This window comes from Oleidesulfovibrio sp. (assembly GCF_047973035.1).
Lineage (GTDB): Bacteria > Desulfobacterota > Desulfovibrionia > Desulfovibrionales > Desulfovibrionaceae > Oleidesulfovibrio.
The window spans coordinates 115,344-172,785 of the sequence record NZ_JBKEBF010000021.1 but is presented as its reverse complement, the minus strand read 5'-3'; the positions used below and the strand labels follow the sequence as shown (position 1 = coordinate 172,785).

The following is a 57,442-nucleotide window of genomic DNA, read 5'->3' as shown; positions in this document are numbered from 1 at the left end:
CCTTGCAGAATCTGCGCGAAGACTAGCTTCATCATAAATAATAAAAAAAGCCCCCGCCTGCTGTTGCTATCGGCATGCGGGGCTTCTTTAGTTACGTAGTATCGTTAGCTGCGCAGCTCTTTAGTGTTTTGACAGCAGTGCAGTGGCTCAGGTCAACCGCCTCAGGCAAGCCGCAAACAGCCATTTTTTATGAGGATGTTACCATAAATGGGTCATGGTCCAATCGTTGTCTTTCATGGATTTATGGCATCCTACACAGCCCTTGGGTTGTCCTTCCGCCTGAACTTCACCTTCCGGAGAATACTTTGCCCAGAACCAGTCACCGGTGTCCTGACCATAGCCTTTTGATTTGTACATCACGGTAAACGCTTTCAGCAGATTGTCTGCCCCGTAATTCGCTTTCACCATAATTGTGCCGTATTGCGCCTGTCCTTTTGAAGCAAGGCCGATATTATTAACGAACAGAGCATGCATTGTGCCGTGCGGGGCATTGCCGGGTTGCATGCCGTTGTGCTCGTCAAACTGGCCCCATTGCGTGTAGGGCGACGTTTCGCTGATATAGGTCCACAGTGCTTTGCCTTCAGGCTCCGGTAACGAGTCCGCTACGCTGCTGACTACGCTGATGGTCATAATACAGATCAGGGCCGCCAGCGTCACGCTTATACAAAAACGGGGTGAGAGAATGGTCATGGCAATCCTCCGGTTAAATTTGGTCCAGAGTATACCGTGCAGCAAAACAGGATGAATTATATTTGAAAGAATGCCGATGTCACTTGCGTGGGGACGCTGCCGGAAGTCCGGAACAGAGTACGGGCTGGATTGGATGGTATCACGCCTGCTGTTTTTGAGTAAAGCTGAATAGAGTAAGATGCGGAATAGCAGCGTACTGAACGAAATTGTTCCCGCCACAGAGTGATCCACAGGGCAAAAGATTGCACTCCGACCAGAACAGGAACGGGCGCGGAAGTAACCGGCAATGCATCACTGCCTGCTGTAACTAAAGCTCAATGCCCAGATGTTTCATTTTCAACCACAGACGTTTTCTGGTTATTCCCAGAAGTTCCGCAGCTTGAATTTTTTTACCGCCTGTCAGTTCCAGCGCATGCAGGATACAACTGCGCTCATGTTCGGCAATGCTGTCCTCAAAGCCTGAACGTTCCAGCATGGGGCTGCGACGCGGAAGGAGCGGAGTGCTTTTTGGTGTCGGCGTATGCCTGCATTCTTTCAGGCAGCTCCGCTACATGAATAGTTTCGCCGGAGGCAAGCAGCACCGCGCGTTCAACGGTATTGCGCAGCTCGCGTACGTTGCCGGGGTACGGGTAGGAATAAAAGGCCGTGCGTGCTTCGTCGGAAAGATGCAGGTTGCGACCATGTTCGGCGCCGATTTTTTGCAGAAAGTGCGCGACCAGCAGTTCGATGTCATCGCCGCGTTCATTCAGCGGGGGTAGGGTGACGGGAACTATGTTGATGCGGTAATACAGGTCTTCGCGAAATTCGCCTTTTTCGATGGCTTCATGCAGATTCTTCGCAGTGGCAAAGACCATACGCACCTACACCTTGTGCGGGGTATTGCCGCCTATCGGAAGGTAAGCGGGAGGGGCGGTTCAGGGTATCACACTGGCTTTGCCCGAAGTCTCAGCCGCTGCGTAAAAAATGTTCAGCGGCGCTTCTTTTTACTGCTTCTGGTGTAGCCTTTGATCAGTAAAATGGAAGCATAATATGACACGCCGAAGACAACCAGCATCAGTACAACCTGCAGCAGAAAGTGTTCTTTGACTACCGGATGCCCTGACACCAGCATGTTGCCCATAAATACCAGTGCCGCCCATACGATAAGTTGCAGCAGGTGGTTGGTGTCGCGGATGACTTTGCGGCGGCTGCTCAGAAAAAAGCTGAGCAGCCAGACCACAACAAAAAGTATGACCAGAAGTTTGAACATGGTTATCCGGTAGTTCTTTCCGCGGCTGTTTCTGCGTTTACGTTGTCCTGGTTGTGGACAACCGCCAGCAGCCTGTCCAGCGCCTGCATGGGGCTGCTGTGCTGGAAAATATTACGCCCGATGCTGACGCCTGCTGCGCCGGCTTCCAGAGCGTTTTCCATGTGCTTTAAGAACTTGTCAAAGTCATGCATGGCCGGACCTCCGCCAACCAGAACAGGCACGGGGCAGGAGTCTACCGCACGGCCAAAGCTGTCCATATGGCCGGAGTACGGCACGCAGACCATGTCGGGGCCAAGCTCGCCCCCCAGACGCACGCAGTGCGCGATGAGCGACGGGTCAAGCTCCTGCACAATGTTGCCGCCGCGTGCCACAATTACCGCCATGACAGGCAGGCCGTGCTGATGGGCTTCTTCCGTGGCAATGCCGAGGTCTGTCAGCATGCGGTCTTCCAGCTCGTTGCCGATATTCACCTGTACTGCCACAGCGTCCGCACCGAGGCGCAATGCCTCGGGGATGGAACATACCAGCGATTTGTTCCATGCAGGCTGACCGTGGCGGGTACCGGCGGAAAGCTGCACCACAAGCTGTGTGGCGGTGGGGATTTCGTTAGCGTAAGCGCGTGCGGTGCCCTTGTTCAGCACCACGCCCTGTACCGGACGGTCGCCGATATCCGCCAGCAGGCCGGGGATGTTGTCCAGCCCGTGGATCATGCCTTCACCGGCACCGTGGTCTAACGGCAGCACAACTGCCCTGCCGCTGGGTGTCATGAAAAAGCGTTCAAGTTTGCGGATGGCTCCGATCATGAAATCTCCTGTATAGTCTTGTTAGGTTCCGCGTGCATTGCAAGCCAGAAACGAACAGAAATCAAGTGCTTGTTTTGTATGGCGCGTTTCGTTGCCGCTCCCTTCGTATAAGATAAGCGGCGGTTGTATAGTCATGGCGGGATTAGCGTTTTTTCTGGCTTCCAGCAAGGCAAGCTTGGCCGGCTGGTTGATGCGGGAGTGAACAGGCAGCAGGGTTTTAGGCTCCAGACTTGCTTCCCGCAGCGTGCAGATAAGATCCGGTAGACGTTCAGCAGGATACACACAGAAAAAACGTCCCTTGTTGCGCAGGGCAAAAGCTGATGCCGTAATAAAAACGTCCAGTGCGCCTTCTGTTTCAAATAAAGCTCTTGTGCGGGCTTCAGTTGCAGAGTGGCGCCCCTGATGCGGGCGGCGGTATGGCGGATTGGTGACCACAACATGGCATGACTCGGGCTGTACCGCCTGCGTCATGCGCAGGGTGGAAGCATCTGCGTGCACTCCGGTAAAGCGGGTTTCCAGCCCCAGAAGACATGCGTTCTGCCATGCTGCTTCAACCAGTTGCGGGTTTATGTCTATGCCGGTGCCTTTTGCGGCGGGGTTCAGCAGGCATAGCGCCAGCCCCACAACCCCGCAGCCTGTTCCGGTGTCCATAAACGTGAAAGACTTTGCCCGCGCAGGCGCTGCATCTTCCGGTTGGGCGGCCGCTGATGGACCTGCTGCCGTAAGGCTGGAAGCAGCAAAGCAGGCAAGCAGCAGAGCATCCGCAGAAAAGCGGAACGTCCCTGGCGGTTGGTACAGGCCGCGCGGAAAGTATTCTCGCGCTTCCTGTCCGGGTGAACCCTGTTGCGCTTCTGTCTGGTTTGTCATGCAGGTGGCCTTGTTCGCCTCTGGTTGTTCTGTGGTCAGAATAAAACTCTCCGGTGATGTATTCATACTGTAACGCAACAAAACTATAACACAGGTAAAACGTCGGGTTGTATTGCCGTGCGGGCATCATAAAAGCCTACCTTGCCCTACTCCATCAGACAAGAGGATACGTTGCGGCTATGTCGTCAAACGCTTTCTGGCGGTAGCGTATGACGGGACAGAAAGATTTGGCTATGAAACTGTTTTTTGCTAGCATCGCCAAACAACCGACACACGCTCTGACCGTACTTCGCGAGGAGCTTTGCTTTTTCACATGCTGCAAGGACAGGCTATTCATGAAGCAGTTTAGGGCCGACCTGCATATACATTCCCGTTTTTCCCGCGCAACCAGTAAAAAACTGAATGCCAGACACCTTGCGGCATGGGCAGCCGTAAAGGGGCTGGACGTGCTGGGCACAGGTGATTTTACCCATCCCGAATGGCGCGCCGAACTGGCCGAGCAGCTGGTGCCGGATGAAAAATCGGGCCTTTTGCGGCTGCGCGATACCGGCAATCTGGATGCGGAAATTCCAGTTTTTGCGGGTAAACCGCTTTCTTCGCGGGTGCAGTTTATGCTGCAGGCGGAAATAAGCTCTATTTACAAGCGTGGCGGCAAGGTGCGCAAAGTGCACAACCTTGTGTATATGCCCACCATGGAAGCCGCAGAGGCTCTTTCGCGCAAGCTGGAAGAGGTGGGCAACCTTGCCTCAGACGGTCGTCCCATTCTGGGGCTTGATTCGCGTGACCTGCTTGAAATGGTGCTGGAAACGCACCCCAAAGCCTTTCTGGTTCCCGCGCATATCTGGACGCCATGGTTCTCTCTTTTCGGCTCCAAGTCCGGTTTTGATTCCATCGAAGAATGCTACGGCGACCTTTCTTCCGAAATTTTTGCACTGGAAACGGGCCTGAGCTCTGACCCTGATATGAACTGGATGTGGAGCGCGCTCGACAGGTTCCGGTTTATTTCCAACTCAGACGCTCATTCCGGCGACAAGCTGGGACGCGAGGCTAACCTGTTCAGCGGCGAAGTATCTTACGATGGCATTTACCGTGCACTACGCGGCGAAGGGCTGGGCCACAGATTTATGGGGACTGTGGAATTTTTTCCCGAAGAGGGCAAATACCACATGGACGGCCACCGCAAGTGCGGTGTCATCATGGACCCGCGCGAAACAGCGGCCCGTGACGGCATCTGCCCTGTATGCGGCAAACCGCTTACTGTCGGGGTGCTGAGCCGCGTGATGGAGCTGGCGGACAGAGATGCACCGGAACGGCCTGTGGGCCAACCCGGTTTTGTGTCGCTGGTGCCGCTTGCCGAGATAGTTTCTGAAATAGTGGGTACAAAGCCCGGCACGCGTAAGGTACTGGAATTTTATGCCCGCGCCGTGGGCCGCTTTGGCTCTGAGCTTGGCATTTTGCAGGATGTGCCGGAAGAAGACCTGCGCACATTTTCTTCGCAACTGGCCGAAGGCATCGGCCGGATGCGACGCGGCGAGGTGGCCAGACAGCCGGGGTGCGATGGCGAATACGGCGTCATCCGCGTGTTTACCCAGCGCGAGCGTAACGAATTTCAGAAGGGCAAGATGCTGATGGATCTGCCCATGCCTTCTGCAGGCGCAGCTAAACCGTCCGGAAAGGACGAAGCTGAGGCTCAGCCATGGGCGCAGAGGGCAGAGAGGACCGGAAAATCCGAAGCAGGTGCTGAAAAGCAAACCTTACCTGCAGAAGAGCGGCAGGTTCCCGGTGCGGAAAATGTAGCCAGAAAAATTCTGGAAGCAAGCAAAGCCGCCGTGGAAGAGTCCGCTGATGATTTTATTTTTGAAGATGACGACTCTGCCCCGCAGAATTCCGCCAATGAGGCGCAGCAAAAAGCCATAGCCGCAGGCCCTGCGCCGGTTCTTGTATTGGCAGGTCCGGGCACGGGCAAAACCCGTACGCTTATCGGGCGAATCCGCAGGCTGATTGATGAGGGCGTGCCCCCACGTCATATTCTTGCTGTGACTTTTACCCGCCGCGCCGCCACTGAAATGGACGGGCGTCTGCTGTCAGAGCTGGGCGAAAATACGGCGTTGCCGCGCACGGACACCTTGCATGCGCTGGCCTTTGAATACTGGCACAAAGCGTATGATGACGCGCCGGTGTTGTTGTCGGAAGAAGGCGCAAGGCGCGTTTTTGCCGAGGCAAACCCGTCGAAGCCTGCTCAGCGCATCCGCGAAGCATGGGAGCGCATAGCCATCTGCCGCGAACGTATGTCCGTGTGTCATACGGAAGATGCGGAAATGCTGCACCGCTACGTAAAGCTTAAAGAATCATGGAATCTGGCAGACTACACGGATCTGCTGGAATTCTGGCTGGAACAGGTGAATAACGGCATCTATGCAAGTCCGTATGTACATGTGCTGGTAGATGAGATTCAGGATCTTTCACCGTTGCAGCTTACGCTGGTCCGAGCGCTTATGCCCGCTACGGGTGAGGGCTTTTTCGGCATCGGCGACCCTAACCAGTCTATTTACGGCTTTCGCGGTGCGCACGGGCAGGTGCAGGAGTTCTTCGGCGAGGCATGGCCTTCGTTGCAGGAAATCAGCCTGACGGAAAACTATCGTTCTTCACAGGCTATTCTTGATTTTGCCGGCGCCGTGCTGCCGGATGAAAAACCGCTGCATGCCGCACGTGAGCTGAAAGGGGACATCCGCCTGTTTGAAGCACCCACGGCAGAAGGAGAAGCCTCGTGGATAGCGGGGCAAATACGTGCACTTATCGGCGCAACCAGCCATTCTCTGGCTGACAGCGGCGCCGCACGCGCCAAGGGTGCCGTAAACGCAGAGGATCTTACAGGGTTGGAAGGGGAACTTGCTCCCGGTGATATTGCTGTGCTGGTACGCTTTAAGGCTGTAATCCCCGTCATCCAGCGTACTCTGGTGCGATTGGGCATTCCGTGCTCCGTGCCGGAAGCAGAAGCGTTCTGGGTGGAGCCTCGTGTGCAGAAGATTCTTTCCGCCGCGGGCCGCTTTCTGGGTATCGCCTACAGATCTGAGGAAGATGCCATTTCATGCCCTGACAAGGTTCTGGCTAAAGGGCCGCTGGGCGTTTCCGCCTATCTGCAGGACCTGCCGCCTTTTGATAACCTGTTCTGGCAGTCTTCAGAATTCAAACGGCTGGTGAAAGCCTATGATGAATATGGCGGCTGGGCGGGTTTGCTTAACTGGGTTCACCTGCAGACAGAGCTTGAACTGGTGCGCAGCCGTAGCGAAAAAGTACAGATTATGTCGCTTCATGCTTCAAAAGGGCTGGAGTTCAAAGCTGTGTTTCTGCCTGCGCTGGAAGACGGCATTCTGCCGTTTGCCGGTGCGGGTGTGCTGATGGGCAGCGTGGATAAAGATCGTATGAAAGCCGATGAGGCTGAAGAGCGCAGGCTGTTTTACGTGGGTATGACCCGCGCGGAGCAGGCATTGTTCCTGAGCCGCGCCGCACGCAGAGTGCTGTATGGTAAAGAGCTTCGTCTTAAGGAATCACGCTTTTTCAAAGGACTGCCTTTGAATGATTTGCGGCGCTCTACGCTGGTTGCACACCAGAAGCGTAAGGAAAAACAGCTCACTTTGATGTAGATGATTACGAAGAGCGTTGAAGAAACGGAATACGGACAGGCGTCTGGCTGATAAGCTCGGCGCCTGTTTTTTATGTTCAGGCTGCGACAGGTGACGTGTTGGCATGAGGCAGGCAGCAGGGAGAGTCTGGCCTGTGAGCCTGACCGGCACATTCTGTCTGGAGATTGGGCCAGAAGATTGACCGGATGATTGGACCAAAAAAATAGACTGGAAGATGAGGCCAGAGGGTGGACCGGAAGATTTTGCTGAAAGGATAGCCGGAGGGCTTGGCTGGCAGGTCTCGTTTAGCAGAAGTGTGTTGCGTTTCAGAACAGCGAATTTGAAATCTGCGGACGGCAGTTCAGGGTGCTGTTACACTGAAGGTGAAGCGCGGGCCATGCAGGCGAAAGGCCGCGTACTATCTGATTTGCCAGAGCATACTCAGGGGCAAGGCAGATGAAATAAAGCGGAGAGCTGGGGATAGCCTTGCCGCATATGGTGTTACAGTCTGTACAGGTAGCGTTCGTAAAATGATGATACCCGAGCTGCTGCACCGGCACTGATGCCGCAGTCTCGCAGCCTACAGTAAATGTGCAGAGGGTTAAGCCTGTGTTGTAGGAAAGTTTTGATATACCGCATGGTTTTATCCGTCCGTTACCGGGTGTCTCAAAGGCTGCTGAAATACTTTTCCGGTAGCCGCCGATGCAGAAATATGTGCAAGTGGTGTGCCTTGCACAGCTTTATGCAAAAGTGCGGACAGTTGGGACACCGCATTGTCCCACTGCGTGACTACTGTCGGAAAAACAGCGCCAGTCCTCAGGGTGCCTCCGCCTCCTTAGTAAGCTTATCGGCTGAAATCAAGTATGCCTCTAGATGAAGCCGACTTCGTCTATTGTAGTAACTAACTTATTAATGTTGATTCCTTATATGCTATGCAGGTTGTTTTGCGTATTTTGATGACTGTTTTTTCTTACTGATATGATTGCATAAAGTTTATTTTATCCAAAATTGCAGAAAGTATGCAGCCCAAAGCCTTTTTTGAACATGTGCAACATAACCTGCAAGCTGGTTTTATGTGTTCTTTCTATTTATGTTCAATCATTCTAGCTAGATGATGTTTTTTCCCAATGGCTGTTTGTGCTGATGGGCGCAGTGCAGTATACTCCTCTGTCCAAGGGCGTCAGTATGGCGCTTTACTAAAAGGGAAGTACGCTGATGGATTATTTTGCAGGCAGGCTTGGCGAGGGGCGCATACTTGCTGCACCTTCATGGGTGATACCGGCCGGAGTGGCGGAAAATTGTCGCTATCTTGCGGGGCGCGTGGATGAAGTAGGCCTGCTGTTTTTCGAGTCTGAAGCCTGTCTTGCCTACACGCATCAGGATCTGCCGCATGATCTTGCAGAGCTGCCGCTTCGCTGGCATGTGCATTTGCCTGTCGATCTGCCTTGGGGCGGACAAGGGGCAGATATTTGTTCTGCCGCGGATGATGGTGCCGCTGCGGCCCGCATTTGCACCATGCTGATGGATAAGGTGACTTTTCTGGGCGCGGGTCAGAATGCCGTTATGGGCGTTGTTCACCCTCCGGCGTTCTGCAGCGGCGAATATGCCGCAATTGCCCTGCAGGCTTTTGCAAAGGTATGGACGCAAAGCGGCAGAAATACGCGCGACATCCTGCTGGAGAATATCAAAGGGCAGTCTTTGCTGGACCTGAAGGATGTTGTACTAGGTTACGATATGTCGGTTTGTCTGGACACGGGGCATCTGCTGGCCTACTGTCAGCATGGGCTTTTGGGTGAACCGCATCTTATGCAACGAATACGCATGCTGCATCTGAATGCAGAAGTTGACGGTGGCAAACATGCACCTTTGACCGTCATGAATGATGAAGAACAGCAGCTGTGTAGAAAAGTACTTGCACTGGCTCCCCGTGACTGTATTGTGATGATGGAATTGTTCAAATGGCATGAAATAGAGGCGTCTCTGCCGCTGGTAGAGACGTGGCTGCAGGAGTCCGAAGGATGATACGCCTTGTTCTGGGCGGTGATAAGTCCGGTAAATCGGCCTTTGCACTGACGCAGCTGGAAGCCGACTGTGGCCCCCGCATACTGCTGGCTACAGGACAGGCTGCGGATTTTTCATTTCGGCAACAGATATTGGACCACAGAACGGCACGTGATCCGCACATCCCTGTAAGGGAAACAGGAGCAGACCTTGTGGCTGCCCTGCGGCAATCCGTAACGGAATACAAAGCCGTTCTTATAGATAGTCTTGATTTCTGGCTTTTTGCCTGTCGTGAGGCTGGCAGAATGCAGTATCAGGAAGAACTGGCAGAGTGTCTGAAGCAGATTACACGTGATGCACCTGATGCGATAATCACGTTTGTTTCCTGCGAGGCTGGTCTGGGGGCTATCCCCGCAAGCAGCGCAACACGCCTGTTTATCAGAGAACTGGGAAGCATCAACCAGATGGTGGCGGCCTGTGCCGACGAAGTATGCCTGATGGTTGCCGGACTTCCCGTGTATCTTAAGAGGCACTAGATGTCCTATTTCAGAAAGCTGGAGCCCGGCCTTTCAAGGCTGCTTGAACTATTTTCGCGCGATGAACGGTGGCTGATTGTCATTAACGCCGACCCTGATGCTATGGCTTCTGCCATGGCGTTGCGGCGCATCATGATCCACCGCGTGGCGGACGTGGGTATAGCCCATGTTAATACCATTTCGCGCCCCGACAATCTGGCCATGGTCCACTACCTGCATATTCCCATGGTCAAGTTCACCCCTATGGTGGCGGCGCAGTATGACCGTTTTGCCATGGTGGATTCGCAGCCGCACCATCACCCGGGATTTTCCGGCGTGCACTATTCGGTGGTGTTCGACCATCATCCGTTGAGTGAAGAAGACCCCGTTATTGCCGACTTTAAAGACTTGAAGCCGGAGTACGGCACTTGTTCGACCCTGATGACGGAATACTTGTACAACCTGAAAATCCGTCCCGGAAAACTGCTGGCAACTGCGCTGCTGTTCGGCATTAAAACCGATACCAACAGCTTTGAGCGCGAATCCTGCGATATTGATATCCGTGCGTTCAGGTATCTTTCAAAATTTGCCAACCACCAGCTTTTGTCTCGCATTGCGCGCAGTGAATTCCGTCTTGAATGGCTGGACTATTTTTCACGTGCATTTACCAGCCCGCATAAAGTGCGTTCGGGCCGTTACGTGTATGTGGGAGAAGTCGATAACCCCGATGTTCTGGTGGTTATTGCCGACTTTTTCACCCGTGTGCATGAAATACGCTGGGCGGTTGTGGCAGGTGTGTACAAAGACACCCTTGTCGTTATTTTCCGTGGTGACGGCATAGTGCGTAACCTCGGTGATGTGGCCAAATATCAGTTCGGGGACATCGGCTCTGCCGGTGGACACAGGACTATGGCCCGTGCCGAGATTCCGCTTTCTAAACTGGAAGGTAAAGACGCCGAGATGTTTGTCTTTAAGCGTCTGGTAAGCCCCAGAAAGCGTCCTAAAGTAAAAGAAGAAAAACCGGTAGAAGCTGCTGTGCCGAAACCGGATGCTCCGAAACCTGAAGCCCCGAAGCCGGAAGGTTTGGAGCCGAAAACGAAAGCGGAAGAGCCTCGGAAATAGCCATGTGCACGACCCTGACAGGGGTGCGGCAGGTTTATATTGTTTCGGAATTTTGTTCTGCTTCAATGAGGCGTTTGTCAGATATTTATGAGAAAAGGCAGTCCTTTGGGACTGCCTTTTCTGTTATGGGATTGCAAAGGGGCATGAAGGGTATATTCAGATTCAGACTGCGGCTTCTCCCGTACGTACCCGTACAGCCTTGGAAACATCCTGCACAAAGATTATCCCGTCGCCTTCGCGTCCTGTGTAGGCACCGGTTTGCAGAGCAGCCAGAGCCTCTTCTGTCTTATCCGCCGGTACTCCCACTTCAACGCGTATCTTTTTCAGTAAGTTCACCTCTGTCACTACGCCTCGGTATGTCTCGGTAAAACCCTTCTGCTGTCCGCTGCCAAGGGCATTGGTTACGGACATTGCATAGATGCCCTTGGCGTATAGCGCCTTTTTTACCGTAGAGAGCATTTCGGGACGAATATAAGCGATAAGCAGTTTCATAGTATGATTCCTCCTGTGTTCCGCTATTCCACGGTAAAGATCTGGAATCCGTTGTAGGATTCAGCGCCGTGTTCCGTAATGTCCAGACCTTTCAGTTCTTCTTCTGCGGTTACACGCACACCGAAGAATACTGCTACCAGCTTAAAGACGATAAGCCCCATGCCGAATGCCCACAGGAACACGGCGCCAACGCCTATGGCCTGCGTCATCAGCTGCGAAGTTCCGCCACCATAAACAAGCCCTGTGATGCTGCCGTATGAAGGATGAGCCAATACACCTACCAGCAAAGTGCCTAGTGCGCCGCATACGCCGTGCACGGATACTGCGCCGACAGGGTCGTCCACCTTCAGCACCTTGTCCAGAATCTCGATGGACAGCACCACTACGAATCCGCAAATAAGGCCGACCATGATGGAACCAGCAGGGGACAGTTCGTAACAACCTGCCGTGATGCCGACCAGACCTGCCAGTGCACCGTTCATGGTGATGGATGCATCAGGTTTTCCAAAGCGCATCCAGGCAGTAAGCATGGCGGCAACGGTTCCGGCACAGGCGGCAAGGCTGGTGTTTACGGCAATGTAGCCTATGGTTCCGTCCGCAGTGGTGGTGGAGCCGGGGTTGAACCCGAACCAGCCGAACCACAGGATGAATACACCAAGCGCGGCCAGCGGAATGTTGTGGCCGGGGATGGCCCGTGCGGTGCCGTCCGGGCCGTATTTGCCGGCACGTGGGCCGATGATGATTGCTCCCGCAAGGGCTACCCAGCCGCCTACCGAGTGCACAACTGTAGATCCTGCAAAATCTGCAAATCCCAGTCCTTCAAGCCATCCGGCGTTACCGGCAAGGCCGCCCCATGCCCAGTGGCCGGATATGGGGTAGATGAGGCCGGTGACCACAATGGAGATGATGATGTAGCTTTTGAATTTTGCCCGCTCGGCTATGCCGCCGGATACAATAGTGGCTGCCGTTGCCGCGAAGACAGACTGGAAGAACCAGAATGTCAGTGTCCATAACCCCTCTTCTGTGGTTGCATCTGCATTGCCAAGGGCGAAATCGGAGGTTCCTAAAAGCCCACCTGCATCTGCGCCGAACATCAGCGCATAGCCCACCAGAAAAAACACCAGCGACCCTGCGGCAAAGTCCACAAAGTTTTTCATCAGGATGTTTCCGGCATTTTTGGCGCGGGTGAAACCGCATTCGACCATGGCGAAACCGGCCTGCATGAACATGACCAGAATTGCCGCAACCAGTGTCCAGAGGATGTTGCCATGCTGCTGGCTGAGCATTGCCGGGGCTTCATCCGCCATGGCGGGAGAAGCGGTAAACATAATGGCAAGCGCTAGCCATAGTGCCGGAACGTGCGGCACGCGTACCGTCGGGTGACGGAGATTGAGAAACGGTACAAACATGGAAATCCTCCTTTTGGGCATTGCCCGTTGATGTGGCGATGCCTGTTTAAGAGCAAAAGAAGGGCCAACTTGTGTAACACAACGTATATTTTGAAGAAAGTTTATTTTTCCGCTTTCATGTGTGTTTTTGTTTTGGTGCTAAATTTACAAATATGCATAAAAAGTAATTTCGTATATAACAAAAATGTAAATTAAATAAAATTTGACACTGTAAAAAAGATGAAAAAAATACAAAAAAGTGGATTGACAATTGCGACTACACCTGAGTAGGTAAACGCATGCATCGGAATTCCGGTTGCTGAATACAAAGTTGAGGACGTAGCAAACGCAATGAAGACCCAGACTCCCGCCATATCTTTTGTGTACTTTTGGTACTACTTTTTTGGCTATGGAAGCGTCCGTGGTCTCTTTGGTGCTGCGTAGCAGCCGGAATACCAGAAAGGTAGACTGAACAAGGGCCGCGGGCGAAAAGCCGGCGGCCCTTTTGTTTTGGTCGCAGGTACCGCGGCTGAAACATCGAGCAGGAGGACAGCTATGTTGCTTGGAAAAAGTGTGCGCCTTGAACGCATAGTGAATCGAAACACAGGAAGGGCCATTATCGTGCCCATGGATCACGGTGTAAGTGTAGGCCCCATCTACGGTCTGGTTGATCTGCCCGGAACGGTCAACAAAGTTGCAGAAGGCGGCGCGGATGCGGTTTTGATGCATAAGGGGCTACCCCGTTGCACGCATCGCGGGTATGGTAAGGACGTCGGACTTATTGTGCACCTTTCGGCCAGTACTTCCGTTGCTACTTTGCCCAATGCCAAATCGCTGGTTGCCACGGTGGAAGATGCTCTGCGTCTTGGCGCGGACGGTGTGTCGGTTCATGTAAATCTGGGTGACGAAACCGAGCGGCATATGCTGGAAGATCTGGGACGTGTTACCTCGCGCGCCATGGAGTGGGGCATGCCTGTCATCGCCATGATGTACGCCCGCGGTCCCAAGGTGGAAAACGAGTACGATGCAAAAGTTGTCGCGCACTGCGCCCGCGTTGGCATGGAACTGGGTGCTGATCTTGTCAAAGTTAACTATACCGGAGACATGGACTCGTTTGCAGATGTATGCGAAGCCTGCTGCGTTCCTGTTTTGATTGCCGGTGGCCCCAAGATGGACTCCACCCGTGATCTTGTACAGGTAGTGCACGATTCTGTCCGTGCAGGCGGCGCAGGTTTGTCCATGGGGCGCAATGTGTTCCAGCATGCCCGTCCTGATATGCTGATGAAGGCGCTGCACGGCGTTGTGCATGCAGACTGGGATGTAGAGCAGGCCATGGAAGTGCTGGAAGGCACAGAGTAGTAGTTTTTTTCGCAGGAGAGGAAGCGAAATGCATATCGGCAAGAGTATTCGGATGGAGCGGATTTTTAACAGAACAACAAACCGCACCATTGTTGTCCCGCTGGATCACGGCGTGAGTGTAGGCCCTATCGACGGTCTGGTTGATATGCGGCACACGGTTAATCAGGTAGCCGAAGGCGGCGCGGATGCCGTACTTATGCACAAAGGCCTTGTGCGATGCGGCCACCGTGAAGGCGGTCGGGATGTAGGACTTATCGTACATCTTTCCGGTTCTACGGGAATCTCTCCTATTCCCAACTCCAAGACTCTGTGTGCCTCTGTGGAGGACGCCATCAAGCACGGCGCAGACGGGATTTCTGTGCATGTGAATCTGGGCGATATGAACGAGCGTGAAATGCTGGGTGATCTTGGCCGAGTTTCCGCCATTGCGGCAGAATGGGGTATGCCCCTGCTGGCCATGATGTACGCCCGCGGGCCGGAAGTGAAAGACCCGTACGATGGCAAAGTGGTGGCCCATTGCGCCCGTGTTGCGGTGGAACTGGGCGCAGACGTGGTCAAGGTGCCCTACACCGGCGACATGGATTCGTTTGCACATGTGGTTGAGGCCTGCTGCGTGCCTGTGGTAATCGCCGGCGGTCCCAAACTGGACTCCACCCGCTCGCTGCTTCAGATTGTGCATGATTCCATACGTGCAGGCGGCGCCGGTCTTTCCATCGGCCGTAATATCTTCCAGCACGAACGCCCGCGCGAACTGGTCAAGGCGTTGCGCGGTCTTGTGCATGAAGACTGGGATGTTGAGCAGGCACTTGAAACCGTGGGCGAAGCGTAATCCGTCCGGAGACTTAGAAAAATGAAAAATGTACTTTTCCGCTGTGTGCCCTACGACAAGGGGGCGGTGACTCTGGCGCTGGAATCCGGCGTGGACGGTCTTGTCGTTCCCGCAGAGTATGTGGATTCCGTGGCTTCGCTGGCTCGCTGCTCCGTTGTGGCAGACGAAGAAATGCCCTGCATCCTGCTGAAGGCAAAGTCCGACGAAGAGCAGGTGGCAGCAATGCTGAAGCAGGGCAAGAATGTGATTCTGGCACGCGGCTGGGAAATCATCCCTGTAGAAAACCTGCTTGCAGAATCTGATAACGTGGCCGCAGAGGTTGCATCACTGGAAGAAGCGCGCCTTGCCGCAGGCATTCTTGAGCGCGGCGTGACCACTGTGGTGGTTAATGCTGACGGCGTGGCTGACCTGAAGGAAATCGTGAAAGAGCTTAAATTGTCTCAGGGGCGGATTGACCTGATGCCTGCCACGGTAACACAGGTGCAGAGCGCAGGTCTTGGCCACCGCGTATGCGTGGATACGATGTCGCTTATGCGTACAGGGCAGGGCATGCTGGTAGGTAACTCCAGCGCTTTTACTTTTCTGATCAACGCGGAAACAGAACATAACGAGTATGTTGCCGCCCGTCCGTTCCGCGTTAACGCAGGTGCTGTACATGCCTATGCAGTGATGCCGGGTGACAGGACCACCTACCTTGAAGAACTGGGTGCAGGAACTGAGGTTCTGGTTGTGGATCATACCGGAGAAACAGGCATTGCCACTGTTGGCAGGGTAAAAGTGGAAGTGCGCCCCATGCTTCTGGTTCGTGCCCGCGTTCAGGGGCCGGACGGCAACTGCGCAGAAGGCGCCGTATTCCTGCAGAATGCCGAAACTATCAGGCTGGTACGGCCCGACGGCAGTGCTGTGAGCGTGGTTTCATTGAAAGAAGGCGATGAAATCATGGTGCGCACAGATGTGGCGGGCAGACATTTCGGCATGCGTATTACCGAAGATATAAGGGAAGACTAGCCATGGGCCTTTCAGACCGGACACAACAGCGTATGCAGGGTGTGCGTGAAGAGATTGACGCACTGGACAGCGATCTGCTGGAACTGCTTAACCGCCGTGCTGAGCTTAGTCTTGAAGTGGGGCGCATCAAGCGCGATGACCCCGGCGTAATATTCAAGCCCTTCCGCGAGCGTGACGTGCTGGAAAAGCTGCGCACCAACAGTCGCGGTCCCTTACCGGAAGAGCATCTGCGCTCCATCTACCGTGAAATTTTTTCATCTTCCCGCAGCCTGCAACGACCCCAGCGGGTTGCCTACCTCGGGCCTGAAGGGACGTTCTCCTATTTTGCCGGTATCCAATTTCTGGGGCATTCAGTAGAATATCTGCCGCAAAAAGACCTGCACGGAGTCATCCGCTCTGTACACGCCCGCGAATGCGAACTTGGCGTGATTCCGCTGGAGAATTCGTTGCACGGTACGGTAGGGCAGAGCCTCGACCTGTTTTTGCGGTATGAGGTGTTCATCAATGCGGAACTTTTCTGCCGTATCAGCCATTCCCTGCTGACCGGAGAAAAGCGTCTTGCAGATATCACCACTGTATATTCGCATCCCCAGCCTCTTGCCCAGTGCGGCGAGTGGTTGCGGCTGAATTTGCCAAATGCGCGCATCATTCCCACGGAGTCGACGGCTGCCGCCGCGCGCCGTGTATGTGATGAAAAAGGCGCTGCCGCTATCGGTCACGGTAATCTGGCCGAACGGCTGGGGCTTACCGTGCTTGCTTCCGCCATTGAAGACCAGCCGGACAATTGGACGCGGTTTGTGGTTGTCGGCCCTGTGCCTGCTGATCAGGAAGGCCGCGACAAAACATCCATGCTGTTTACGCTGCCGGATAAATCAGGTTCGCTGGCGCAGGTGCTGAACATCCTTGCGCGCGAAGGCATCAACATGAAAAAGCTGGAATCGCGCCCTCTGCGCGGTGAAAAGTGGCAGTATGTCTTTTTTGTGGATGTGGAATGCGACCTCGGGCACGAAGATTATCAGCAACTGGTAGACGAACTGAAGCATGCCTGCCACAGCCTGCGCATTCTGGGCAGCTATCCGGCCGGACAATATTTCGACGTGGCCCGCACGGCAGATGCTTCGGACACGATAACGGCAGAATAATTCCAAGTACTGTCAGGCGAATTTTTCACAGCATATCGGGCACGCTGCTAGTTCGGATTAATCTGGTTTTTTTCCGGCCGGGCAGCCAGGTACAACCCGCATCCGTACACACCGGTAAACTCATCGGACGACGTAACCCACGGCGCACACGCCCTTTGCACGGGGCACGCAGCATACATGTAGGACACAAGATTATGAGCAGCAAAACAGTGACGGCTCCGGCTTCCAAATCAGTATCGCATCGAATGGTCATAGGCGCGGCTCTTGCCGCCGGAACATCCACTTTGACCAACGTGCTGGAAAGTGACGACCTGAACAGAACCATGGACATCATGCGCACCTGCGGCGCGGATATTGTGCGGCAGGCTGAAGGTGTCTATACGGTGCGCGGTGTGGCAGGCACTCCGCGCGGCGGTTCCAGTGAACCTGCGTCCTGCTATGTGCATGAATCCGGCACTACCTGCCGCCTGATTACGGCTGTTGTTGCGGCGGGACTGGGTGCGTTTCGCATTCACGGTGCACCGCGTATGCATGAGCGGCCCATCGGAGAACTGGTAAATGCGTTGCGCATGGCGGGCGTGGAAGTACGGTATGAGCAGCAGGATGGTTACCCCCCGTTGGTTATAGATACGCTCGGGCTTTCCGGCGGCAGCGTGACCATCGGGCTGGACGAGTCCAGCCAGTATCTTTCCGGCCTGTTGCTGGCAGCGCCGCAGGCACGCAGCATGACCGTTAACGTAGGCGGTTCAAAGGTTGTCTCGTGGCCCTATGTGGGACTGACCCTGCAGGCTATGGAAGATTTCGGTGTGGCTTTTACTGTTGAGGTTAAAGGTGATGATGACCGCTGGGCCAAGGCTGACTGGCGTACGATCACCGATATTCTGCCCGGTAAAGTTCGTTTTGTTGTGCCGCCCGGTATGTATCGCGCGGGAGAATATACGGTGGAAGGCGACTGGTCCAATGCCTCGTACTTTCTTGCCGCCGGTGCCGTGGGCGATTGTCCGGTGACGGTACGCGGTCTGCGCCGCGATTCTATTCAGGGCGACAGAGCCATGCTGGATATTCTGCAACGTATGGGCGCAAAAATTTCATGGGACGGCGATGCTGTGACCGTATCACCTGCGCCGCTTACGGGTATTGAAGTCGATATGGGCCATTGTCCGGATCTTGTGCCTACCGTGGCCGTGGTGGCTGCTTTTGCCAACGGGCCGACCACAATTGCCAATGTGGCGCATCTGCGTATCAAGGAATGCGACCGGCTTGCTTCCCCTGCCAATGAACTGGCCCGTGCGGGCATCAAGGCGGCGGTATTCGACGACGGCATCATGGTGCATGGCGTGGGCAAAGAGCATATTGCCATTGCCCACGAAACGGTATTTCAGGCGTACGGCGACCATCGCATGGCCATGAGCGCGGCGATATTTGAAATGACGGGTGTGCCTGTTGCCGTGGATGACCCTGAGTGCGTGGGCAAGTCGTTTCCTGCCTTCTGGAAGCAGTGGAAAAAGGTTTCGCCATGCGCATAAAAAAGGCTGCGATTGTAGGAGCCGGTGGACGAATGGGGCAACTTTTTTGCGCCCGTGCCCGTGCCGCAGGCGTTCAGATTGTCGAGCTTGATCAGCCTCTTACGCATGGTATGCTGGAGCAGGGCATAGCCGGTGCTGATATGGTGCTGCTATGTATTCCTGCTGCGGCGCTTGACAAAGTAGTGGAAGGCATGTCAGGTATTCTTTCAGGTAATCAGATATTGGCAGATATAACTTCAGTAAAGGTTCTTCCCATGCAGCAGATGCGAAAGCATTACAGCGGGCCCGTAGTGGGCACACATCCTTTGTTCGGGCCGTCGCCCGCACAGGGTGATTCGCGTGTTGCTGTGGTGCCAGCCGGTGGTGACCATGCAGATATGGAAGCCTGCGCTGCTGTGGAAGAGTTTTTTATCCGTATGGGCTTTGACCCGTTCCGCACAACGGCGGACGAGCATGACAGTGCGGCCGCACGCATCCAGAATCTTAACTTCATCACCTCTGTGGCCTACTTTGCCACTCTGGCGCATGATGAGGCCATTACCCCGTTTCTTACCCCTTCTTTTCGCCGCAGGCTGGATGCCGCCCGTAAAATGCTGACCGAAGACGCAGAGCTTTTCGAAGGTCTGTTTGAGGCCAATCCCTATAGTCAGGACGCTGTTCGTGCGTTCCGTGCCATTTTGAACCATGCCGCTGCCGGTGATGTTGACCTGCTCGTTGATCGCGCCGGTTGGTGGTGGCGTACCTCAGACCATAGGGGAGGTGCGCCCTCGTAGCGCATGGCAGCACTGTAAGTGCACTATACTGGTTTCTACCAAGGCCGCATCCTCCCCGGGGATGCGGCCTTTTGTTTTTACGTTGTGATTCACTGCAAAGGAGCGACTTGAAATGAACATACCTCTTAAACAGACAGCTCGCTGGATAGCAGCGGACGTGCAGACACCCATCAGTCTGTTTCTCGGGCTGGTGGGCAACGGGCAGGGCATTTTGCTGGAAAGTGCCGAGGTTGACGGTCGCTGGGGCCGTTACAGCGTAATCGGTTTCAACTTTCTGCTGCGGCTGGGCTGCAAGGACGGCAAGCTGGCCGTTGCTTCGCGCGATGCGCGGCTTGACTGCCTGAAGGAATACGAAGGGATGGACTTTATGGACGGGGTGCGCGCCGTACAGAAGGCCATCGATATTACCCCCGCGGAAGGTTTTGAAGATCTGCCATCCATTACCCGCGGACTGTATGGCTACTTCGGTTACGGCGTGGCGGGGATGTTCGAGCCCAAGCTGCAATCCGTGCTGCCGCCGGAAAGTGCGGAAGCCTGCCTTGCGCTGCCCGGTACCGTGGTGCTTGTTGATCATCTGTATAACAGGCTGTGCCTGCTGAATCTGGCAGAAGGCTTTGTTATCCGCATGGACAGGGACGCTGTGGACAGAAAGCCGGAGAACCCTGACGTGGGGCCGGTTGTCAGTGTGCCGGACAAAGCATCGTTTATCCGCAACGTTGAAAGGGTGAAGGAGCTTATCCGTCAGGGCGAAGCTATTCAGGTTGTCATTTCCACACGGTTTCAGGCGTCGTTCAAGGGCGATCCATTTGTGCTGTATCGTCGCCTGCGTCAGATCAATCCTTCACCGTACATGTTTTTTATGCGCCTGCCCGGAGTGAGCGTGCTTGGCTCGTCACCGGAAGTGCTGGTGCGTTGCCGCGGCGGAGAAGTGCAGGTGTGTCCCATTGCGGGAACCCGCCCCAGAGGCGTGGACGAAACAGAAGATATGCGCCTTGCGGAAGAATTGCAGAACGATCCCAAGGAGCAGGCCGAGCATGTGATGCTGGTGGACCTCGGGCGTAACGACCTTGGCCGTATCGCGCAGGGCGGCACTGTTTCTGTGGAAAAATACATGCAGGTCGAGCGGTTTTCGCATGTCATGCACCTGACCTCGTACGTCAAAGCGAAACTTGCAGAAGGCAAGGATGCGCTGGATGTATTGGGAGCCACCTTCCCCGCAGGCACGGTAAGCGGCGCACCGAAAGTCCGTGCCATGGAAATCATCTCCGATATGGAGGGCCTTGCACGGGGGCCTTACGCAGGGGCCATCGGCTGGATAGGCCTTGATAAGGACAGCGTGGACATGGACACGGGGATTCTCATCCGTTCCATGTGGGTGCGCGACGGCATGGTCAGCTGGCAGGCAGGTGCGGGCATTGTTTACGACTCTGTTCCGGAAAAGGAATGGGAAGAATGTCAGAACAAGGCAAAGGTAGTACGGGCGGCCATTACCGGCGCACACGGACTGGGCGAGACAGGAGACTGCGATGTTTTTGCTTATCGATAACTACGATTCCTTCACCTTTAATCTGGTGCAGGCGTTCTACAAAGCGGGGCTGAATCCCGAAGTGCGCAAGAACGACGATTTTGAGTTGCTTTCGCTGGCAACGGATGATCGTCTTTCTATGGTGTGCATTTCTCCCGGCCCCAGTCATCCGGTTAATGCCGGACAGTGTCTGCAGTTTCTGGATTTACTGCCAAAACATATTCCTGTGCTGGGTGTGTGTCTGGGGCATCAGGTGCTGGGCGCATATGCCGGTGCCACCGTGGAAGTGGGCCCCCGCATTATGCACGGCAAGTCGTCGCTGGTTATGCATGACGGTTCGGAACTGTTTGCGGGTCTGCCTGCCCCCATGACGGTAGGGCGCTATCACTCGCTGACGGTACGGGCGGAAGAAAAGCCGGATTTGCTGGAGATTACCGCCACATCTGATCCGCTGACAGATGACGGAACCGTGATGGCTATGCGTTACCGCGACAGGCCGTGGATGGGCGTCCAGTTTCATCCGGAGTCTGTGCTGACGCCGGAAGGCGAAACGCTGCTTGCGAACTTCTGCCGCATGGCAACGGCTCAGGCGGGGCTTCAGAGCGCGTAGTCCCGTTATGCGGTGCGTCAGGCGCAGATTTGCCCCTCTGCGAGTTTTGTACGCGGGGTTGGAAAATACAAGCCTTTGTCGGTGCATCCGGCGGAAGCACAACAGCTAGCCCGCTCCGAACGCAAAACGACATAACGATAGAAAACCGACACATTATATATGGAGAACACCATGCAGACTGCAGAAATACTGGAAACCTTGGCCGGAGGAGGCGCGTTGCCGCCTGCTGCGGCACAGGCAGCTTTCGACAGGCTGATGTCAGGTGAAATGTCTGCGGCACAGGCGGGCAGCTTTCTGATGGGCCTGCGCAGCCACGGCGAAACGCCGGAACTGGTTGCAAGCGCCGTTCGGGCGGCGTTGTCCCATGCCCGCCTTGTGGAAGGGCTGGACTTTGACCGTATCGACATTGTCGGCACTGGCGGAGACGGAAAAAACAGCTTCAATTGTTCAACGGCAACGGCTCTGACTCTGGCCGGAATGGGCTACAAAGTCATTAAACATGGCAACCGCGCCGTATCGTCCACCAGCGGCAGCGCGGATGTTGTCGAAGGGCTGGGGCTGCCTCTTGAAACCGCACCCGAAGATGTGCCCGCCATGCTGGCTGCCCGTAATTTCGTCTTCCTGTTTGCGCCGTTTTACCATCCTGCTTTCAAGCATGTGATGCCTGTGCGGCGTGAGCTTGGCATCCGTACTCTGTTTAACGTGCTGGGACCGCTGCTGAACCCCGCACGCCCCACACGCATGCTGCTGGGTGTTGCCAGACCGGAATTGCTGCGCACCATGGCCGGTGCACTGCAACTGACTGGCGTTGCCCGCGCGGCAGTGGTGCACGGGGCAGGCGGTTATGACGAACTGACCACCATGGGTCCTGCCGGCGTGGTGCTGCTGGAAAACGGTAAACTGCGTGAAACATCCATTGACCCCGCAGAGTTCGGTTTTGCCACGTGTGCACCGCAGCAGCTGGAAGTGCACGATAAAAGCGAAGCACTTACCATTATGCGCCAATTGCTGAACGGGCAGGGGCCTGCCCCCATGCTTGATATGATTGCCTTTAATACGGGACTGGCTGTGTACCTGATGGAAAATGCCATGCCGCTGGCAGATGCCATGGAAAAAGCCAGAGCCGCGGTGGAAGCCGGAACGGGCGGGAAGGTGCTGAATGCTTAGCCGTTTTGCCAAAGCAAAAGAGGCGGAAATTGCCGCACTGAAGGAACTGGAGCGCACCGGCAGATTGCCTGCTCCGTATTCCGGTGACCGCCCTGTGTTTTCGCAGGCGCTGAAAAAAAAAGGCATTGTCGCGATTACCGAATACAAGCGTGCCTCACCTTCAAAGGGAGACATAGAACTTGGGCTGGAGCCGGAAGATGTGGCCCGCGCCTATGCACAGGCAGGCGCGGGAGCTCTTTCGGTGCTGACCGAGGAAACATACTTCAAAGGACATATGAACTACCTTGACCGGATGGCCTTTGCGGGACTGCCTATGTTGCGCAAGGATTTTATCCTGCATCCTCTGCAGATTGTACAGACTGCGGCTTCGCCCGCATCTGCCCTGCTGCTGGTGGTGCGTATGCTGAGCGGAGCAGAAGAGCTGCGGATGCTGCTTGATATCACTCACAAAAATAATATGGAGGCTGTTGTAGAAGTTTTTGACGAGCAAGATCTTGAAATAGCACGTGAAGCTGGATCAAGGATCATACAGGTGAATAATCGGGATTTGTCTACGCTGCAGACTGACCTTGCCATTTCCAGCAGGTTAGTTAAGGAACGGGATGCGGCTGAATGTTGGATTTCGGCCAGCGGCATCACCGAACCCGAACACAGAAAGTATGTCGAGACGTTGGGATTTGACGCAATGCTTGTGGGCACAGCCCTGATGGCAGGCGGCGATCCTCAAGGTAGCCTTGCCAGACTTCTGCAGTAAGACAGGAGGCTTGAACGGCCATGTTTGAAGAAAAAGACGCCCTCATAAAAGTATGCGGTATTACACGCCAGCAGGACGCTGACCTGTGTGTGGAACTGGACGTAGATCTTATAGGGTTTGTCTTTCACCCCGAAAGCCCGCGCTGTATGTCCATAGAGGCTGTAGCAGCTATTGAAACACCGGGCCTGATGCGCGTCGGCGTATTTGTTGACCATACTGCGGACGAAGTGCGCAGAACCATGCAGTTTGCCAAGCTTGATGTGGCACAGCTGCACGGCGGGCAGGATGAGGAATTCTGCCGTAGGGTCGGTAAAAAGCGCGTGATCAAGGTGTTCTGGCCTGAACAGTACGAAACTAAAGCCGGACTGGAAGCCGATATGGAACGCTTTGCCCATTGTTCGCGCTTTATGTTGTTTGATGCGGGTAAATCCGGCGGCGGTTCCGGCGCAACGTTGGACTGGAGCTGGCTTGCAGGTATCCGCGGGGTAAAAACATGGTTCGTGGCAGGCGGTCTGGGGCCGGATAACCTCGGACAGGCTATTCGCAGTTGCAACCCGTGCGGGGTTGATCTGAACTCCGGTGTGGAGTCTGCCCCCGGCATTAAAGATGAAGAGCGCCTTCGGGCCTGCGTCCGCATTTTAGGTGGTGACCACAGGCCGATGTAGCGGCCTGCCCGTCACACGCTTTGCGGCGGCAGGTGTCCGGTGCGCAGGACGCGCTGTTCCGTTTTGGTAGGAACAGCACGGATATAAAAGGACTGGACATGAGAAAAGGGTATTTCGGTGATTTTGGTGGGCAGTTTGTTCCTGAACTGCTTATGCCGCCGCTGCTCGAGCTGGAAAAAGCTCTGGAAACTGTAGTGCCTTCCGAGGCATTTCAGAAAGAATTTCACTCTCTGTTGCGTGAATACGTGGGCCGCGAAACGCCGCTTACACGTTGCAACAGGCTTTCGGAAGAACTTGGCTTCAACCTGTGGCTGAAGCGCGAAGACCTGGCCCACAGCGGATCACATAAGATCAATAACACGCTGGGACAGGCTCTGCTGACCAAACACATGGGGAAACCCGCTCTGCTGGCGGAAACCGGTGCAGGGCAACATGGCGTGGCTACCGCGACGGCTGCGGCTGCGCTGGGCCTTGATTGTGTGGTTTTTATGGGTGCTGTTGACGTGGAACGCCAGTCGCTGAACGTCAAACGCATGAAGCTGCTGGGGGCAGAGGTTGTGGCTGTTCAGGGCGGCACCCGCACCCTGAAAGACGCCATCAACGATGCACTCCGTTTCTGGATTGCGAATCAGAGTACCCACCATTACTGCTTTGGTACCGCGGCAGGGCCGCATCCGTTCCCTACACTGGTGCGTGACCTTCAGGCCATCATAGGCCGCGAAGCCCGCAAGCAGATTCTGGAAAAAACAGGCGAGCTTCCCCATATGGTGGTGGCATGCGTGGGCGGCGGCTCCAATGCCATCGGAGCCTTTCATGCTTTTGTGCCCGATGCAGACGTAAAACTGGTGGGTGTTGAGGCGGCAGGCTCCGGCGAGGCAGGGTGCTTTAATTCCGCCCCCATCAATCTGGGAACCCCCGGCGTGCTGCATGGCAACCGCACGATGCTTCTGCAGACTGAGGATGGTCAGATCATGCCTTCGCACTCCATTGCGGCGGGGCTGGACTACCCCGGTGTCGGGCCGGAACATGCCGCGCTTGGCTCCTGCGGGCGCGCCACCTACGGCATGGTTAATGACGCACAGGCACTTAATGCCTTTAAGGTGCTCTCACGTATGGAAGGGATTATTCCTGCACTGGAAAGTTCACACGCTGTGGCGTGGGTGCTGGAAAACCGTAACTCCATTCCGCGTGGCGCAAACGTCATTGTTAACCTGTCCGGCCGTGGCGACAAAGACATGGGCATCATCGAAAGCCTGCTGTAGGGGAAATCATGCACACAGATACACAAAATATACCGACTGACATCCGTCTTGGCAGGCTGACCAGCCGCATCCGCACCGCTAACGAGACCGGCCGCAAGGCGCTTATACCTTTTTTGCCCGCGGGCTTTCCCTCACTGGAAGGATTCTGGCAGCAGCTGGATGAGCTGGATGCAGGCGGAGCCGATATCATAGAGGTGGGCATTCCCTTTTCCGATCCCTGCGCCGACGGACCCGTGGTGGAAAAGGCATCGTTGGAAAGCCTTGAACGCGGCATCACGTTGCGCCGTGTTATGGAAGGACTGATCGAGCGTAAGGGGCGTTACAGCGCGGGCATCGTTCTTATGGGGTACTTGAATCCATTTTTGCAGTACGGTTTTGAGAATCTGGCACGCGATGCTGCCGAGGCCGGAGTGGAAGGGTTTATCATTCCTGATCTGCCGCTGGAAGAAGACGCGGAATACCGCGGCGCACTGGAAGCGCAGGGAATAGCTCTGGTTGCGCTGGTGGGTCTGAATACCGGTGAAGAACGTATGCGGGCTTATGCCAGAGTTGCCAGAGGGTACGTTTACGTGGTGTCCGTAATGGGCACAACCGGTGCGCGTACATCGCTGCCGCTGGAAGTTACCGATACGCTGGACCGGGCGCGCCGCTGCTTTGATCTGCCGTTGGCATTGGGCTTCGGTATCCGCGAGCCGAAGCAGCTGGAGCTGTATGGCGACCGGCTTGATGCGGTCATCTTTGGCAGCGCGCTTATTACGCACATCCGCGAAGAAGGAAGTGCGGCCAGTTTTATGTCGCGCTGGTGCTGACGGCTGTGCTGGCTTTGCGCTTGCAAGTGAATGCGCTTATTGAAAGGTGCGGTGCTCTGTTTCTGGTTTGCTGCATGTGATGATTTACAAAAAGAATAGCCCTTTTTTTGACAAAAAAAGTAAAAAGCAGTAAACGCGAGTTGTCAGTTGTCTATTTTTGCCGCATGGTAGGGGCAACAGATAGCCCTGCTGAATTGCGGCTGCTGCCAACGGGATATCCGGTGCGCTACCAGCACCACTTGGATAGATTGGTCACTCCATCAATACGTGATTTTGGACAGGTCGTGACCTACTTACCGCCGCTCTTCTCGTGCAGAAGGGCGGCGGAAATTTTACGGGAGGAACGCTCATCATGCGCAAGACTGTGTACTTCATTGAAGGTGACGGCATCGGACCTGAAGTCTGGAAGGCCGCACAACCTGTTATCGACAAAGCCGTAGAGCTTACATACGGCTCCGAGCGTTCTCTGGAGTGGAAGGAACTGCTCGCCGGTGAAAAGGCTTATGCCCGGACCGGAACCTATCTGCCGCAGGAAACTCTGGATACCCTTGCCTCTGCCGAGCTGGCCATCAAAGGGCCGCTGGGAACCCCCGTGGGCAAAGGCTTCCGCAGTCTGAACGTTACCATGCGTCAGACGCTGGATTTGTATGCCTGCATCCGCCCCATCAAGTATTTCGAAGGCATCGAGTCGCCGGTGAAGCACCCTGAGCGGGTGAACATGGTCGTCTTCCGCGAAAACACCGAAGATGTATACGCGGGTATTGAATACAAGGCCGGAACCGAAGAAGCCAAACGCCTGATCGCCTTTTTGCGTGACGAGCTGGGCGCAAACGTGGACGAAGCCAGCTCTGTAGGCATCAAGCCCATGAGCGAAAAAGGCTCGAAGCGCCTTGTGCGCCGTTCCATGGATTTTGCGTTGGCACAGGGTTGCCCCAGTGTGACCTTGGTACACAAGGGTAACATCATGAAGTTTACCGAAGGTGGCTTTCGTGAATGGGGTTACGAGCTGGCCCGCGACGAGTACGCAGGCCGCGCAGTAACCGAAGCTGACGCAGCAGCAGGCGAAAAGCGCCTGATAGTGAAAGACCGCATTGCGGATGCCATGTTTCAGGAAGTGCTTATCCGTCCTGAACAGTACAGTGTTATCGCCACCAGCAACCTGAACGGCGACTACATTTCTGACGCACTTGCTGCGCAGGTGGGCGGTCTGGGGCTTGCCCCCGGTGTGAACATGTCTGATTCACTGGCATTCTTTGAAGCCACCCACGGCACTGCTCCCACCATTGCAGGTAAAGACATGGCCAACCCCGGCAGCCTGACTCTGTGCGGTGCCATGCTGCTGGAGCACATAGGTTGGAACGAGGCCGGTAAGCGTATCCATGACGCCATGAACAGCGTTATCGGCAAGCGTACCGTGACTGTTGACCTTGCCAACCAGATGCAGAATGCTACCACCGTTGGCTGCACAGAATTCGGTGATTTGCTGGGTAACTCTCTGTAGTTTTTTCAGACGACTGACTGACAAAAATAAGGACCGTCTTTTTAGGGACGGTCCTTTTTTTGTGTAATCTGTCGGGAACTAACTTTTCAGTTTCATGCTTCCCATCTGCATGGCGTTGTTTTCATACAGGTCCAGCACCTGTTCGTCGGTAAAAGAGTTACGCTCTGCACATTCCGACTGGCGCCACCATGTTGAATTCAGCATATTTTCACGGGCAGACAGGTGAAACTGAGTGGGCATGGGCACCCGCTGCGTCTGCCAGCTTATGCCGTCTTTGTTGATATCATAAATGGTAAACCGCATGGGATGGCTGTTTACAGAGGGAGAAGTGAAATAGTTAACGCCGTTGATCTGCCGTAAATTCAAGCCGATATGTCTGTGGCCGGATATGACTACGGGAACGGCTGCGGCGTATTTGCTCAGCAATGCCCTTACTTGTGGGGCATTATCAATGGTAAACCATTGCTTGGGCCCGCCCTCCAGTTCATCCGCACTCCAGCGCACCAGATTGTGATGGATAAAAACAACATGCATTGCATCAGTGTGCGACGACAACTGGTGCTCAAGCCATTGCAACTGTTCATCCGGAAGGACTCCGCCCCACTTTGTGTCACCGGGGAGGTTGGCATCAAGGCCGATAACGCGCAAGCCGGGCACAATCTGCTGTGCGTAGAATCGCTTGCCCGACTTGTCGTAGCCGTGCCCGCGGAAAAAGCGGACGAAATCATCTATCGACATGTAATTGAAACCAGACCGCAAGGCGGTTTCTTTTGCCGGTTTAAAGTCATGGTTGCCCGCAACAACAAAGTACGGGGCCTTCAGTTTGTCCAGTTCAGCCTTGATGGCTATGGCGTTTTCTTTTTCTCCATCAAGCAGCAGGTCGCCGCATACCATGACAAACTTCAGTTCATTGTGCTGGTTAAGCGCCGCAACGGATGCCGCAACACAGTCAACGCTTCCGGCACTCATCTTAAATTCATTTACCCCTTTGATATCAACATGGGGGTCTGAAATAACGCCGAAGCTGACAGTGCCGAAGTCCATGGCAGCAGGCGCGGCAAAGGCAAGGCTGCCGCAAAGTTGCTGAGTCAGTCCGAAGCTTGTGAAAATTGTTCCTGCTTTTAAAAAAGCACGACGTGAGTAGTGGCTGGTCATCTTTATCTCCTTCTTATGCTTTGTAGGTGCCCTGATAATGAGTCTGTCTTGTCTTCTATATAAACATAGGCGGGGTGCATATTCCTAGAGCTACGTGTCCATGGGGTGTCAGAACTGTTCTTTTTGAGTGTCTTTGAATTCTGATACGTTGTATTTGTCTGGGCCTGCCGGATGTTGTGGTGGCGACTGCAGGTGTTCCTGATTATGTGCTGACCGTGTTGTGATTGATCCCAGAGAAAAGCGTTTGTACAAAATTTACGTCAGGCTTTTTGTCGCTGCGGAAACTGGCGGACAATAGAGGTGTCTGATCTGTAAATATGCTCGCACCGGAATCCCAACATGGCTGGGTTCATGCTGCATGTTGCTTGACAGATAGTCTGGAAAGCACGCACTGCCCCAGTACCTGACCGCTTTGCCACATTAAAAAGTTGGCCTGTTACATTCCAACTTTTGTAATATGATAACTGAACCGCCTGTCTGGAATCAGCGTATATGCTGAACAACGAGCAATGCAGCCACATGGATGGTTGAGAGTTTTTTTGTTTTTATTACAGGGTGTTAAAATGTTAGTGTAAATGGGGTGAAAATTCAGAAGCATACTAAGTATTGTGCTCGGGATTCTTGGCGGGGCATCCACAGGAAGTCACTCACTTGGCATGTATTCTTGCATTATTCACTTCTATGCGTGATCTTTTTTGTCGGCTCAGTCTGATCTTATTGCGTAATTTTTTAATCATGCAGGGTTTGTAGCCGGCTGGAGGTAAATCTCCGGTTGATTACGAGTTCGTTTTTTGCCTTTTGTGGGCAGAACGTCACCGGAGAGAGATGCTGCGACAGACGCTTTGGATAAAAAAGGGTAGCCCCGCATCACCAGTGCAGAGTAACCATGTGGTGACCGCACAGCGGTGCACTGTGCAATGCTGCATGAGGCTATGCCGGTACAAGCATCTGCTGATGTACAGGGAATGAATACGGATGAAAAAGATGAACCAGCAACAGACAATAATGCTGATTGAAGATGAAGATGCCATCGCTGATGCTGTCTTATTTACGCTTCAACACGAGGGCTTCCGTGTACGCCGTCATTCTTTGGGGAAAGAAGGCCTTGCTGACTTCCGCAATAATGGAGCTGAGTTGATCATTCTTGACGTAGGGCTGCCTGATATAAGTGGTCTTGCCGTTTGCCGCGAGATTCGCACCGCTTCAGAAGTTCCCATACTTTTTTTAACAGCCCGTAATGACGAGATTGACAGAATCATGGGGCTGGAACTGGGCGGGGACGATTATGTTGCCAAACCCTTCAGCCTGAGGGAGCTTGTGGCCCGCGTTCATGCAATTTTACGACGGACGCATCGTGCTAACGCGCAGACCCTACAAGCCAAAAGTGAACCACAAGGCCTTTTTGCAGTAGATGATGCAAGGGGCATCATTACGTATTCAGGAACGGAATTATCATTAACCCGCTACGAGTACCTTGTTCTTAAGGCTCTGCTTTCACAACCAGAAAGGGTTTTCAGCCGCTCCCAGCTTATGGAATGGGTCTGGGAGTCGCCGGAAAACAGCCTTGAGAGATCCGTCGACACTCACATCAAGACGTTGCGTGCCAAATTGCGCGAAGTACGACCCGAATTTGACCCCATCGTGACAAAACGCGGGTTCGGCTACACCATCCGGATAATACCTTCATGAGCTTACGTTTACGGCTTTTTATTGCTTTTTGCAGCATGGCTGGTCTGTGCCTGCTGGTTATGTTCGACATTGTGACGGATGAGATAAAGCCGGCTATGAGGCAGGCTATGGAGGAAACACTTATTGATACCTCCATAATGCTTGCAGAGGTCGCTGCGCCAGATATGCAACATGGGACAATTGCCGACGGGCAGCTGCTTCAGGCTCTTGGACGATATACCGAAATCCGGCCGAACGCATTGGTATGGGGAATACGTAAACAGCGAACTGACCATCACATATATATTACGGATGCACAGGGCATAGTTATCTACGACTCAGCTAAAGGCCGCGATGTAGGAAAGGACTATTCCCAATGGAATGATGTTTACCTTACGCTTCGGGGGCAATACGGTGCGCGCAGTACTCCCTCAGGCAAAGGCGGTGCATCTGTCATGTACGTGGCGGCTCCTGTTCTTAATGATGCAGGGGAATTGCTGGGGGTTCTTTCTGTGGGGAAGCCTACGGCAAGCATAGAGCCGTATTTTATAAAAGCCCGTAAAGAAATTGTCCAAGCAAGCGCATTATTGTTTCTTTTTGCCGTGGCGATCGCGTTTTTTCTGGCATGGAGGCACGGACAAGATGTCATCAGTCTGGCAACCTATGCGGATAAGCGCGCAGGCGGACAGCAGGTACGCAGGCCTCGGCTCGGCGCTCCTGAAATGCAGCGTCTTGCCGCGGCTGTTGAACAAATGGGGCAGGAACTTGAAGGTAAGGCCTACGTTGAGCAATACGTTGATTCTTTGACTCATGAATTGAAGTCGCCGCTTTCAGCGATTTCCGGAGCCGTGGAAATTCTGGAATCTCCACATCTTGACGACACAATCCGGCAGCAATTTCTTGGCCATATTAAAAAGGAGAATGTGAGAATGCAGCAGATAGTAGAGCATCTGCTGCGGCTGGCAACTCTTGAAAATCAGGGAACGCTCAGCAATCCGGCCCCAATCGATGTCAGAACCGTATTAACTGATCTTGTCGCAAGCATGGAAACACGGAGCGTCGCATCGGGTGTCTGCATGACATGCTTATTTACTGATGCGCTCATTGTACATGGTGAGGAATTTCTTATCCGGCAGGCTCTTGAAAATCTGTTGGTGAATGCATTGGATTTTACTCCCCGCGGTGGCGTAATCAATATCTGCGGCGCATATAAAAATGGGGCAGTGGTCGTTGAGATAACCAACACGGGCTCCACAGTGCCTCACTATGCGCTTGAGAAAGTCTTTGATCGGTTTTACTCCCTTCCCAGACCGGATGGCCCCAAAAGCACAGGGCTGGGGTTGCCCTTCGCCCGCGCCATAGCAATCTTGCACGGTGGCAGTGTTTCGCTTGAAAATTGTTCAGAAGGAGTCCGTGCGACCTTCAATTTCTCCAGCCTGGATAGCTAATACACATCTAAAACACACATCCGCCCCACAGATCACTCACAAAGCAGGTGTATCTTCCCTTTTATACAAAAAGCGCACTGGCGCAGTATAAAAGTATGGAGGAGTTAAGATGAAAGGGTATTGGCGAAAAATTCTGATCATAACAGCTTTGTCGTTGGGGAGTATTATTCCCCTTGGTCTGGTGGATGGTGTCATAACCGAGCGTGAATATCTTCAGCAAGATGTGGCGGCGCAAATAGCCCGTCAACATGGTGGAAACCAGAGCCTTACATCACCGTTGATTGTTGTTGAATACGTAGTGGAAGAAGTTGTTGTTACAAAAGAGTATGATGAGAAAAGATTTTTATGGACAGAACGAAGGGAAGACAAAAGGACAAACGGCGTGTTTTCCTTTGCTCCCCGCAGCACAAAAGTTGAGGGGACATTAGACCCGAAGCTTCTGCACCGCGGAACGTTCTCTGTTCCTGTTTATAGCTCGACATTACATTTTTCCGGTACATTTTCAGGCATTACGCTTCCTGAAATCGGTCAGAAAATTCGCAATGGCCGGATAGTCGAGGTCGCCACACCGATGTTGATAGTGCCCATGGCCAGACCCGGGGGCATCACACAACGACCCACCTTGAAAATTAACAATATCGGGAAGAGTGTTCAGCCCTTGCGGGGGAAATTTTCAACGCTCCCCCCAGGCTTTGCAAGCAACCTGTCCCCTGAAGAACTTGAAGACGGTTCCATCGCCTTTTCTGTCGAACTTCCTGTACAGGGCTCTGAAATGTTGAGCTTTGTTCCACAGGGTAGTGAATTTACCGTCTTTTTGCAGTCCTCGTGGCCGCATCCCACATTTAATGGCAGTTTTCTGCCTGTAGACCGTGAAGTTACAGATGAAGGCTTTAAGGCGCACTGGTTTGTTACAGATCTGGCAGGGAACACCGTAGTCAAGTTGTCTGATCTTTTTCGCCACAATTATACGAATTTCAGCGTAGGGCTTATTGAACCTGTGGATGTATACAGACAAGCAGAACGTGCTGTTAAGTATGGATTTTTATTTACGCTGCTTACGCTGGAGTTCTTTTTGCTCTTCGATTTGCTCAAGGGGCTTAAAATTCATGTTGCGCAATACTCTCTGGTAGCAGGCGCTCTGATCATCTTTTATCTGCTTCTTGTTTCTCTTGCAGAGCATATAGGTTTTTCTCTGGCATACCTTGCCGCGAGTGGGTCATGCATTGCTATATTAGTATGTTACTTGCGGACAGTTGTTAAAAACGGACGCCTCGTAACCATCTTCGGCTTCGCAATTGCCGTGCTGTATGGGGTGCTTTATTGCATTTTGTTGTCTGAACAGTATGCTTTGCTTATGGGGTCGGGGCTTTTATTTGCCGTACTCGCAGGAACGATGCTTTTGACCAGAAATGTGGACTGGTATGCGCTGGAGGCCAAAGTAGCTATTCCGGCACTTCGGGATAAACAGAAAAAGCCCGATAAACAGAGAAAGCTTAGTGACCAGAAAAAGTCCGAAGAACTGCAAAAATAACAACAGAAAAGCAGGATGCTCCCTGTGTGATAGGAATGCCCCATCAGGCGGACATGGTGCTAATGCCCCTTAGGCTGAACCCATGTACCTGATGGGGCATGACTAATGTAGTAGTTGCCATCCTGATGGCGACTATGCCGCAAAGCTGCATCTGCTATGCACACTCAGGAAATGAAGCAATTGTGCAAGGGGTTGCTCCGCCAGATGTGTGGCGGTGGAAAGATGTAGAAATAGCGCGGAAGGTGGAGTGGCGGGGCAAAGCTAGCAGACTCAGGTTGCCGCACTTCGCGAATGGAGCTCTTTGTTGGTGTGGGCGATGCTCCCCGCGCCTGAATGAAACCGCCCCTCAAGGGGCGGTTTTTGCTTGTTGGCAGCTAAATCAATCTGTCGAAGATCAGCGTATAGGTCGCGCGAATCAGCAGCGCCAGCTTGTGTTTTGTTTTCAGCTGCTCTGCAGGGTCCGTTTCCAGTTGCTGCGTGATGAATACAGCGACTTCAGAAAAGTCGGCATCACGTTTTTCGTCCAGAAGAGTCTGGTACACTTCGATCTGCTGAAGCAAGAGTTTGGTATTTTTGCTCGACTGATTGAGGTGGTTTGAAAGTCTGCTTACAAATTCTTCAAAGATAAGCTCTGCATCTTCAGGGAAAGATTTATCCAGAGCAATTCGCCAGAGGGCGATAAATAATGCTGTAAATTCTCTTAATACCTTTTTCTTTTTGCGGAACTGCAGTCTGCCTACGCGCAGGGTCTGCATTTCCTGTACAAAAGTATAAGAGCCGAGCACAGCGGTAAAATTGCGGATAACCTCATCACTGGAATAGTGAAGAGGCTCCGCCATAAGGTTTTCTTGCGTCATCTGTGTACTGCTGCGTTATTCTGATTGAGTCGGTTTTTTACGCCTTCTGCGGCTGTTGCGGGACGCGGCTGACCGTTCCTGTGAGGCAGGTTCGGCAGAGGCGGGTTTGCCGGATGTCTGCTGGGGGCGCGGACGTCGCGAAAGGGGCGCCGTCTGTCTTTGTTCCGCAACAGGAGCCGGTGGCGCAGCATGAAGCGACTCCTGATACAGGTCGTCGATGAGCATAGCCACAACATTCATCTGGTCTTCGTCTTCGGCAAGCTGACTCAGCATGGGAATAAAGCGCTTCATCCGCTCTTTCTGGAGTATGGAACGGGAACGGAGTTTTGCTTCCAGCATGGCTGTCATGCGTTCTGTAGCCACTTTTGCCACATCTTCATCTGTGGGAGTGGGGCGGTGCTGCATTTCGATTTTGTAATGGCGTGCAATGCGCTCCAGCTCCAGCTTCTGCATGATGTCCACCAGCGAGATGACTTCGCCGCTGGCCCCTGCACGGCCGGTACGGCCCGCGCGGTGGATGTAGGATTCATGGTCTTCAGGCGGCTCGTACAGGAATACATGCGAAAGTTCGGGAATATCAATCCCGCGTGCCGCTACATCGGTTGCCACAAGAAAGCGTACCTGCCCGTTGCGCAGTTTTTTGAGAACCTGTTCGCGTTTGGATTGTGAAAGGTCGGCGGAAAGTTCGTCTGCATTGTAGCCGAAACCCTGCAGGACCGCTGTGACAAAGTGCACATTGGACTTGGTGTTACAGAAAATGATTGCCGATGCAGGGTTTTCCGTTTCGATAATCCGCATGAGTACGCGGTCTTTTTCCATGGGCTTGCATTCATAATACACATGCGGCGTTTGGCTGATGTGTACCTGCGCATGACTGAGGCTGAGCATTTGCGGGTCGTGCAGAAATTCACCTGAAAGACGTACAACATGAGGCGGATATGTAGCAGAAAAAAGGTATGTGCTTACGCGGCGGCGAGGCAGGTACCGCTGCACTTCTTTCATGTCGGGATAGAATCCGATGGAAAGCATACGGTCCGCTTCATCAAAAATAAGTACGCGTAATCCGTCCAGCGTAAGTGTGCGGCGCAGCAGGTGGTCGAGCACACGGCCGGGGGTGCCGACAACAAGCTGCGCACCGGCTTTTAATGCATCAGTCTGTTTGCCGTAGCCCACGCCGCCGTATACTGCGGCAGTCTTTATACCGCTGTCGCCGTAAAGGGCTTCTGCTTCGTGCACTACCTGAAGGGCAAGTTCGCGGGTAGGAACAAGTACAAGTGCCTGACACTGGTCGCGCTGCGGATCGATGCGGTCAATCAGTGGCAGCAGATAAGCACCTGTTTTGCCGCTGCCTGTGCGGGATTGAACCATCAGATCGCGGTGCTGTAAAAAATAAGGCATGGTATGCTGCTGCACTGGCATCAGGCTTTTCCATCCGGCACGGGCGGCAGCCTGTTGAACGGAATCCGGAGCATCGGCAAAGGCGATCGGCGGCAAAGCGTCCTGAGGTTGGTCTACTCCTGTCAGTTCGCCGGCCATGCGGGCCGCGGGATCGTCCTTAATAGTGTTGCCGGATGCGGAATCGCGGCTAGTGTCGTCCGTCATGTAATATCCTTGGTATAACGCCGCCTGTACGGTTGACCCTACAGGGGCTGTGAGAACAGCGCCTTACAGCGCTAAGCGTATGCAGAAATAAGCCTTGGCAAGCGTGCCTGCAACACGCACATAATCTATAATCATAGCAATGCAGCCAGTTATGCGCAAGCAGGCAACAGTAGCGGATTTTGGCAGGCAGGCTTTATTGTTGAAGAGCCATCACCGCAAGTGCATTAACAGTGGCTGCCGCAAGGGCTGACCCCCCTTTTCGCCCGCGGATGGTGATAAAGGGCACATCGGTAGTATTCAGGAATAGTTCTTTTGATTCTGAAGCGTTCACGAATCCTACCGGCATGGCCACAACCAGTGCCGGAGCCGGTTTGCCCGCAGCCAGATGCTCTGCCAGTCGTATGAGCGCGGTAGGCGCGTTACCGATAGCAACGACAGAACCCGCCAGATCGTCGCTGGCGGCATTCATGGCTGCGTGTGCACGGGTGGTTTTGTCGCGTTTTGCAGCTTCCACAACATCCGGCCTGTTCAGCAGGCATGACACAGCACATCCTAACGGCTCCATCCGCCGGAGCGGTATGCCGGAGCGGGCCATTTCCGTGTCGGTGAACACGGTGCAGCCGTTACGTAACGCTGCTACGCCTGTCCCGATGGCATCAGGATGAAACTGAATATGATTAAGCAGGTCGAAGTCCGCAGTTGTATGGATAAGTCTGCGGGCAATATCCCATTGCGGGCCTTCAAACGGACGGGGCTCCGGTACTTCCGAGTCAATGATGGCAAAAGAGCGTGCCTCTATGGTGTCCGGCGTAAAGTATGGCTGTAATCTGGTGGTCATTATGGTTCCTGTCTGGTGCGGGTTGCCGTGTCAGCAGGTTGTTATACCAGATTTCCGGCATGACGCCACCAGAGAATGCGCTACGTCAGGGTTGGAAGCAAAGTGCAGGTGCACATAAGACCCGAGCGTGTTGCGGATAGAAAATCCTTCGGGGAGGGGTGTCGTGCAGGGGGCGGCAGGGGGGATGTTTTTGGTGGTTACAGGGCTGCCTTTGCGGTCTGTCAGACTGTATACCGTTGTCACCTGCTGCGAAGATAAATCCGGCATGTCGTAGATGTGCGAATAATGAAATTCATGGCCTCGCGCAACAGTGCCTTCAGGTCCTATGACAGATGGAGCAGTTGTCCTTATCTGGCGGTATCCGAGCGCTCTGAAGCGCGTTCCCATGGCGCATGTAAAAGGCAGGCAACCGCACATGTCACTTGCAGTGCCCGCAGAACAACGCAGCTGCTTCATAAGATACATAAACCCGCCGCACTCCGCATAGATTACCCCGCCTGATGCAGAAAAATAATATACATCATTACGCATTTTGCTGTTGATATTCAGTGCTGCTGCATGAACTTCGGGGTAGCCCCCGCCCAGATAAAGACCGTTAAGTCCGGAAGGAAGAGTAGAGTCGTGCAGCGGAGAAAAGAATACAAGCTCTGCCCCCGCAGCGCGGAGAAGCCTGAGATTTTCTGCATACGTAAAGCAGAAAGCCTGATCTCTGGCTACTCCGATTCGCACGGGCGATGTGCGCGTCTTGGATGCTGATAATCCCGCAGGCTCCGCAGCGGCTGGAGGTGTGCAGTGTGTATCAGCAGGTGCCGGTGGTGAGGCTGCAGCCATTTGTGACCGATTTGCACTATTAACAGGCGGGCAAAGCACGGGAGATGCGTTGATTTTGTCCATAAGTGCCGGCAGGTCGATGGCCTGCTCCACCCAGTCTGCAAGAGCATGTTGCAGTTCATGCGATATAGGGGCTTCGTCGCTTGTAGTCAGTCCCAGGTGTCGTGAAGGTAGCGATAGTTTTTCGTTACGAGGCAAAAAACCCAGTACGGGAATTTCCGGACAGGCACTGTGCATTGCCTCTGAAATAATACTGCGATGGTTTTCGCTGCCTACTCTGTTGAATACAACACCGGCAAATTGCAGTGCAGGATCAAAACGGACATAGCCGCTGACAAGAGCCGCAGCGGAGCGGGCCATGGAACGGGCATCAACGACAAGAATGACCGGAGCATTCAGCCATTTTGCAATCTGAGCCGTGGAACCGGTTTCTTCAGCCCCTGAGGCGCCGTCGAACAGCCCCATGACTCCTTCCAGTACGCCGACATCGGCTTCTGTGTGCCTCAATTCCGTCTTTGTTGCGGGGCAGGTGGCAGCGTCATGAGCCAACATGCCGCTGCGGGCAAGATTGATGCAGGGTTGGCGGCCCATCATCCAGCCGTCAAGATTGTGGCATGTGCGGCCTGTTACATGTGTGTGATGTCCGGGGTCAATGAAGTCAGGGCCACTTTTATAGGGCTGGACTACAAAACCTCTGCGGCTAAGCGCTGCCATAACTCCCAGAGTGAATGTGGTCTTGCCGCATCCGCTATGGGTACCTGCAATTGTGACAATGCGTGACATGGTTATGGACAGAAAGTTTATGGTTCAGCTTGTTGGGTAAAAAAATCACGGATAATCGCCGCGTCTTCTTCACGTGTTGTCGCGTCCAGCTCGGGAGCGCCGCCAAAGCACTTGAAGCCATCTTCATCCAGTTGGACTTGTCCGGCGGAAATGACGCGGGTGTAGGGCATTTGTTCACGCATGTCAGCATGGTCGACACGATTGGGAAAAATGAAAGGAACGGGCTTGCCCGAGAAATCTTCAAACAGAATATACTTCATTCTTTTGTCCTGGTCTGATTGGGTGTCTGTTGTGTGTTTTTGCAAACGTATGCTGTGCTCCGAGCATAACCGGATTGGCAGGGAATGCATAGTAGCGCGTAACCGGTAGCGGTACAGCAAATTTATTATGACTACATGGTGTAATGACTATAGCGCTGTGTACTGAAATTAGAGCATTGAGCATTTTGTTGTTTTGTGGCGAATGTGAAAATTGTTACAAAGTCAGTTAGGCATGAATAAAGAGTACGATAGCTATTGCCATGCGGAATAATCAAACAGGGATGCTGTCCGAAAAAGATTATTGTTGAGAGGATAGTGTTGAACCTTGGTTGTATATATGGAACGCTGCCACAGATATAAAGTGTAATCTTTTTAGTTTCAGTATTGACCTGCATTGTGTGAATATCTTACATCACTAAGCGGTATGCGAGTGTAAACAGAGAATTGCAATTTTTCTCATACAGGAGCGATTTAATGGAAGCATATTTAAAAGAAGCTTTGGAAATAGTTAAAGCACAAGCCAGTGTTCGGACTATGAACGAAGAAGAAATCACTGAAATGGTGAGAAAGCTGGCTGATGGCATTAGGATGATAAGTGAAGGTACAATGGTTGCTGATGATGCAACCGTTAGTGCCATTGATGCCAAAAAGGCTATTAAAGAAAAAACTATCACTTGTGTAGAGTGCGGAAAGTCTTTTAAAATTATTACAAAAAAGCACCTTGCAACTCATGGGTTGACTGCGGATGAGTACAGAGCGAAGTGTGGCTACAAAAAAGGCACTCCACTGGTATGTAAGTCGCTGCAGCGTGAGCGTCGTAAAAAAATGAAAGACATGAAGCTGTGGCAGCGTAGAACGCAAAAGTAACGCTACAGTTATAAAAGCTATCAAAGGGCAGCCTTATGGCTGCCCTTTTTTTGTATGCAGAAAACCCCCCGCTAGGCGGGGGGGTCCGTAAAGCTTAACGCTATAGAGATATTAGTAAAACTCCTTTTGATTTGCTAACTAATTCCTGCGGTCTGGCAACTGCAGGTGGCAAATCAAAAGGAGGTCACAATGGGTGACACTAAGAGTTTAGCCCACACAAAATGGAACTGCAAATACCACGTAGTGTTTGCGCCAAAGTATCGGCGGCAAGTTTTTTACGGAGAGAAGAAGCGCGCAGTGGGTGAGATATTGCGCAAACTGTGTGAGTGGAAAGGTGTACATATAGTCGAAGCGGAATGCTGCCCCGATCATGTTCATATGCTTCTTGAAATACCGCCGAAGATGAGTGTTTCAAGTTTTATGGGGTACTTGAAAGGAAAGAGTAGCTTAATGTTGTACGACCAATTTGGCGATCTTAAGTTTAAATACCGGAATCGCGAGTTTTGGTGCCGTGGATATTACGTAGATACAGTTGGAAAAAATAAGGCAAAGATACAAGATTACATTAGGCACCAACTTGAGCATGATAAGCTTGGTGATCAATTATCCCTTCCATATTCTGGAAACCCGTTTACGGGTCGCAAGTAACAGAGATGCAGATGCCAGACGAACGTGCGCCTGCTAGGGCGCTGCTAGTAAGAAAGCCTTATAGGCGCATATGAAGAACCCCCCAGCAATGCGGGGGAGGGGCCATTGGAGGTGCGGGCGCACCTGTGCTGAGGCGGCCTGAGTGTTTTTGTACGGCGTACCAAGCGTACCAAACGTGCCCAACGTTTCAGGCACATCAGGCGTATCACTCTCACCAGAGGCTTTTCTATTTAGGGGACTTCGGTAGTTGCTGCATCTGCTTCTGTGCAGTGCAGGGATGGTCTGCATGGCGTAGTTAACAATACGGGACTGTTTTGACGGGCGTATAAGGCAGGCACAAAAAAAGCCGCTCTAAAAAGAGCGGCTTTTGTGTAGTGCAGTAACCGTAAATTACTTGATGAGCTTGAACTCAGCGCGACGGTTCTTAGCCCATGCAGCTTCGTTCTGGCCCATTACTGCGGGACGCTCTTCGCCGTAGCTTACGATTTCGAGCTGGTCAGGACGTACGCCCAGCAGCACGAGGTATTCGAAAGCGGCGCGGGCGCGACGCTCACCCAGTGCAAGGTTGTATTCCTGAGTACCGCGGTCGTCGCAGTTGCCTTCGATGAGAACGCGCAGCTGGGGGTAAGCCTTGAGAGCCTCGGCCTTGCCCTTCAGCAGTTCTTTGCCTTCGGCACGCAGATCAAACTTGTCGAAGTCAAAGTACACAACGTTGCCGGTAACAACGGCTTTGGCTTCTTCAAAAGCAGCCAGAGCGGCTTCGTCAACGTTGCCGGTTTGAGTGGACTCTTCAACCACAACAGTCTCGGTAGTGGACTTTTCGGGGGTTGCGGCAACCTGCTTCTTGGCGCAGCCGAAGCCGGTGGTAAGAGCCAGGGCAAGGATAAGAGCCAAGCCCAGACGGTTAAAATTGCGCATGCTGTAGCCTCCTGAACAGAAGTAAAAATTCGTCTTTGCGTGTATACTACCGGGTGGGGTCATAGACACCATTTTCCCTATTTACCCGATAAAACTAGAGAGCGATTCTACGCCGCCCCAAGGATTTGTCAAGAGGGTGGCGCCTATCCATTGAACAATCAGACTATTATTTTTGCACTAAAAATATAAAAACAAGGCCGGAACAATGATGTTCCGGCCTTGTAACAATATTAGACTACTCGTTAATCCGTCCCCATGAAGGGAACGACGCATCATGTTTTCCGGTATCTACCATCTTGGGAGCACCTCCGTGACGGGTAGTCAGATAGATTTTATATTTGCCGCTTCTGTTGGATGCAAAAGCGACGAAATAACTATCCGGGGCAAAGCTGGGCATCTCGTCGTTTCCGGGGCCGAAAGTTATCTGTTTTTCGCGCCCTGAAATAAGATCGTGGACAAACAGCCTGTGGCCTGCGTCAGTTCTGCGGGAGTACACAATCAGTGTTCCGTCGGGGCTGATGTCGGGCGACGTGTTATATTTGCCGTCACGGGAAATGCGTTTAAGGGTGTTAGTTTCCAGATCTTTCAGGAAAACATGCGGATTGCCCATCCTGCTGGAGACAAAGGCCATTTTTTTGCCTGAGGCATCCAGCGAGGGTGAAACATCAATTCCCCAGCTTTGCTCAAGCGTCTTTTGCTTTTTAAAGATATGGTTCAGCAGAAAAATATCAGAGTTGCCATTGACGGCAAGACTGACTGCAACAGTGTTGTCGGGCAAAAAGCTGGGGCCGATAACAGTGTTGCCCGGAAAGCGGATAAGCTGGGTACGGTTGTTGATGCGGTCCCATACTCCAAGGGCATGAGCGCGCTCACCGATATGGCTGAAGATCACATACCGGCCGTCAGGCGACCATGAAGGAGAAAGGGCTATACCCTTTACAGCTGTAAGCTGGCGCAGGTCGCGGCCCGTGGGTCGTACTGACCATACGTCTTTCTGGCCGTTTTTACTCTGGCTTATAAAAGCCAGCGTAGACAGAAAAAAGTCACCTCTGCCGGTGAGCATTTTCATAAAGTCACTGCAAAATTTGTCAGCCACGGCGGGAAGCAGTTCCTTTGAACTGACATAATAGGCTTTTCCCAGCATCATGGAGCCCTGACCGGTTTCATACACCCGCATTTCTACGCGTGCATCTTTGCCGGAGTCTACCTTAGGCCAGCCGGCAACAATCAAAAGGTCTGTGCCTGCCAGCAGATACCGTTTAAAGTCGATCCCGGGCGATTTGTACGAGGCCGGAGTATTGCCGCCGATGATGGTTTTGCCGTCAACAAAACCGAGAAAAGGCAGGAAGCTGAGATTGTGACGAACCAGCTTGTCCAGATCTGCCGCATAAGGAGACGGCTGTGCACCGGAGTCAGTAACAGGGTCGGTCAGCGCCACGTACGTCAGGTTTTGTCCGGGGCCGTAGATGTCTATTTCAACAGGGGCTGCACTGGCAACGGCGGCAAACATAAGCAGAATTATCAGCTGTGCCGCAGCAGTATATCGGAATACTATGTTTTTCATAATAACGCGTCTCATCCGTGGTCTGTTTGGTTCGCCTCGGTCTCCGGGCGCGGTAAGGGCCTATAACATTTCTTGCAGGTTAAACGTGATACGCAGATCCTGCAGCTCCGGCAAAGGTGGCGGCGGCAGGTCTTCTGTGGCGCGTACTGCGTTTACTGCAGAGCTGTCGTAATCGGGTCTGCCGGAAGGTGACTCGACCTGTACATCCAGCACAGTGCCGTCGGGCCCCAGCCGCAGGCGCAGTCTTGTCACCAGATTGGTACGCTCTGCCTGAAGCGCAAAGCGCCAGTTCTGTTTGACTTTTTCTTTAACCAGCGAGCTGTAGATGTCGGCAAGGCCAATGCCTTCGCCGCCTTCCTGACCACCTTCGCCGCCCTCTACTGCTCCGGCGGCATCAGCGCCTGCACCCGTGTCGTCACCACGCGAATCAACTTCGGCACGCAGGGCTGCCAGCTCTTTCATAAGCTGATTTTCTTCCTGCTTTTCACGCTTTTTGGCCTGCTTTTTCAGCTCTGCCAACTCTTGTTGAACCAATTCATCGGCCGTAGGCTCTTTTGGTTTCGGCTTCGGTTTTGGTTTTGTGTCCGGTTTCGGCTCGGGCTTTTCCGCTTTGGCCGTTTCGGTTTTTTCCGGAGTCTTGGGTAGTGCTACCGCGTCCCGCTTTTCCGGCTTGGGTTCCGGTTTAGGTTCGGGTTTGGGTTCCGGCAGTTTTTTGGCCTCAGGCTTGGGTTCTGGCGAAATTGCTGCTGCAGGCGGCTGCTGTGCGGGCGGCTTCGGCATGACAACGCCGGACTCCGGTGCTTTTGCCGCAGGCTTTTTAGGTGCCGGCTTCGGCTTGCCCGGCTTGGGCTGTCCGTGTTCCACCTTGGTGGGCAGAGTGACAAGATTGACCTTGTACACGGGTACGTCAAGGCGCACCTTTATCGTGGACGCAGGCCAGTATAAAGCTGCCAGCACTACGCCAAGGTGCAGCAGCAGCGAAATGAAGGTACAGAATATGCGCATGTCGTAATTACGCGCCTGTTATTTCTTCTTTGATTCGGGCTTGGGATCGACCTGATCGGCAACTACGCCCAGCTTGTCGATGCCAGCGCCTTTCACTATGCCCATGACTTCTACAACCACACCGTAGGCAACGTCTTTATCAGCCCGCATAAAAAGCAGCTTGTTCTGTTGCTTGACCAGCCTGTCCAGATGGCCCGGCAGGTCTTCGGCAGTGACCTTGTATTCATCAAGGTACATGGAGCCGTCTTTTTTTATGGTAAGCACCATGTTTTCGGCGTCCGTGGGCAGTACGTCCACAGTGGATGTCTGTGGCAATTCCACATCAAGTCCTTGTGTCAGCATAGGGGCCGTGACCATGAAGATAATCAGCAGCACCAGCATAACGTCAACAAATGGCGTGACGTTGATTTCTGATACAAAACCGTTTTTATTTGAAAGGGATACGCCCATTGCGGGCCTCCGTAATGTTAGTTTCCGTTGCCGCGGACGGGGGCTGCGGCATGCAGCTCGCGCTGGACGCGATTCAGAAAGACACCGGCAAAGTTGACCAGCTGCACTTCGATGCCGTTAAGCATGCCAAGGAACAGGTTGTAGCCGATAGTGGCGGGAATAGCCACGCCAAGGCCGATGGCTGTTGCTATCAGTGCCTCGGAAATACCGGGGGCAACCGCCGCCAGTGATGCGGTCTTCATCAGGCCGATGGAGTGGAACGAGTGCATGATGCCCCATACCGTGCCGAACAGACCGATAAAAGGTGCCGCGTTGGCGCAGGTTGCCAGAAACGCCAGCGAGGAGGACATTTTGGATGTCTGAATGCTTACACCCTGTCTCAGCGAACGGCGCACGTTATCGGCAATGACTTCGTCACTGCTTTCAAGATCGCGCAGGCGGTTGTATTCCGCCACGCCTTCCTGCGCTACGTGGTAAAGGGGTGAAGCGGGATCTCCGCTGAGCGACTGTACGGCTTCGCGCAGGTCACGGGCATGGGTGAACGCACCCAGACCCTGCATGGCCTTGCGCTTTGCCGCGCTGAGGGTGATCCACTTTTGCAGCATAAGTGACCAGCTGGCCACAGACATCATAACAAGGATGGCCAGTACAATTTTAACGACCAGTGTTGCCTGCATCAGCAGGCTGAATATATTCGATTCCATCAGAGTACCATTTCAAAGCTTGTTGCTGTTGGCAAAAGGCCGCAGCCAGCCAGAGGCTGCAACCGCCTGTACGGCGAGCGCACCATACCGCAAATATCGTGTTCTTGGAAGAAAGCTAAGGGGCCGATATTACAGGTTGCCCCGGACGAAGGCGTTCATTGCCTTTGATGACGACCTCTGTTCCGGCGGTAAGCCCCTGGCCTACAACGGCTGCGTCAAAGCCCAGCCACGCATTGACTACAACATCCACCGGCACTGCGCTACCTTCGCGCACGCACCATACCACCGTGCGGCCCATGCTTTGGATGACGGCGTCTCTGGGCACAAGCACGGCAGGACGCGGGGCATCGGTGGGCAGGCCAATGCGTGCCTGCATGCCTTGTGCAAGGCCGTCAGCTTCATCCAGACGAACCTTTACGGGAAAGGTTCGGGTCGCAACATCGCCCAGGGGAATAACGGCGCTTACCTTTCCTGCAAATTCCCGTTGCCCGACATGGGCAACAACTTCGCGCCCTATGGTTACAAAGGGCAGGATAGCTTCGGGTATGGATACCCGGACATCCATAGCGTCTGTTCTGGCCAGCGTTACTACCTGCGTTCCTGCAGATACCCACTCGCCTGGGCTGCTGTGTTTTTCCAGCACAATACCGTCAAACGGAGCACGGATGACCGACTTGCTGATTTCTATGGCAAGGCGGTCTGCATCAGCCTTCAGTGAAGCCGCCTTGCGGTGCAGGCCGGCTTCCTTGAATCGGGCTGTATCATATTTTTGCTCGGAAATGGAACGGGAATCGCGAAGAGTTTTTAAGCGTTCAAGGTCAATGGAGGCGTTTTCCAGATCGCTGAGAATCATCTGATACTGCGCAACAGCAGATTCATGTTCTTTTATGAGCTTTTCGTTGCCGATGATAACAAGGGGTTGCCCCTTGCTAACTCTCTGACCTTCCTCTACCTTGACCTGAGCAACCCGACCGGCAACCTCTGCCGCCACGTTTGAAAGATCGGGAAATTCGATAGTACCGATATATTCTGCGCGGGGACTTGCCTCGCCGGAACGGGCTTTTGCAGTGACCACCTGCGCGGGGGGCGGACCTGTCTTTTTTTGCTCATTATTTGCCGCATTGGCGTTATATACTTGCAAGAAAACGAGTAAAACCGCTATAAGAGACGGGATAACTATTCGAGATGCGTGCGTGTGCATGGTGACTCCGTGCTTATGTTGCAATGAGTCTAGATAACGCAATACTTGCTCGGGGCCAACCCCCGTTAAGTACAGGAAATATCCATAATTGAATTTGGGCCTCTGGTCGGGGTAGAGGTTCGTATAGAAAAGTTGATACAGTCCGGGAGGCTAGTATGCACTTGGTGAAGGGTAAATTGATGCTGCTGGTTGCGGCGGTTCTGCTAGTATGGAGCGTGCCGGCAGCTGCTCAGAACGCAACCACCGTAAGCGGCGACGGCGGCTTCAATATGGAACGCGCAGTTATAAAAGCACTGCGTGACAATCCGAGTATCCAGTCTGCCAAGGCTGGCGATCTTGCCGCCGAAGAATCCCGCAAGTCTGCTCTTGGCGGCTTCGGTCCTTCGCTTACAGGCAGCTACGGATACCTGAAGAGCGACCACGACAAGCCACGTAAAGATTTTATCCAATATGACGAAAATCTGTTTTCACTGGGGCTGAACCTCAGCCAGCCTTTGTTTAAAGGCTTCAGCGTGCTTTCCACGTATCAGAAGTCGGTGCTGGAAAAAGATCAGGCTGCTGCGCAGGTGGATAACAGTGAACTGAAACTGATTTTATTGGTTCAGGAAAATTTTCTTAAGCTGCTCGCAGCCCGCGAAAACCAGCGCAGCGCTGCGGACCAGCTTGAGCGGCTGCAAAGCCAGTTGAAGGTTACTCAGGCGTTTTACGACGTAGGCCTGAACCCCCGCATCGACGTGCTGCAGGCAGAGCGTGATGTTTCTGACGCGGAAGACAAGCTTCTGCAGGCAGAAAACGATGTTCAGACACAGATTGCGCGTCTGAATACGCTGCTCAACCTGCCTCTGGACGCTTCGCAGCCCTATCTTGGGAGTCTTGATTTTGTACCCTTCGGTCTGACTCTGGAAGAGTGCCTTGACCGTGCGTACCGTCAGCGTCCGGACATCGTCATTGCACAGAAAGCTATTGACGTTGCCCGTGAAGACAGAACCCTTGCGCAGAGCAGTTTCTACCCGCAGGTTGACGCCGATGTGGATTTTTCCCGTAAAGGTGACGACCCCATGGTGGACGGCAGCTCCAATATGTCTACGGAATTCAGCGAATGGAGCGTAGGCGTCACGGCATCGTGGAATCTTTTCAATTCCGGACAGGACTACTACAAGCAAAGCTCTGCAGCGCAGGTGGTAAACAAAGTTGTCGCTGACGAGGCAGATTTGCGTCAGGAAGTGGCTTTTGAAGTCAAATCCCGTCACTTGAAGCTTTCGGAAGCTGCAAAGCGTATTAAAGTGGCGCAGAAGACGGTTGAACAGGCCAAGGAAGCATACCGCATGGCTGTTGCCCGTTATCAGGCGCAGGTTGGCACCAACACTGACGTGCTGGATGCACAGGCCTCACTGACCAGCGCGGAAGCCGCTCTGACCAGCGCACAGGCGGACTATCTGGTTGCGCTTGCCAGCCTGTATGTTTCCATCGGCGAGAAGAACCCCTCGCTGAGAATGGCTGCGCAATAGCAAACTGCTTTTACTAGCGTATGTTGAAAGCGGCGGAGTAAAATCCGCCGCTTTTTTATTGCAGCCTGTCGGGGGCATTCTAAGGAGTACGCTATACCATGGCAGGGCAGATTCTGGCGACATGGTTTCGGGCACGATGAACTGCCCAGACTTTTTATGATTGCAGTTGCAGCAGCGCTTTTCCCGCGGCCAGATATCCTTCCATTTCATCCGCGGGAACCATGCTTCCGCCGGTTGTCCACACCAGATGGTTAGCCCCGTAGAACCACGGATCAATAGCTTCCATCCGTGCCGGACAACTGAATCCTGCCGCTGCGGAAGGCTCTATGCGGATTCCTTCTGCCTGATCGAGCATTGCAATATGCTGGTACAGAGTCTCATCGTCCACAGTGCAGACCGCATCAATGGCGTGTGCCATCAGTTTGCCTACCAGCGCAGAAGGGCGCCCCACGGCCAGTCCGTCTGCCGCGGTTTTACCTGTCAGGTTAAAGTCCTGCACACTGACGGCGTCATGCAGGCGGGTGGCAAGTCCCAGCAGCATGCACGGAGCCTGAACAGGCTCGACAAAAACACAGCGCACGGCATCGCCGAAAGCTTGCTTCAGTCCGTATGTTATACCCCCCGGCCCGCCGCCTACGCCGCAGGGCAGATATATCGCCAGCGGCGCACGTTCATCAGGCATGATTCCCGCAGCTTCCAGCTGCGGCTTCAGTCTGCGGGCGGTCACGGCATAGCCGGTAAACAAATCCCGTGAGCGTTCATCATCAACAAAGTGACACCGCGTGTCCTGCTCTGCAGCTTTGCGTCCTTCAGCAACCGCTTTGCCGTAATCTTCGTTATGTTCCACAACCGTGGCACCTACTTTGCGCAGCAGCTCTTTTTTCCACTGCTTGGCTTCGGCAGACATATGTACGGTTACGGAAAAACCGAGAGCCCGCCCCATAATGCCTATGCTTAGTCCCAGATTGCCGGTGGAGCCCACGGCCAGCGAATAGCCGGAGAAAAACTGACGGAACCTGTCGCTTGCAAGCTCGCGGTAATCCCTGTCGGGAGTGAGGATGTTATGCCTGATGGCTAACCGTTCGGCATGAGCCAGCACTTCATGAATCCCCCCGCGTGCTTTGACGGAGCCTGAGACAGGCAGGTGACTGTCGAGCTTGCACCATAAAGATCCGCGGATAGGGTATCCGGGCTGGGTGTCGTTCAGGGCTGCAGCCATTTGCGAAGCAGAAAGCAGAGGTGATTCGATGATGCCGTGCGCCTTGGCTGTACCAGGGAAAACCGACGCGATAAACGGCGCAAAGCGTTCAAGCCGGGCTTCTGCTTCGTCCACATCCGCTTCGCTGATGCGCAGATGCGGCAGCAGACTATAATTACCCTGTTCAATGGCCTGTGGCATGGGAAGGATGTCAGGGTTTTGCCATACGGCGGGTCTGCCCTTGGCTACTACTTGTAAGATTGGAACATCCTCCAGCCATTGCCGGAGGCTGCTGCCGTCTGATAGCAGCGTTGGTGCTTTGACAGGTTCCCTTTTAAGCAACGGATTTTTGTTACATGTTGTGGACATTGTAAATCCTTCTTCGCGCTGGTTCGTGTAGGGGGTGCTGTCACTTTGACAGGTTCAGGCGTTCGAGCAGGGTTTTTTCCAGACTGCCGCCGTCATGGTCGGCATAGCTGTACCGCACACGCATGTGCGGCTTTGTAATGGTAATCAGCCTGTCCAGCCTGATGGGAGTGCCTATAAGTACCAGATCACAGTTCGTAGAATTGATGGTGGTTTCCAGATCCGCCAGCTGCTGCCCTGAATATCCCATTGCGGGCAGGGCCAGACCAAGATGCGGATAAGCTGCATATGCATCGGCAATGGCACCTTGTGCTGCGGGGCGCGGGTCGACAACTTCGGCAGCACTGTACTGACGGGCGGCAACTGTCGCCGCGCCAAAGCCCATTTCGCCGTGTGTCAGCGTGGGGCCGTCTTCCACAAGCAGTACCCGTTTGCCTTTCACCGCTTCCGGCGATTCCACACTGATGATTGACGCACCCAGAATGATGGATGCGTCCTTGCAGGCTTCATCGCGGCAAAGTTGCACAGCTTTACGAACGGATTCCACCTGATCGGGGCTTGCGGTGTTCACTTTGTTGATCAGTGCGATGTCGGCAAGGCGCATGTTCACTTCGCCGGGGTGGTAGCGGGTTTCATGACCGGCCCGTAAGGGGTCAAGCACTGTTATCTGCACGTCAGGCTTGAAAAAGGCACTGTCGTTGTTGCCTCCGTCCCAGACGATGATGTCAGCTTCTTTTTCTGCTGCGGCAAGAATGCGTTGATAATCAACACCTGCAAAAACCGTCAGCCCATGCTCTACAAGGTGCTCGTACTCTTCACGCTCTTCAATGGTGCAGTCTGCGGCGTCCATGTCGGCCAGTGAGGCAAAGCGCTGTACCGCCTGTTTTGCAAGATCGCCGTAGGGCATGGGGTGGCGGACAACAACAGGCGTATGCCCGTGTTTGCGCAGCATGTCGCATACCGCAAGCGTGACGGGAGACTTGCCGCAGCCTGTACGCACGGCGCATACGGCGACCACAGGCTTGGAGCCTTTAATCTGGGTTACAGCGGGAGCAAGCAGCCGGAAGTCTGCCCCCGGTGCCAGCGCGAGAGAAGCACGGTGCATGACAGTTTCGTGCGAAACATCGCTGTAGCTGAAGACAACCTCATGGATGCCCTCCTGCGCAATAAGACGGGGCAGGTCATCTTCCGGCAGTATCGGGATGCCCTGCGGATACCGCGGGCCTGCCAGTTCCGCCGGATAAATCCTGCCGTCGATGTCCGGAATCTGCGCGGCGGTAAAGGCGACTACGCGGTGGGCTTCATCATTTTTAAAAACCACGTTGAAGTTGTGGAAATCGCGCCCTGCGGCGCCCATGATGACGATGTTTCGGGTCATGCGGGCCTCGCTTTGTGTACGGTTGCTAAACGGGCTGTGCGGTTATTGTACCATCCTTTACGGCAAAAAGAGCTGTATTTTGTGCTTGTTCCTGCATCATTTCTGCCGTGGCAGGATGGCAGGTGAAAAACAGTACCTGATTGCGCTGTGCCAGACGGGCAAAAGCACGGGCAGTGGATGCAGCCCTGTGCGGATCAAAGTTTACCAGAATATCGTCCATGATGACAGGCAAAGGCTCGCCATGAGCGGCATGATTGCTGATATAACCCAACCGCAGAGCAAGATAGAGCTGCTCTGCCGTACCGCGGCTCAGCTCATGCGGCAGGCGCACGTCTCCTTTTGCGGTTACGGCGCGGATGCTGCTGTCTTCCAGCGATGTCTGGATATGCGTGTATGCCCCGTCGGTAATGATCTGCAGAAACTCCGCAGCCGCTTTGATAACGGCAGGCTGGCGTTCCTGTTCAAATGTGTTTTTCGCCTGTTCCACAAAATGACGGGCAAGGGCCAGTGTTGTCCACTGGCGGGCATTCCGGCGCAGCGTTTCTGTCAGGCTTTCGCGCCGTGTCAGCAGCTGTGCTGTCTGGTCGGAGGTTTCCAGTGAACGAAGGGCTGCCTTGATCTCATGCAGGTCTGTGCGCAGGGTTTCTTCTTCATTGCGAAGACCTGTGAGATCCTGCTCAAGGCTTTGTGTGCGGGCTTCCAGCTTGTCGCGGGTCGTTTCTTCAAACATGGCCTTCAGGCTGGCAAGTGAGTCTGTCTGCATCTGCCCGTCCGGCTTGTCCTTTCTGGTTACAGCTTGGCTCTCTATACCGATTTCAGCCATGCCGGATTCAATCCCGTCAGCCCCAACCCTGTGGACATCCACTAGTTCCGAGTTGTATTGTTGAGAGTGTTCATTTTCCGGTGAAGCAGAAATACCGTTGGCAATGCCTGTCCGGTCATTGCCGGTGCCTGATTTCGGCAAAATGTCGATGGTCGCGGCTTGTAGCTGCGCAGTAAGCTGCGCAATGCTCTGGCGGAGATTTTCCTGCCTGTTGTACGCTTCTGCCCGTGCACGGAACGATTCTTCATCGTGTGCCTGAGCAGCGGAAAGCAACTCGGCGTAACGTGCCTGAGCGTGGGCAAGCAACTGTTCCGCTTCCTTCGCATTTCGTTCTGCTTCGGGCAGGGCACAGGAAAGCTGTTCCTGTCTGGTTGCCGCGCTTTTTGCCTGTTCCAGCGCCGTGGCAAGGCCGTTTATGGCTTGTGCGGCTTCGTCTTTATGCCATGCGCGGCCGGTAGCTGCGCAGATGTTTTCAAGCGACTGAAGCACAGCCTGTATCTGCTCCGAAACAGCTTGCTCTCTGCGGCGTAGCGCCTCCAGTTCGTGTATGACGCGGGTGGCCTCTGTAATGGCGTCCAGTGCCACTCTGGCTGTTTCCGGCATGACGGAGGTATCCAGACCCCGCTCCTTCAGCCATTCACGCCACTGGCTAAGAATCTGCTGACAGGCTTGGTCTGCGGCCTTTGCCGCAGCTTCTGCCTCGTTATGCCGCTGACGGCTGCGCTCTTTTGCCTGTATGCGCTCATCCAGCAGGCGTTTGGCTTCCGCATGTTGGCGACGGGTATGTTCCTGCCTGCGGGATTCTTCAATCCAGCTGTCGATGCGGGCAGGCAGATCGGCCTGAGGCTGCAGTTCTTCCAGTCCGCTCAGGCTGCGGGCAATTGCAAGGTATTCATCCAATGCCGCTGTATCGTGCTTCAATGCCTGCCGTTGTGCGTCCAGACGCTCTGCAAGCTCGCACGTTGCGGTAACCCGGCTGAAAATATCGCCGATGCTTGACGGAGAGACCGTATCAGGCAGGTTGTTGTCGCTCAGGTAGTTCGCCCATGCGTTACGGGCCGACTCAAGTCGCTCCTGTGCTGTAGCAACTGCTTCCTGCACCTGTGTTTCCATTTTAACGGCTTCGTTCAGTTCACGCCGGGCCGTATCAGCCTCCCGCTGGCGGGCGTTGCGCTCTTCAACCAATGTACGCAGGTATTCAAGCTCGGCTTCAGCTTCATCCACAGCTTCGCGAGTCGTTTCCGGCAGATGCAGCTCATCGGCTATGGTATTTGTATTGGCTCGCGCTTTTTCCAGAGTAGCCGAAGCGTCTCCCAGAAGCTGCTCAAGGTGAGGATCGCGCTTGGGGCGTGCTGAAAGGGTAAGGCAACTGCCACATGCGGCAAGCAAGGCTGTGATAGCATAGACTGCCTGAATTGAAGGCAGCAGGGCGGCAAGCGGAGCAAGCACCTGCGGGGCAATGTGCCAGCATACGGGTAGTGCTGCTGCAGCAACAAGACTGATAACGCCGCATGTCATTGCCACGGGATTCAAGGCAGGCAGGGCTGCCAGTCGCTCCGCAAGGGCTGTGTGTGCGGCTTCTGCCATGTCCGCCTTGTGCAACGCCTCACGCAGCCTGCGCAGCAGCGTACGGCGTTCCTTCAACCCTTCGGCTGTGGCGTGTGACGGCAGGCTGTCCAGTGCAGCTTTGCGTTCATTATATCTCTCATGCAGTCGCCCTGCCGTTGTGCGGGCAGAGTCGTGCTGCTGAAGCTTGCCGGTGTATTCCGCTTCTGCACTGCCAAAGGCATCGGCAAGCTGCCCTGCATGTTGACGTGCAGGAACGGACGTGTCGAATGTGTGCAGGGCTTCCGGTGTCCAGACAGGGCTGATGTCGGCAACAGCATTTTTCAGGCGTAATGTTTCTGTTTGTATTGTCTGCTCTGCTGTGGGCAGGTTACGGACAATGCCTTCCATGCGGTCGCGTCCGGCAATTATTCTGGAAGCGGCGTTTTCATCAGGGGCTTTTGTTGAGTCAGGCAATGCTTCCAGCGCGTCGCGGGCCTGTTTTTCCTGAGAGGCGGCTTCCGCATCTGCGGCAAGAGCAAGAGTAAGTACGCGCCGGGCATCGTTACATGCCGCTTTGGCATCGGAAAGTGCGGTGCCGAACCTGTCAATGCGCTCGCGCGTGAACAAAGAAAGATCAAAAGCCTGTACGCGCTCCGGTGTCCAGTCTGGACCAAGCGTTGCCAGCAGGTGGTCCAGTTTGCCGCGCAGGTCCTGTTTGCGGTTTGTAAAGGTTGTAAGTCCGCGCAGGTTTTCCGCGTATGCGGTTTTACTTTCCACAACCGCCTGAATTGCTGCGGCTTGTTGTAATAACGCTGCATCAGGACGGGATTGGTCCAGCTGATCGGTCAGTTGCCGCAGGCTTGCCTGTGCCTTTCCGGTGTGCTGCTTGCGCTCTGCGATTTCACGTTGCAGCGCATCAAGGCGGGTTAGGGCATCCGCAGGAAAAGTGCTGATAACGGGGGATTCTCCGGCAAGCAGGTTTTCAGCTTCCTGCAGGGCAGTCCAGCGTTCCCACTGCGCCAGCTTGCGGCGTGAAAGGCCTAGCTCTGCATGAGTGGACTCTATATGTGTGCGTAAAGCGGCAAGCCTTGCTTCCAGCTCTTCGGCACGGGCCAGCTTTTCATCGTATGCCGCAGTCCCTGCCGTCAGGGTGCGCAGTTCGGACCGCACCTCGCTAATTTCTTTCAGCAGGGTGTTGATAACGGGCTTTGAGGCGCGTGGTTTGAAGAGGTCATCAAGGCTTTTATTGCAGTCTTTAAGCACCTCGCCCACAGGGCGCGAACCGGCCCCGAAGCTGGCGCTGTGCAATACGTGCCGGACTTTTTCTTCGTCCAGCGAGTCGAGGTTTTGTAGTTCCGTCAGGCTGAAGCCGTATACGGTGCGGAATAATTCGCGTGTGACGCCGCCCAGCAGTTTATCCAGCAGGTCAGGCTGCAGGCTTTTGCCGTCTGCCGTGGTCAGCGTTACCGGCCCGCCGTGGGTGCCCGGTTTGCGCTGCAGGCGCAACGTACCCATGCTGTCTGTTTCCAGCAGTAGACCGCCACCCTCTGCTCCGCCGCGAAAGGCGGTATATTTAATTTCTGCCTTATTGTTCGCAGCGGGATAGCCGAACAGCATGGTCCGGAAAAAGCCCAACGTGGTGGATTTACCTGCCTCGTTGTTGCCAAGAAACAGATTAACACCGTCTGCCAGCCCTTCGACGTTCTGGTCGACAAAGATGCCGAAGCCGTTCATATGAAAAGAGCGGATACGCATCAGCGGGCCTCCAGCAACTCAAGGCAGGTCAGTTCGACGGTATCAAGCAGTTCGCGCAGATAGTCTGCATCCGGCGCATCCAGCAGGCGTTTGGCCTGCTGGTTGGTAAAGAGCGGAGCCAGCGGCCCGTTGGCAAGGTCATCCATAACAGCTTCTGCTGCGGCTTCTTCTTGTGAGGCCCCATCCAGAGCGGCTCTGGCCGCACTGATGCGGCGCAGTGTTTCGCCCAGCAGGTCGTCGCCGTTACGCAAGGCTTCAATATCCGCCTCCGGCCTGCATGACAGCAGGATATCTTTAATCCATACCGCCGGGCGCGCATCGTTCCAGCTTTCCCGCAGGCGTTCTGTCAGGTCGGCTGTGCCGCCTTCTGCATGCAGAGGCTGATTTAACTGTCCCCGCCCTGTCAGCTCAAGGCGCAGCATCAGGGCGGTAACATCTGCCAGTGCATCGGCATCCTGTTGTGCCCCGGCCTGTGCGCAGCATTGGCTTATTGCGTCATGAATGTGTGCTTCCAGCCCGTCAAGTGTGTCTACACCGTCAATGGAGACGTTCAGGTGTTGCCAGAGTACGGGCCCGAGCTGATGGAACGTAAGGGTAAAGCCTTCTGCCTCGGAGTAATTGACTTCGTAACAGCCGCGGGGGCCGGATTCGTTAATATGCAATCCCTGAATATTGCCGGGGTAAACAGTAAGAGGAGTGCGGGAAACTGTCTGGCGTTCATGAACATGCCCGAGAGCCCAGTAGTCCAGCCCGACGGATGCCAGATCTTCCACGGAGCAGGGGGCATATCTGTCTGCCTTGGCAACCGATGCGATGGTGCAGTGCAAAAGCCCTATCTGAGGCAATGCCGCACGCGTTTCGTCACGTTTGAATCGTCTGGCAAGGTTGGCGCGTTCGTTCTGAGTCGCATGGCTGATGCCGTGAATGACAGCGATTTCTGTGTTGTCGCGTACAGCAGAAACCGTCTGCACTGTGCCTGTGTCAAAAATAGTTACGTTATCCGGCCACTGCATGCGCGATATGCGGCTGCCCGCAAAGTCGTGGTTGCCATGCACTATAAAAACTCCGATGCCCGCATCATCCAGCTTTTTGCAGGCATCACGCAGGGCAAACTGGGCTTTCAGACTGCCTTCTTCGTGATTGTATATGTCGCCCGCAATAAGCAGAAAGTCTGCCTTGCGGGCAATGCAGGCCTCTGCAAGCCTGTTAAGGGCAGTGAATGTGGACTCGTGCAGCATGGCTGCCATGTGCGGTGTCTGTGACTCAAGCCCTTTAAAGGGCGTATCCAGATGCAGGTCGGCAGCGTGGAAAAAACGTAACGATGTCATTGTGCTCGGATTTGGGTTGCGGGTTGTCTGTACCTGTATTGGCCGGTTGGAAGACTAGCACGATACGGGCCGGAGGGAAACGCATGACTATGGTGCAGGGTATGGGGTTAAGCCGTTTCAGATGGTGAGGGCGCATAATGATAATGCGGGAAGGACAGAAGGTGGTGACCGCTAGGGGCAGGGTGGCGGAAAAGACGGTATCATAGCAGGAGTTGTACTTAGAAATCGCGTTGCCTTTTAGACAATATAGGGCACTTCATGCCATCAAATTCGAAAGGCCAAGGTCTGTTTGGGAATACCCCATAGAAGCAGCCGCAGAGACCCTGCAGGTAAGCAGGTGCGGGAAATAACAGTAAGGGAAGAAAGTGGTTTTATGTTCTTTCGCAGTGCCTGATTTCTGGCGGGTTATTGGCGAATCGGGGCCAGAAATGTATGGCAATGCCGGATAGCAGTGGGGGCGAAAGGCTAGGGGGCGTACAGGCCCGCAGTAAGCGAACGGCGGATGACTTCTTCTACGCCTTCCACAATGGCGTTGCCTGTTGCGGCATCCAGCTGGAAGACATTGTTACCTGCCGAAACAGACACATTTACCAGCGAAGGGGTAACTTCCTGCAGTGTGACAATCACAGGGTATTTTTTGGTCGTGGCAAAAAATTTATCCCCTTCTGTGGTGCGTTCAATGGAGTCGATGGGGATGGACATTTCATTTAATGCCACATGAGTAGCGCGATAGACGCACCAGTAGGGGTAGGGGTATGAATGCGATACTTCGTCGTCCATGGCGGAAACGGTGGTGGAAACACCAGCTGCTGCCACGCCCAGAGCAGCTATCACGCAACCGGATTGCATAGCGCACATGGCACATATGACAAAGCAGAGAAAGACTCGTTTCATACAGTGTAAAAAAATATCGGGTTAGAAAGGCATAATAAAGTAATAATGTTTAAGTGTAGCGGCACTATTGCCCGCGGTCAACAGCATAGAGGCTTGCAGGCGTGCAAACTGTAGCGGCTGACCGGAGCGGCGATAACGACCGTGCGTGCTTTTCCGCCGGAATGGCATCTGGTATTGCAAGCTATGAGCAAATGGCAGCGGTGTATAATGCATATAGATATGGACGCCTTTTTTGCGTCTGTCGAACAGCTGGATAATCCGGAACTGCGCGGCAAGCCGGTAATAGTCGGCGGCGGCAAGCGCGGGGTGGTGGCGGCTGCCTCATATGAAGCCCGACGGTACGGAGTGCGTTCTGCCATGCCGTCATGGCAGGCGCAGCGCCTGTGCCCGCGTGGTATTTTTGTTAAGGGGCGTATGCACCGTTATAAGGAAGTGTCCGCAAAAGTTATGGCGGTACTCGGCGGCTTTTCGCCCGTAGTAGAGCAGGCCTCTGTGGATGAGGCATACCTTGATGCCACAGGATGCGAGCGGCTGTTCGGCCCGCCTGAAGAAATGGCGCAGCGCATACGTGTTGCCGTACGTCAGACGACAGGTCTCAGCTGTTCTGTGGGCGTGGCCCCTGTAAAATTTCTGG

Annotated in this window: 51 protein-coding genes (2 of these 51 only partly in view); 26 read left to right on the top strand and 25 right to left on the bottom strand. The window is 54.0% G+C overall.

Annotated elements, in window-relative coordinates; genetic code table 11:
* A protein-coding gene (locus ACK5LI_RS07605; protein ID WP_416947840.1) for a chloride channel protein crosses the window boundary here: on the top strand, positions 1-26 show its 3' end. Its footprint begins 1,783 nt before the window's first position; only the last 26 of its 1,809 coding nucleotides appear in the window; its start codon lies beyond the left edge, outside the window; it ends in the stop codon at positions 24-26.
* 172 nt (positions 27-198) lie between these two features.
* Here ACK5LI_RS07605 and ACK5LI_RS07600 read toward each other — a convergent pair whose 3' ends face one another.
* From ACK5LI_RS07600 to ACK5LI_RS07575, 6 genes are all read right to left on the bottom strand, one after another.
* Positions 199-690, bottom strand: coding sequence for a cytochrome P460 family protein (locus tag ACK5LI_RS07600; RefSeq protein WP_416947838.1), 492 nt, complete (start codon positions 688-690; stop codon positions 199-201).
* A gap of 307 nt (positions 691-997) precedes the next feature.
* Positions 998-1,165: a helix-turn-helix domain-containing protein gene (locus ACK5LI_RS07595; RefSeq protein WP_416947836.1), complete on the bottom strand. Its 168-nt coding sequence runs from the start codon at positions 1,163-1,165 to the stop codon at positions 998-1,000.
* Positions 1,143-1,544, bottom strand: a complete 402-nt coding sequence (locus ACK5LI_RS07590) for a sigma 54-interacting transcriptional regulator (protein WP_416947834.1) — start codon at positions 1,542-1,544, stop codon at positions 1,143-1,145. The genes ACK5LI_RS07595 and ACK5LI_RS07590 overlap by 23 nt, the downstream gene beginning before the upstream one ends.
* Positions 1,545-1,657: 113 nt before the next feature.
* Positions 1,658-1,939: a hypothetical protein gene (locus ACK5LI_RS07585; RefSeq protein WP_416947832.1), complete on the bottom strand. Its 282-nt coding sequence runs from the start codon at positions 1,937-1,939 to the stop codon at positions 1,658-1,660.
* Between the two features lie 2 nt (positions 1,940-1,941).
* Positions 1,942-2,742, bottom strand: coding sequence for a 2-amino-3,7-dideoxy-D-threo-hept-6-ulosonate synthase (locus tag ACK5LI_RS07580; protein ID WP_416947830.1), 801 nt, complete (start codon positions 2,740-2,742; stop codon positions 1,942-1,944).
* Between the two features lie 21 nt (positions 2,743-2,763).
* Complete coding sequence (locus tag ACK5LI_RS07575) at positions 2,764-3,675, bottom strand: tRNA1(Val) (adenine(37)-N6)-methyltransferase (protein ID WP_416947828.1); 912 nt, start codon at positions 3,673-3,675, stop codon at positions 2,764-2,766.
* Positions 3,676-3,944: 269 nt separating this feature from the next.
* Here ACK5LI_RS07575 and ACK5LI_RS07570 point away from each other — a divergent pair, with 269 nt between their 5' ends.
* The 4 genes from ACK5LI_RS07570 to ACK5LI_RS07555 all read left to right on the top strand — a co-directional run bounded on the left by ACK5LI_RS07570 (position 3,945) and on the right by ACK5LI_RS07555 (position 10,870).
* On the top strand, positions 3,945-7,253 hold the full coding sequence (locus tag ACK5LI_RS07570) for a UvrD-helicase domain-containing protein (RefSeq protein WP_416947826.1): 3,309 nt from the start codon (positions 3,945-3,947) through the stop codon (positions 7,251-7,253).
* A 1,194-nt stretch (positions 7,254-8,447) separates the two neighbouring features.
* The gene (cbiR, locus tag ACK5LI_RS07565) at positions 8,448-9,254 is read left to right on the top strand and encodes a cobamide remodeling phosphodiesterase CbiR (protein ID WP_416947824.1); all 807 of its coding nucleotides are present in this window, start codon (positions 8,448-8,450) and stop codon (positions 9,252-9,254) included.
* On the top strand, positions 9,251-9,769 hold the full coding sequence (locus tag ACK5LI_RS07560) for a bifunctional adenosylcobinamide kinase/adenosylcobinamide-phosphate guanylyltransferase (RefSeq protein ID WP_416947822.1): 519 nt from the start codon (positions 9,251-9,253) through the stop codon (positions 9,767-9,769). Before cbiR ends, ACK5LI_RS07560 begins: the two co-directional genes overlap by 4 nt.
* The gene (locus tag ACK5LI_RS07555; RefSeq protein WP_416947820.1) at positions 9,770-10,870 is read left to right on the top strand and encodes a phosphoesterase; all 1,101 of its coding nucleotides are present in this window, start codon (positions 9,770-9,772) and stop codon (positions 10,868-10,870) included. It begins immediately after the preceding gene.
* Between the two features lie 162 nt (positions 10,871-11,032).
* Here ACK5LI_RS07555 and ACK5LI_RS07550 read toward each other — a convergent pair whose 3' ends face one another.
* Complete coding sequence (locus ACK5LI_RS07550; RefSeq protein WP_416947818.1) at positions 11,033-11,362, bottom strand: P-II family nitrogen regulator; 330 nt, start codon at positions 11,360-11,362, stop codon at positions 11,033-11,035.
* 23 nt (positions 11,363-11,385) lie between these two features.
* Entirely contained in the window at positions 11,386-12,690 is a 1,305-nt protein-coding gene (locus ACK5LI_RS07545) for an ammonium transporter (RefSeq protein WP_416947868.1), read from the bottom strand.
* A 615-nt stretch (positions 12,691-13,305) separates the two neighbouring features.
* Here ACK5LI_RS07545 and ACK5LI_RS07540 point away from each other — a divergent pair.
* The 14 genes from ACK5LI_RS07540 (at position 13,306) to icd (ending at position 27,680) form a co-directional block, all read left to right on the top strand.
* Entirely contained in the window at positions 13,306-14,109 is an 804-nt protein-coding gene (locus ACK5LI_RS07540; protein WP_416947816.1) for a 2-amino-3,7-dideoxy-D-threo-hept-6-ulosonate synthase, read from the top strand.
* 28 nt (positions 14,110-14,137) lie between these two features.
* The gene (locus ACK5LI_RS07535; RefSeq protein ID WP_416947814.1) at positions 14,138-14,938 is read left to right on the top strand and encodes a 2-amino-3,7-dideoxy-D-threo-hept-6-ulosonate synthase; all 801 of its coding nucleotides are present in this window, start codon (positions 14,138-14,140) and stop codon (positions 14,936-14,938) included.
* A gap of 21 nt (positions 14,939-14,959) precedes the next feature.
* The gene (locus ACK5LI_RS07530) at positions 14,960-15,946 is read left to right on the top strand and encodes a 3-dehydroquinate synthase II family protein (RefSeq protein WP_416947812.1); all 987 of its coding nucleotides are present in this window, start codon (positions 14,960-14,962) and stop codon (positions 15,944-15,946) included.
* Between the two features lie 2 nt (positions 15,947-15,948).
* A complete protein-coding gene (pheA, locus tag ACK5LI_RS07525) occupies positions 15,949-17,088 on the top strand; it encodes a prephenate dehydratase (protein ID WP_416947810.1) in 1,140 nt (379 codons plus the stop codon).
* A 194-nt stretch (positions 17,089-17,282) separates the two neighbouring features.
* A complete protein-coding gene (locus ACK5LI_RS07520) occupies positions 17,283-18,614 on the top strand; it encodes a 3-phosphoshikimate 1-carboxyvinyltransferase (protein ID WP_416947808.1) in 1,332 nt (443 codons plus the stop codon).
* Positions 18,605-19,387, top strand: coding sequence for a prephenate dehydrogenase/arogenate dehydrogenase family protein (locus ACK5LI_RS07515; RefSeq protein WP_416947865.1), 783 nt, complete (start codon positions 18,605-18,607; stop codon positions 19,385-19,387). The genes ACK5LI_RS07520 and ACK5LI_RS07515 overlap by 10 nt, the downstream gene beginning before the upstream one ends.
* 112 nt (positions 19,388-19,499) lie before the next feature.
* The gene (locus ACK5LI_RS07510) at positions 19,500-20,933 is read left to right on the top strand and encodes an anthranilate synthase component I family protein (RefSeq protein ID WP_416947806.1); all 1,434 of its coding nucleotides are present in this window, start codon (positions 19,500-19,502) and stop codon (positions 20,931-20,933) included.
* Positions 20,914-21,522 (top strand): anthranilate synthase component II, encoded by a 609-nt coding sequence (locus ACK5LI_RS07505; protein ID WP_416947804.1) that lies wholly within the window; start codon positions 20,914-20,916, stop codon positions 21,520-21,522. The genes ACK5LI_RS07510 and ACK5LI_RS07505 overlap by 20 nt, the downstream gene beginning before the upstream one ends.
* A gap of 171 nt (positions 21,523-21,693) precedes the next feature.
* On the top strand, positions 21,694-22,689 hold the full coding sequence (gene trpD / locus ACK5LI_RS07500; protein WP_416947802.1) for an anthranilate phosphoribosyltransferase: 996 nt from the start codon (positions 21,694-21,696) through the stop codon (positions 22,687-22,689).
* Entirely contained in the window at positions 22,682-23,443 is a 762-nt protein-coding gene (locus ACK5LI_RS07495; RefSeq protein WP_416947800.1) for an indole-3-glycerol-phosphate synthase, read from the top strand. The genes trpD and ACK5LI_RS07495 overlap by 8 nt, the downstream gene beginning before the upstream one ends.
* Positions 23,444-23,463: 20 nt before the next feature.
* Positions 23,464-24,108: a phosphoribosylanthranilate isomerase gene (locus tag ACK5LI_RS07490; protein WP_416947799.1), complete on the top strand. Its 645-nt coding sequence runs from the start codon at positions 23,464-23,466 to the stop codon at positions 24,106-24,108.
* Positions 24,109-24,206: 98 nt separating this feature from the next.
* Entirely contained in the window at positions 24,207-25,370 is a 1,164-nt protein-coding gene (gene trpB / locus ACK5LI_RS07485) for a tryptophan synthase subunit beta (protein ID WP_416947797.1), read from the top strand.
* Between the two features lie 41 nt (positions 25,371-25,411).
* Complete coding sequence (gene trpA, locus ACK5LI_RS07480; RefSeq protein WP_416947863.1) at positions 25,412-26,179, top strand: tryptophan synthase subunit alpha; 768 nt, start codon at positions 25,412-25,414, stop codon at positions 26,177-26,179.
* Between the two features lie 352 nt (positions 26,180-26,531).
* On the top strand, positions 26,532-27,680 hold the full coding sequence (gene icd / locus ACK5LI_RS07475) for an NADP-dependent isocitrate dehydrogenase (RefSeq protein ID WP_416947794.1): 1,149 nt from the start codon (positions 26,532-26,534) through the stop codon (positions 27,678-27,680).
* Between the two features lie 78 nt (positions 27,681-27,758).
* Here the strand turns inward: icd and ACK5LI_RS07470 are convergent, their stop codons facing one another.
* A complete protein-coding gene (locus ACK5LI_RS07470) occupies positions 27,759-28,835 on the bottom strand; it encodes a metallophosphoesterase family protein (RefSeq protein ID WP_416947792.1) in 1,077 nt (358 codons plus the stop codon).
* Between the two features lie 984 nt (positions 28,836-29,819).
* Between ACK5LI_RS07470 and creB the strand changes: the two genes are divergently transcribed.
* From creB to creD, 3 genes are all read left to right on the top strand, one after another.
* Positions 29,820-30,524, top strand: coding sequence for a two-component system response regulator CreB (creB, locus tag ACK5LI_RS07465; protein WP_416947790.1), 705 nt, complete (start codon positions 29,820-29,822; stop codon positions 30,522-30,524).
* Positions 30,521-31,951 (top strand): two-component system sensor histidine kinase CreC, encoded by a 1,431-nt coding sequence (gene creC, locus ACK5LI_RS07460; protein WP_416947788.1) that lies wholly within the window; start codon positions 30,521-30,523, stop codon positions 31,949-31,951. The genes creB and creC overlap by 4 nt, the downstream gene beginning before the upstream one ends.
* Positions 31,952-32,060: 109 nt before the next feature.
* Positions 32,061-33,482 carry a cell envelope integrity protein CreD gene (creD, locus tag ACK5LI_RS07455; protein WP_416947785.1) on the top strand — a complete coding sequence of 474 codons (1,422 nt, stop codon included), beginning with the start codon at positions 32,061-32,063 and terminating at the stop codon, positions 33,480-33,482.
* A 374-nt stretch (positions 33,483-33,856) separates the two neighbouring features.
* On the opposite strand, the gene ACK5LI_RS07450 is transcribed toward creD, so the two are convergent.
* The 5 genes from ACK5LI_RS07450 to ACK5LI_RS07430 all read right to left on the bottom strand — a co-directional run bounded on the left by ACK5LI_RS07450 (position 33,857) and on the right by ACK5LI_RS07430 (position 38,653).
* Positions 33,857-34,339, bottom strand: coding sequence for a hypothetical protein (locus tag ACK5LI_RS07450; RefSeq protein WP_416947782.1), 483 nt, complete (start codon positions 34,337-34,339; stop codon positions 33,857-33,859).
* A 15-nt stretch (positions 34,340-34,354) separates the two neighbouring features.
* A complete protein-coding gene (locus ACK5LI_RS07445) occupies positions 34,355-35,941 on the bottom strand; it encodes a DEAD/DEAH box helicase (protein WP_416947780.1) in 1,587 nt (528 codons plus the stop codon).
* A 193-nt stretch (positions 35,942-36,134) separates the two neighbouring features.
* Positions 36,135-36,779, bottom strand: a complete 645-nt coding sequence (locus ACK5LI_RS07440; protein ID WP_416947778.1) for a precorrin-8X methylmutase — start codon at positions 36,777-36,779, stop codon at positions 36,135-36,137.
* Positions 36,780-36,809: 30 nt separating this feature from the next.
* Positions 36,810-38,393 carry a cobyrinate a,c-diamide synthase gene (locus tag ACK5LI_RS07435; protein WP_416947777.1) on the bottom strand — a complete coding sequence of 528 codons (1,584 nt, stop codon included), beginning with the start codon at positions 38,391-38,393 and terminating at the stop codon, positions 36,810-36,812.
* Between the two features lie 17 nt (positions 38,394-38,410).
* Positions 38,411-38,653: a hypothetical protein gene (locus ACK5LI_RS07430; RefSeq protein WP_416947775.1), complete on the bottom strand. Its 243-nt coding sequence runs from the start codon at positions 38,651-38,653 to the stop codon at positions 38,411-38,413.
* Positions 38,654-39,127: 474 nt separating this feature from the next.
* Between ACK5LI_RS07430 and ACK5LI_RS07425 the strand changes: the two genes are divergently transcribed.
* Positions 39,128-39,520, top strand: a complete 393-nt coding sequence (locus tag ACK5LI_RS07425) for a MucR family transcriptional regulator (protein ID WP_416947773.1) — start codon at positions 39,128-39,130, stop codon at positions 39,518-39,520.
* Positions 39,521-39,709: 189 nt separating this feature from the next.
* The gene (gene tnpA, locus ACK5LI_RS07420; RefSeq protein WP_416947772.1) at positions 39,710-40,168 is read left to right on the top strand and encodes an IS200/IS605 family transposase; all 459 of its coding nucleotides are present in this window, start codon (positions 39,710-39,712) and stop codon (positions 40,166-40,168) included.
* Positions 40,169-40,558: 390 nt separating this feature from the next.
* On the opposite strand, the gene pal is transcribed toward tnpA, so the two are convergent.
* The 6 genes from pal to ACK5LI_RS07390 form a co-directional block, all read right to left on the bottom strand.
* On the bottom strand, positions 40,559-41,086 hold the full coding sequence (gene pal / locus ACK5LI_RS07415) for a peptidoglycan-associated lipoprotein Pal (RefSeq protein WP_416947768.1): 528 nt from the start codon (positions 41,084-41,086) through the stop codon (positions 40,559-40,561).
* A gap of 235 nt (positions 41,087-41,321) precedes the next feature.
* Entirely contained in the window at positions 41,322-42,650 is a 1,329-nt protein-coding gene (locus ACK5LI_RS07410) for a translocation protein TolB (protein WP_416947765.1), read from the bottom strand.
* Positions 42,651-42,710: 60 nt separating this feature from the next.
* Complete coding sequence (gene tolA, locus ACK5LI_RS07405) at positions 42,711-43,655, bottom strand: cell envelope integrity protein TolA (protein ID WP_416947763.1); 945 nt, start codon at positions 43,653-43,655, stop codon at positions 42,711-42,713.
* A gap of 18 nt (positions 43,656-43,673) precedes the next feature.
* Positions 43,674-44,105 carry an ExbD/TolR family protein gene (locus ACK5LI_RS07400; protein ID WP_416947761.1) on the bottom strand — a complete coding sequence of 144 codons (432 nt, stop codon included), beginning with the start codon at positions 44,103-44,105 and terminating at the stop codon, positions 43,674-43,676.
* A 17-nt stretch (positions 44,106-44,122) separates the two neighbouring features.
* Positions 44,123-44,809 (bottom strand): protein TolQ, encoded by a 687-nt coding sequence (gene tolQ / locus ACK5LI_RS07395; protein WP_416947759.1) that lies wholly within the window; start codon positions 44,807-44,809, stop codon positions 44,123-44,125.
* Positions 44,810-44,924: 115 nt separating this feature from the next.
* Entirely contained in the window at positions 44,925-46,010 is a 1,086-nt protein-coding gene (locus tag ACK5LI_RS07390; RefSeq protein WP_416947757.1) for an efflux RND transporter periplasmic adaptor subunit, read from the bottom strand.
* A 155-nt stretch (positions 46,011-46,165) separates the two neighbouring features.
* On the opposite strand from ACK5LI_RS07390, the gene ACK5LI_RS07385 reads away from it, so the two are divergent.
* Positions 46,166-47,518: a TolC family protein gene (locus tag ACK5LI_RS07385; protein ID WP_416947755.1), complete on the top strand. Its 1,353-nt coding sequence runs from the start codon at positions 46,166-46,168 to the stop codon at positions 47,516-47,518.
* Between the two features lie 154 nt (positions 47,519-47,672).
* On the opposite strand, the gene ACK5LI_RS07380 is transcribed toward ACK5LI_RS07385, so the two are convergent.
* The 5 genes from ACK5LI_RS07380 to ACK5LI_RS07360 form a co-directional block, all read right to left on the bottom strand.
* The gene (locus tag ACK5LI_RS07380) at positions 47,673-49,085 is read right to left on the bottom strand and encodes a D-serine ammonia-lyase (RefSeq protein ID WP_416947753.1); all 1,413 of its coding nucleotides are present in this window, start codon (positions 49,083-49,085) and stop codon (positions 47,673-47,675) included.
* Between the two features lie 40 nt (positions 49,086-49,125).
* Positions 49,126-50,460 carry a cyclic 2,3-diphosphoglycerate synthase gene (locus ACK5LI_RS07375; RefSeq protein ID WP_416947751.1) on the bottom strand — a complete coding sequence of 445 codons (1,335 nt, stop codon included), beginning with the start codon at positions 50,458-50,460 and terminating at the stop codon, positions 49,126-49,128.
* A gap of 25 nt (positions 50,461-50,485) precedes the next feature.
* Entirely contained in the window at positions 50,486-54,586 is a 4,101-nt protein-coding gene (locus ACK5LI_RS07370; protein WP_416947749.1) for an AAA family ATPase, read from the bottom strand.
* A complete protein-coding gene (locus ACK5LI_RS07365; protein WP_416947747.1) occupies positions 54,586-55,914 on the bottom strand; it encodes a metallophosphoesterase family protein in 1,329 nt (442 codons plus the stop codon). The genes ACK5LI_RS07370 and ACK5LI_RS07365 overlap by 1 nt, the downstream gene beginning before the upstream one ends.
* 465 nt (positions 55,915-56,379) lie before the next feature.
* Positions 56,380-56,808: a DUF3568 family protein gene (locus ACK5LI_RS07360; RefSeq protein WP_416947745.1), complete on the bottom strand. Its 429-nt coding sequence runs from the start codon at positions 56,806-56,808 to the stop codon at positions 56,380-56,382.
* Positions 56,809-56,991: 183 nt separating this feature from the next.
* Between ACK5LI_RS07360 and ACK5LI_RS07355 the strand changes: the two genes are divergently transcribed.
* Positions 56,992-57,442 carry the 5' portion of a DNA polymerase IV gene (locus ACK5LI_RS07355; protein WP_416947861.1) on the top strand. It continues 731 nt past the right edge of the window, so only the first 451 of its 1,182 coding nucleotides appear in the window; it begins with the start codon at positions 56,992-56,994; its stop codon lies off the right edge, out of view.

Coding starts and splice junctions, on each gene's coding strand:
- ACK5LI_RS07600 (WP_416947838.1), bottom strand. CDS start 690: ATGACCATTCTCTCACCCCGTTTTTGTATAAGCGTGACGCTGGCGGCC.
- ACK5LI_RS07595 (WP_416947836.1), bottom strand. CDS start 1,165: ATGCTGGAACGTTCAGGCTTTGAGGACAGCATTGCCGAACATGAGCGC.
- ACK5LI_RS07590 (WP_416947834.1), bottom strand. CDS start 1,544: ATGGTCTTTGCCACTGCGAAGAATCTGCATGAAGCCATCGAAAAAGGC.
- ACK5LI_RS07585 (WP_416947832.1), bottom strand. CDS start 1,939: ATGTTCAAACTTCTGGTCATACTTTTTGTTGTGGTCTGGCTGCTCAGC.
- ACK5LI_RS07580 (WP_416947830.1), bottom strand. CDS start 2,742: ATGATCGGAGCCATCCGCAAACTTGAACGCTTTTTCATGACACCCAGC.
- ACK5LI_RS07575 (WP_416947828.1), bottom strand. CDS start 3,675: ATGAATACATCACCGGAGAGTTTTATTCTGACCACAGAACAACCAGAG.
- ACK5LI_RS07570 (WP_416947826.1), top strand. CDS start 3,945: ATGAAGCAGTTTAGGGCCGACCTGCATATACATTCCCGTTTTTCCCGC.
- cbiR (WP_416947824.1), top strand. CDS start 8,448: ATGGATTATTTTGCAGGCAGGCTTGGCGAGGGGCGCATACTTGCTGCA.
- ACK5LI_RS07560 (WP_416947822.1), top strand. CDS start 9,251: ATGATACGCCTTGTTCTGGGCGGTGATAAGTCCGGTAAATCGGCCTTT.
- ACK5LI_RS07555 (WP_416947820.1), top strand. CDS start 9,770: ATGTCCTATTTCAGAAAGCTGGAGCCCGGCCTTTCAAGGCTGCTTGAA.
- ACK5LI_RS07550 (WP_416947818.1), bottom strand. CDS start 11,362: ATGAAACTGCTTATCGCTTATATTCGTCCCGAAATGCTCTCTACGGTA.
- ACK5LI_RS07545 (WP_416947868.1), bottom strand. CDS start 12,690: ATGTTTACCGCTTCTCCCGCCATGGCGGATGAAGCCCCGGCAATGCTC.
- ACK5LI_RS07540 (WP_416947816.1), top strand. CDS start 13,306: ATGTTGCTTGGAAAAAGTGTGCGCCTTGAACGCATAGTGAATCGAAAC.
- ACK5LI_RS07535 (WP_416947814.1), top strand. CDS start 14,138: ATGCATATCGGCAAGAGTATTCGGATGGAGCGGATTTTTAACAGAACA.
- ACK5LI_RS07530 (WP_416947812.1), top strand. CDS start 14,960: ATGAAAAATGTACTTTTCCGCTGTGTGCCCTACGACAAGGGGGCGGTG.
- pheA (WP_416947810.1), top strand. CDS start 15,949: ATGGGCCTTTCAGACCGGACACAACAGCGTATGCAGGGTGTGCGTGAA.
- ACK5LI_RS07520 (WP_416947808.1), top strand. CDS start 17,283: ATGAGCAGCAAAACAGTGACGGCTCCGGCTTCCAAATCAGTATCGCAT.
- ACK5LI_RS07515 (WP_416947865.1), top strand. CDS start 18,605: ATGCGCATAAAAAAGGCTGCGATTGTAGGAGCCGGTGGACGAATGGGG.
- ACK5LI_RS07510 (WP_416947806.1), top strand. CDS start 19,500: ATGAACATACCTCTTAAACAGACAGCTCGCTGGATAGCAGCGGACGTG.
- ACK5LI_RS07505 (WP_416947804.1), top strand. CDS start 20,914: ATGTTTTTGCTTATCGATAACTACGATTCCTTCACCTTTAATCTGGTG.
- trpD (WP_416947802.1), top strand. CDS start 21,694: ATGCAGACTGCAGAAATACTGGAAACCTTGGCCGGAGGAGGCGCGTTG.
- ACK5LI_RS07495 (WP_416947800.1), top strand. CDS start 22,682: ATGCTTAGCCGTTTTGCCAAAGCAAAAGAGGCGGAAATTGCCGCACTG.
- ACK5LI_RS07490 (WP_416947799.1), top strand. CDS start 23,464: ATGTTTGAAGAAAAAGACGCCCTCATAAAAGTATGCGGTATTACACGC.
- trpB (WP_416947797.1), top strand. CDS start 24,207: ATGAGAAAAGGGTATTTCGGTGATTTTGGTGGGCAGTTTGTTCCTGAA.
- icd (WP_416947794.1), top strand. CDS start 26,532: ATGCGCAAGACTGTGTACTTCATTGAAGGTGACGGCATCGGACCTGAA.
- ACK5LI_RS07470 (WP_416947792.1), bottom strand. CDS start 28,835: ATGACCAGCCACTACTCACGTCGTGCTTTTTTAAAAGCAGGAACAATT.
- creB (WP_416947790.1), top strand. CDS start 29,820: ATGAACCAGCAACAGACAATAATGCTGATTGAAGATGAAGATGCCATC.
- creC (WP_416947788.1), top strand. CDS start 30,521: ATGAGCTTACGTTTACGGCTTTTTATTGCTTTTTGCAGCATGGCTGGT.
- creD (WP_416947785.1), top strand. CDS start 32,061: ATGAAAGGGTATTGGCGAAAAATTCTGATCATAACAGCTTTGTCGTTG.
- ACK5LI_RS07450 (WP_416947782.1), bottom strand. CDS start 34,339: ATGACGCAAGAAAACCTTATGGCGGAGCCTCTTCACTATTCCAGTGAT.
- ACK5LI_RS07445 (WP_416947780.1), bottom strand. CDS start 35,941: ATGACGGACGACACTAGCCGCGATTCCGCATCCGGCAACACTATTAAG.
- ACK5LI_RS07440 (WP_416947778.1), bottom strand. CDS start 36,779: ATGACCACCAGATTACAGCCATACTTTACGCCGGACACCATAGAGGCA.
- ACK5LI_RS07435 (WP_416947777.1), bottom strand. CDS start 38,393: ATGTCACGCATTGTCACAATTGCAGGTACCCATAGCGGATGCGGCAAG.
- ACK5LI_RS07430 (WP_416947775.1), bottom strand. CDS start 38,653: ATGAAGTATATTCTGTTTGAAGATTTCTCGGGCAAGCCCGTTCCTTTC.
- ACK5LI_RS07425 (WP_416947773.1), top strand. CDS start 39,128: ATGGAAGCATATTTAAAAGAAGCTTTGGAAATAGTTAAAGCACAAGCC.
- tnpA (WP_416947772.1), top strand. CDS start 39,710: ATGGGTGACACTAAGAGTTTAGCCCACACAAAATGGAACTGCAAATAC.
- pal (WP_416947768.1), bottom strand. CDS start 41,086: ATGCGCAATTTTAACCGTCTGGGCTTGGCTCTTATCCTTGCCCTGGCT.
- ACK5LI_RS07410 (WP_416947765.1), bottom strand. CDS start 42,650: ATGAAAAACATAGTATTCCGATATACTGCTGCGGCACAGCTGATAATT.
- tolA (WP_416947763.1), bottom strand. CDS start 43,655: ATGCGCATATTCTGTACCTTCATTTCGCTGCTGCTGCACCTTGGCGTA.
- ACK5LI_RS07400 (WP_416947761.1), bottom strand. CDS start 44,105: ATGGGCGTATCCCTTTCAAATAAAAACGGTTTTGTATCAGAAATCAAC.
- tolQ (WP_416947759.1), bottom strand. CDS start 44,809: ATGGAATCGAATATATTCAGCCTGCTGATGCAGGCAACACTGGTCGTT.
- ACK5LI_RS07390 (WP_416947757.1), bottom strand. CDS start 46,010: ATGCACACGCACGCATCTCGAATAGTTATCCCGTCTCTTATAGCGGTT.
- ACK5LI_RS07385 (WP_416947755.1), top strand. CDS start 46,166: ATGCACTTGGTGAAGGGTAAATTGATGCTGCTGGTTGCGGCGGTTCTG.
- ACK5LI_RS07380 (WP_416947753.1), bottom strand. CDS start 49,085: ATGTCCACAACATGTAACAAAAATCCGTTGCTTAAAAGGGAACCTGTC.
- ACK5LI_RS07375 (WP_416947751.1), bottom strand. CDS start 50,460: ATGACCCGAAACATCGTCATCATGGGCGCCGCAGGGCGCGATTTCCAC.
- ACK5LI_RS07370 (WP_416947749.1), bottom strand. CDS start 54,586: ATGCGTATCCGCTCTTTTCATATGAACGGCTTCGGCATCTTTGTCGAC.
- ACK5LI_RS07365 (WP_416947747.1), bottom strand. CDS start 55,914: ATGACATCGTTACGTTTTTTCCACGCTGCCGACCTGCATCTGGATACG.
- ACK5LI_RS07360 (WP_416947745.1), bottom strand. CDS start 56,808: ATGAAACGAGTCTTTCTCTGCTTTGTCATATGTGCCATGTGCGCTATG.